At 70.9% G+C, this 56703-nt stretch carries 49 protein-coding genes and 1 riboswitch (2 of these 50 running past the window's edge); of the genes, 25 read left to right on the forward strand and 24 right to left on the reverse strand.

Annotated elements, in window-relative coordinates:
- The 4 genes in view from ACFOY2_RS18975 to ACFOY2_RS18990 are tightly spaced (each overlapping or abutting the next) and all read right to left on the reverse strand, a layout consistent with a single transcriptional unit that may run on beyond the window.
- Nucleotides 1-777, reverse strand: the 5' portion of a protein-coding gene (locus ACFOY2_RS18975; protein WP_379529379.1) for an ABC transporter permease. The gene continues 24 nt to the left of window position 1, outside the view; the window shows 777 of its 801 coding nt (coding positions 1-777); its start codon is at nt 775-777; its stop codon lies beyond the left edge, outside the window.
- On the reverse strand, nt 770-1669 hold the full coding sequence (locus ACFOY2_RS18980; RefSeq protein ID WP_379529380.1) for an ABC transporter permease: 900 nt from the start codon (nt 1667-1669) through the stop codon (nt 770-772). Before ACFOY2_RS18980 ends, ACFOY2_RS18975 begins: the two co-directional genes overlap by 8 nt.
- On the reverse strand, nt 1666-3009 hold the full coding sequence (locus ACFOY2_RS18985) for an ABC transporter ATP-binding protein (protein WP_379529381.1): 1344 nt from the start codon (nt 3007-3009) through the stop codon (nt 1666-1668). Before ACFOY2_RS18985 ends, ACFOY2_RS18980 begins: the two co-directional genes overlap by 4 nt.
- Nucleotides 2976-4079, reverse strand: a complete 1104-nt coding sequence (locus tag ACFOY2_RS18990; RefSeq protein WP_379529382.1) for an ABC transporter substrate-binding protein — start codon at nt 4077-4079, stop codon at nt 2976-2978. Before ACFOY2_RS18990 ends, ACFOY2_RS18985 begins: the two co-directional genes overlap by 34 nt.
- Before the next feature lie 51 nt (nt 4080-4130).
- Nucleotides 4131-4251: riboswitch (SAM riboswitch) on the reverse strand.
- A gap of 227 nt (nt 4252-4478) precedes the next feature.
- Between ACFOY2_RS18990 and ACFOY2_RS18995 the strand changes: the two genes are divergently transcribed.
- The 7 genes from ACFOY2_RS18995 (at nt 4479) to ACFOY2_RS19025 (ending at nt 10055) form a co-directional block, all read left to right on the forward strand.
- Nucleotides 4479-5417, forward strand: coding sequence for a sulfite exporter TauE/SafE family protein (locus tag ACFOY2_RS18995; protein WP_379529383.1), 939 nt, complete (start codon nt 4479-4481; stop codon nt 5415-5417).
- A 205-nt stretch (nt 5418-5622) separates the two neighbouring features.
- Nucleotides 5623-6024: an RrF2 family transcriptional regulator gene (locus ACFOY2_RS19000; RefSeq protein WP_379529384.1), complete on the forward strand. Its 402-nt coding sequence runs from the start codon at nt 5623-5625 to the stop codon at nt 6022-6024.
- Nucleotides 6025-6034: 10 nt separating this feature from the next.
- Nucleotides 6035-7150: a sensor histidine kinase gene (locus ACFOY2_RS19005; RefSeq protein WP_379529385.1), complete on the forward strand. Its 1116-nt coding sequence runs from the start codon at nt 6035-6037 to the stop codon at nt 7148-7150.
- Complete coding sequence (locus ACFOY2_RS19010) at nt 7147-7800, forward strand: response regulator (protein ID WP_379529386.1); 654 nt, start codon at nt 7147-7149, stop codon at nt 7798-7800. Before ACFOY2_RS19005 ends, ACFOY2_RS19010 begins: the two co-directional genes overlap by 4 nt.
- A 54-nt stretch (nt 7801-7854) precedes the next feature.
- Entirely contained in the window at nt 7855-8583 is a 729-nt protein-coding gene (locus ACFOY2_RS19015; RefSeq protein WP_379529387.1) for an ABC transporter ATP-binding protein, read from the forward strand.
- Nucleotides 8580-9362 (forward strand): ABC transporter permease, encoded by a 783-nt coding sequence (locus ACFOY2_RS19020; RefSeq protein WP_379529388.1) that lies wholly within the window; start codon nt 8580-8582, stop codon nt 9360-9362. The genes ACFOY2_RS19015 and ACFOY2_RS19020 overlap by 4 nt, the downstream gene beginning before the upstream one ends.
- A gap of 3 nt (nt 9363-9365) precedes the next feature.
- Complete coding sequence (locus ACFOY2_RS19025; protein ID WP_379529389.1) at nt 9366-10055, forward strand: ABC transporter permease; 690 nt, start codon at nt 9366-9368, stop codon at nt 10053-10055.
- Nucleotides 10056-10196: 141 nt separating this feature from the next.
- On the opposite strand, the gene ACFOY2_RS19030 is transcribed toward ACFOY2_RS19025, so the two are convergent.
- From ACFOY2_RS19030 to ACFOY2_RS19040, 3 genes are all read right to left on the reverse strand, one after another.
- On the reverse strand, nt 10197-10817 hold the full coding sequence (locus ACFOY2_RS19030; RefSeq protein WP_379529390.1) for a TetR/AcrR family transcriptional regulator: 621 nt from the start codon (nt 10815-10817) through the stop codon (nt 10197-10199).
- Between the two features lie 109 nt (nt 10818-10926).
- Nucleotides 10927-12243 carry a xylan 1,4-beta-xylosidase gene (locus ACFOY2_RS19035; protein ID WP_379529391.1) on the reverse strand — a complete coding sequence of 439 codons (1317 nt, stop codon included), beginning with the start codon at nt 12241-12243 and terminating at the stop codon, nt 10927-10929.
- Nucleotides 12244-12420: 177 nt separating this feature from the next.
- On the reverse strand, nt 12421-14109 hold the full coding sequence (locus tag ACFOY2_RS19040) for an aminotransferase class V-fold PLP-dependent enzyme (RefSeq protein ID WP_379529392.1): 1689 nt from the start codon (nt 14107-14109) through the stop codon (nt 12421-12423).
- 122 nt (nt 14110-14231) lie between these two features.
- Here ACFOY2_RS19040 and ACFOY2_RS19045 point away from each other — a divergent pair, with 122 nt between their 5' ends.
- The 3 genes from ACFOY2_RS19045 to ACFOY2_RS19055 all read left to right on the forward strand — a co-directional run bounded on the left by ACFOY2_RS19045 (nt 14232) and on the right by ACFOY2_RS19055 (nt 17271).
- Complete coding sequence (locus ACFOY2_RS19045; RefSeq protein WP_379529393.1) at nt 14232-14927, forward strand: DUF2271 domain-containing protein; 696 nt, start codon at nt 14232-14234, stop codon at nt 14925-14927.
- A 3-nt stretch (nt 14928-14930) separates the two neighbouring features.
- Nucleotides 14931-15782: an FAD:protein FMN transferase gene (locus tag ACFOY2_RS19050; RefSeq protein ID WP_379529394.1), complete on the forward strand. Its 852-nt coding sequence runs from the start codon at nt 14931-14933 to the stop codon at nt 15780-15782.
- 256 nt (nt 15783-16038) lie between these two features.
- Nucleotides 16039-17271: a ferric reductase-like transmembrane domain-containing protein gene (locus tag ACFOY2_RS19055; RefSeq protein WP_379529395.1), complete on the forward strand. Its 1233-nt coding sequence runs from the start codon at nt 16039-16041 to the stop codon at nt 17269-17271.
- A gap of 3 nt (nt 17272-17274) precedes the next feature.
- On the opposite strand, the gene ACFOY2_RS19060 is transcribed toward ACFOY2_RS19055, so the two are convergent.
- Genes ACFOY2_RS19060 through ACFOY2_RS19070 form a run of 3 tightly spaced genes read right to left on the reverse strand, consistent with a single transcriptional unit; the run spans nt 17275 to nt 20648 of the window.
- Nucleotides 17275-18411 carry a mandelate racemase/muconate lactonizing enzyme family protein gene (locus tag ACFOY2_RS19060; RefSeq protein ID WP_357825747.1) on the reverse strand — a complete coding sequence of 379 codons (1137 nt, stop codon included), beginning with the start codon at nt 18409-18411 and terminating at the stop codon, nt 17275-17277.
- Nucleotides 18408-19313 (reverse strand): dihydrodipicolinate synthase family protein, encoded by a 906-nt coding sequence (locus ACFOY2_RS19065; protein ID WP_379529396.1) that lies wholly within the window; start codon nt 19311-19313, stop codon nt 18408-18410. Before ACFOY2_RS19065 ends, ACFOY2_RS19060 begins: the two co-directional genes overlap by 4 nt.
- Before the next feature lie 3 nt (nt 19314-19316).
- Nucleotides 19317-20648: an MFS transporter gene (locus ACFOY2_RS19070; protein WP_379529397.1), complete on the reverse strand. Its 1332-nt coding sequence runs from the start codon at nt 20646-20648 to the stop codon at nt 19317-19319.
- A 274-nt stretch (nt 20649-20922) separates the two neighbouring features.
- Here ACFOY2_RS19070 and ACFOY2_RS19075 point away from each other — a divergent pair, with 274 nt between their 5' ends.
- Together ACFOY2_RS19075 and ACFOY2_RS19080 are read left to right on the forward strand one after the other, a co-directional pair.
- Nucleotides 20923-21600 carry a GntR family transcriptional regulator gene (locus ACFOY2_RS19075; protein ID WP_379529398.1) on the forward strand — a complete coding sequence of 226 codons (678 nt, stop codon included), beginning with the start codon at nt 20923-20925 and terminating at the stop codon, nt 21598-21600.
- Nucleotides 21601-21691: 91 nt separating this feature from the next.
- Nucleotides 21692-22711 (forward strand): sporulation protein, encoded by a 1020-nt coding sequence (locus ACFOY2_RS19080; RefSeq protein WP_379529399.1) that lies wholly within the window; start codon nt 21692-21694, stop codon nt 22709-22711.
- A gap of 57 nt (nt 22712-22768) precedes the next feature.
- Here the strand turns inward: ACFOY2_RS19080 and ACFOY2_RS19085 are convergent, their stop codons facing one another.
- From ACFOY2_RS19085 to ACFOY2_RS19095, 3 genes are all read right to left on the reverse strand, one after another.
- Nucleotides 22769-23038 carry a GlsB/YeaQ/YmgE family stress response membrane protein gene (locus ACFOY2_RS19085; protein ID WP_379529400.1) on the reverse strand — a complete coding sequence of 90 codons (270 nt, stop codon included), beginning with the start codon at nt 23036-23038 and terminating at the stop codon, nt 22769-22771.
- A gap of 79 nt (nt 23039-23117) precedes the next feature.
- Nucleotides 23118-24029, reverse strand: coding sequence for an SDR family NAD(P)-dependent oxidoreductase (locus tag ACFOY2_RS19090; protein ID WP_379529401.1), 912 nt, complete (start codon nt 24027-24029; stop codon nt 23118-23120).
- Nucleotides 24030-24113: 84 nt separating this feature from the next.
- Nucleotides 24114-25301, reverse strand: a complete 1188-nt coding sequence (locus ACFOY2_RS19095; RefSeq protein WP_379529402.1) for an MFS transporter — start codon at nt 25299-25301, stop codon at nt 24114-24116.
- A 274-nt stretch (nt 25302-25575) separates the two neighbouring features.
- Between ACFOY2_RS19095 and ACFOY2_RS19100 the strand changes: the two genes are divergently transcribed.
- The gene (locus ACFOY2_RS19100; protein WP_379529403.1) at nt 25576-26538 is read left to right on the forward strand and encodes an ArsR/SmtB family transcription factor; all 963 of its coding nucleotides are present in this window, start codon (nt 25576-25578) and stop codon (nt 26536-26538) included.
- A gap of 206 nt (nt 26539-26744) precedes the next feature.
- Here ACFOY2_RS19100 and ACFOY2_RS19105 read toward each other — a convergent pair whose 3' ends face one another.
- Nucleotides 26745-27299, reverse strand: coding sequence for a hypothetical protein (locus tag ACFOY2_RS19105; protein ID WP_379529404.1), 555 nt, complete (start codon nt 27297-27299; stop codon nt 26745-26747).
- Nucleotides 27300-27389: 90 nt separating this feature from the next.
- Nucleotides 27390-28679 carry a hypothetical protein gene (locus ACFOY2_RS19110; protein WP_379529405.1) on the reverse strand — a complete coding sequence of 430 codons (1290 nt, stop codon included), beginning with the start codon at nt 28677-28679 and terminating at the stop codon, nt 27390-27392.
- A 93-nt stretch (nt 28680-28772) separates the two neighbouring features.
- On the opposite strand from ACFOY2_RS19110, the gene ACFOY2_RS19115 reads away from it, so the two are divergent.
- Nucleotides 28773-30839 carry an alpha/beta hydrolase-fold protein gene (locus ACFOY2_RS19115; protein ID WP_379529406.1) on the forward strand — a complete coding sequence of 689 codons (2067 nt, stop codon included), beginning with the start codon at nt 28773-28775 and terminating at the stop codon, nt 30837-30839.
- A 2-nt stretch (nt 30840-30841) separates the two neighbouring features.
- Here ACFOY2_RS19115 and ACFOY2_RS19120 read toward each other — a convergent pair whose 3' ends face one another.
- Nucleotides 30842-32320 carry an Nramp family divalent metal transporter gene (locus ACFOY2_RS19120; RefSeq protein ID WP_379529407.1) on the reverse strand — a complete coding sequence of 493 codons (1479 nt, stop codon included), beginning with the start codon at nt 32318-32320 and terminating at the stop codon, nt 30842-30844.
- A 99-nt stretch (nt 32321-32419) separates the two neighbouring features.
- On the opposite strand from ACFOY2_RS19120, the gene ACFOY2_RS19125 reads away from it, so the two are divergent.
- Nucleotides 32420-32785: a PH domain-containing protein gene (locus ACFOY2_RS19125; protein WP_357815853.1), complete on the forward strand. Its 366-nt coding sequence runs from the start codon at nt 32420-32422 to the stop codon at nt 32783-32785.
- A gap of 32 nt (nt 32786-32817) precedes the next feature.
- Here the strand turns inward: ACFOY2_RS19125 and ACFOY2_RS19130 are convergent, their stop codons facing one another.
- Entirely contained in the window at nt 32818-33297 is a 480-nt protein-coding gene (locus ACFOY2_RS19130) for a nuclear transport factor 2 family protein (protein WP_379529408.1), read from the reverse strand.
- Between the two features lie 335 nt (nt 33298-33632).
- Here ACFOY2_RS19130 and ACFOY2_RS19135 point away from each other — a divergent pair, with 335 nt between their 5' ends.
- Entirely contained in the window at nt 33633-34601 is a 969-nt protein-coding gene (locus ACFOY2_RS19135; RefSeq protein ID WP_379529409.1) for a hypothetical protein, read from the forward strand.
- Nucleotides 34602-34802: 201 nt separating this feature from the next.
- Here the strand turns inward: ACFOY2_RS19135 and glgC are convergent, their stop codons facing one another.
- On the reverse strand, nt 34803-36038 hold the full coding sequence (gene glgC / locus ACFOY2_RS19140; protein ID WP_357815860.1) for a glucose-1-phosphate adenylyltransferase: 1236 nt from the start codon (nt 36036-36038) through the stop codon (nt 34803-34805).
- Between the two features lie 196 nt (nt 36039-36234).
- On the opposite strand from glgC, the gene glgA reads away from it, so the two are divergent.
- A complete protein-coding gene (gene glgA / locus ACFOY2_RS19145; RefSeq protein ID WP_379529410.1) occupies nt 36235-37398 on the forward strand; it encodes a glycogen synthase in 1164 nt (387 codons plus the stop codon).
- 134 nt (nt 37399-37532) lie between these two features.
- Here the strand turns inward: glgA and ACFOY2_RS19150 are convergent, their stop codons facing one another.
- Nucleotides 37533-37937: a nitroreductase family deazaflavin-dependent oxidoreductase gene (locus ACFOY2_RS19150; RefSeq protein WP_379529411.1), complete on the reverse strand. Its 405-nt coding sequence runs from the start codon at nt 37935-37937 to the stop codon at nt 37533-37535.
- Between the two features lie 146 nt (nt 37938-38083).
- Here ACFOY2_RS19150 and ACFOY2_RS19155 point away from each other — a divergent pair, with 146 nt between their 5' ends.
- The 7 genes from ACFOY2_RS19155 to ACFOY2_RS19185 are packed head-to-tail and all read left to right on the forward strand — an operon-like array spanning nt 38084 to nt 51332.
- Nucleotides 38084-39082 carry a LacI family DNA-binding transcriptional regulator gene (locus ACFOY2_RS19155; protein ID WP_379529412.1) on the forward strand — a complete coding sequence of 333 codons (999 nt, stop codon included), beginning with the start codon at nt 38084-38086 and terminating at the stop codon, nt 39080-39082.
- Nucleotides 39079-40347 (forward strand): sugar ABC transporter substrate-binding protein, encoded by a 1269-nt coding sequence (locus ACFOY2_RS19160; RefSeq protein WP_379529413.1) that lies wholly within the window; start codon nt 39079-39081, stop codon nt 40345-40347. The genes ACFOY2_RS19155 and ACFOY2_RS19160 overlap by 4 nt, the downstream gene beginning before the upstream one ends.
- A 4-nt stretch (nt 40348-40351) precedes the next feature.
- Nucleotides 40352-41281, forward strand: coding sequence for a carbohydrate ABC transporter permease (locus ACFOY2_RS19165; protein ID WP_379529414.1), 930 nt, complete (start codon nt 40352-40354; stop codon nt 41279-41281).
- Nucleotides 41278-42099, forward strand: coding sequence for a carbohydrate ABC transporter permease (locus ACFOY2_RS19170; RefSeq protein WP_379529415.1), 822 nt, complete (start codon nt 41278-41280; stop codon nt 42097-42099). Before ACFOY2_RS19165 ends, ACFOY2_RS19170 begins: the two co-directional genes overlap by 4 nt.
- A gap of 9 nt (nt 42100-42108) precedes the next feature.
- A complete protein-coding gene (locus ACFOY2_RS19175) occupies nt 42109-43635 on the forward strand; it encodes a glucoamylase family protein (RefSeq protein ID WP_379529416.1) in 1527 nt (508 codons plus the stop codon).
- Nucleotides 43635-45413 carry a GH39 family glycosyl hydrolase gene (locus ACFOY2_RS19180; protein WP_379529417.1) on the forward strand — a complete coding sequence of 593 codons (1779 nt, stop codon included), beginning with the start codon at nt 43635-43637 and terminating at the stop codon, nt 45411-45413. Before ACFOY2_RS19175 ends, ACFOY2_RS19180 begins: the two co-directional genes overlap by 1 nt.
- 45 nt (nt 45414-45458) lie before the next feature.
- Nucleotides 45459-51332, forward strand: a complete 5874-nt coding sequence (locus tag ACFOY2_RS19185; RefSeq protein ID WP_379529418.1) for a CHAT domain-containing protein — start codon at nt 45459-45461, stop codon at nt 51330-51332.
- On the opposite strand, the gene ACFOY2_RS19190 is transcribed toward ACFOY2_RS19185, so the two are convergent.
- The 5 genes from ACFOY2_RS19190 to ACFOY2_RS19210 all read right to left on the reverse strand — a co-directional run bounded on the left by ACFOY2_RS19190 (nt 51329) and on the right by ACFOY2_RS19210 (nt 55983).
- The gene (locus ACFOY2_RS19190) at nt 51329-51580 is read right to left on the reverse strand and encodes a hypothetical protein (RefSeq protein ID WP_379529419.1); all 252 of its coding nucleotides are present in this window, start codon (nt 51578-51580) and stop codon (nt 51329-51331) included. The two genes, ACFOY2_RS19185 and ACFOY2_RS19190, sit on opposite strands and share 4 nt — an antisense overlap.
- Before the next feature lie 17 nt (nt 51581-51597).
- Complete coding sequence (locus ACFOY2_RS19195; RefSeq protein WP_379529420.1) at nt 51598-53283, reverse strand: IS200/IS605 family accessory protein TnpB-related protein; 1686 nt, start codon at nt 53281-53283, stop codon at nt 51598-51600.
- Nucleotides 53284-53940: 657 nt separating this feature from the next.
- Complete coding sequence (locus ACFOY2_RS19200; protein ID WP_379529421.1) at nt 53941-54396, reverse strand: hypothetical protein; 456 nt, start codon at nt 54394-54396, stop codon at nt 53941-53943.
- A gap of 479 nt (nt 54397-54875) precedes the next feature.
- Nucleotides 54876-55148, reverse strand: coding sequence for a DUF397 domain-containing protein (locus ACFOY2_RS19205; RefSeq protein ID WP_379529422.1), 273 nt, complete (start codon nt 55146-55148; stop codon nt 54876-54878).
- Nucleotides 55102-55983, reverse strand: coding sequence for a helix-turn-helix domain-containing protein (locus ACFOY2_RS19210; protein WP_379529423.1), 882 nt, complete (start codon nt 55981-55983; stop codon nt 55102-55104). Before ACFOY2_RS19210 ends, ACFOY2_RS19205 begins: the two co-directional genes overlap by 47 nt.
- 130 nt (nt 55984-56113) lie before the next feature.
- Between ACFOY2_RS19210 and ACFOY2_RS19215 the strand changes: the two genes are divergently transcribed.
- Nucleotides 56114-56703, forward strand: the 5' portion of a protein-coding gene (locus ACFOY2_RS19215; RefSeq protein WP_379529424.1) for an ATP-binding protein. The gene runs 1 nt beyond the window's last position; 590 of the gene's 591 nt are visible here — the first part of the coding sequence; it begins with the start codon at nt 56114-56116; its stop codon straddles the right edge of the window (only 2 of its three bases are visible, at nt 56702-56703).

Below are 56703 nucleotides of genomic sequence, written 5' to 3' on the forward strand. Positions count from 1 at the left end.
GAACCGATCGGCGACCACCATCACGACCACGCTCGCGGCCATGAGCAGCGTGGACACCGCCGCCATCGACGGATCGAGCTGGTACTGCACGGCCGAGAAGATGCGCAGCGGCACGGTCGTGGTGTTCGCGCCCGCCACCAGCGCCGTCACGGCGACCTCGCCCAGCGACGTGACCGCCGCCAGGACGCCGCCCGCCAGGATGCCGGGCCGCAGCAGCGGCAGCGTCACCGTGAGGAACACCCGGATGCGGCCCGCGCCCAGGCTCGTCGCCGCCCGTTCGAGCGCCGGGTCGAGCTGGGCCGCGCTCACCATGACCGCCCGCACCACGAACGGCAGCGCGACCAGCGAATGCGCCAGCCACAACCCCGGCAGCGAGTTGATCAGGCCGACGCCGTGGAAGTAGTACAGCAGGCCGAGCGCGATGATGATCTCCGGCACCATCAGCGGCGACAACGCCAGCCCCTGGAGCAGCCGGCGGCCGGGGAACGAACCCTGCGTCAGCCCGTAGGCGGCCAGCGTGCCGAGCACCACCGTCGTCGGCACGACCAGCGCCATCAGCAGGCCGCTCAGCCGGAAGGAGACCTGCCAGTCGGGCGAGCCGAGCACCTCGGCGTACCAGCGCAGCGACAACCCCGACGGCGGGAACGCCATCGAGCCCGCCCGGTTGAACGAGCTGATCACCAGCACCACCAGCGGCGCGATCAGGAACAGGAAGACCAGCGCCGCCAGGGCCGCCCCGGCCAGGCGCACGCCCCTGTCGTAACCCCGCTCACCCATGAAGCCGCCTCTCCCAGATCCTGAACACGCCCGCGAGCAGTGAGGTGGAGACGATCGTGAGGGCCAGCAGCGCGAAGCTCAGCGCCGCGGCGACCGGGTAGTCGAACACCGTCGTCACCTGGTCGTAGACCCGGATGCCCGTCAGCGGCTGCGTCACCCCGCCGACCAGCAGCGGCGTGATGTAGATGCCCATGGCCAGCGCGAAGACGATCAGCGCGCCCGTGACCATCCCCGGCAGGCTCAGGGGGACCGTCACCCGCAGGAACGTCCTGATCGGGCCGGCCCCTAGGGTCTGCGAGGCGCGGTGCAGGTTGCGGTCCTGGCCGCCGAGCGCCGTGGTCAGCGGGATGATCGCGAACGGCAGCAGCACGTGCGTCACCGCCACCACGACCGCCGGGTAGCTGGTCAGGAGCTGGGCCAGCTGGTCCCGCAGGCCCGTGGCGACCAGCGCCTGGTTGACGACCCCGTTGCCCGACAGCAGCACCACCCAGCCGTAGGTGCGCACGACCACGCTGGTCAGCAGCGGCGAGATCACGATGACGAACAGCAGCGTACGCACCACGCCGGGACGCTGGCGGGCCAGCGCGTAGGCGGCCGGGTACGCCAGGGTCACGCACAGGACCGCCACCAGGAGCGCCGTGGCCAGCGTTTGGAGGAGAGAGCCGTAGAAGTACGGCTCGGTGAGGACCCGCCCGTACTGCTCCAGGGTCCAGCCCGGCAGGGCGGCGTTGAAGGCGTCGACCGGATTGAAGCTCAGGCGGAGCAGGCGGACCAGCGGCACCAGGAACAGGGCCGCCAGGAAGACCAGGAGCGGGAGGACGTAGACGAAGCCCGTCCAGCGGGGGCGGCGCGCGGGGGCCGCCGGGCGCGCGCCCGGCGATACGACCGTCATCCCGCCCCCACCTCAGGCCCGGCACCGGGCTCCGCGCCGGGCTTCGCCGCGGGCCCCGTGTCGGGCTTGGCTTCCGACCCCGCGCCGGACCTCGCCTCGGGTCCCGTGCCGGGCTTCGCGCCGGTCTCCGGTTCGGGTCCCGCGTCGAGGATGATCACGTCGGCGGGGTCCCAGGTTGCCACGACCGGCGTGCCCGCGCCCGGCGGGTCAGCCGAGCCCGCGCCGGTGTCGGCGCTCTGCACGCTCAGGGCGCGCCCGTCGGCCAGCCGCACCTCGACGTGCCAGGCGTCACCCGCGAACGCCCGATACCCCACGGTCCCCGCGACCCCGCCGGCCGTCTCGACGCCAGCCGTGTTGGGGCTCGCTTCGGCCGGGTCGGTGGTGCGGAGGGCTGAGGCGGGCGTGTCGGGAATGCCGGTCGAACCGGGTTCGTCGGCGGTGCGCAGGCGGATGCGTTCTGGGCGGATCGCCACTACCGCGTGCTCGCCCACGCCCACCGGCAGTGGCCCGCAGCCCACGGTGATCCCGCCGACGTCGAGCTCGCCCGAGGCCGTGACGGTGCCCTCCAGGACGTTGGCCGCCCCGATGAACTGCGCCACGAAGCGGGTCGCCGGCCGCCGGTAGACCTCGTCGGGGGTGCCGAGCTGCTCGATCCGGCCGCCGTTCATGACGGCCACCCGGTCGGACAGCGCCAGAGCCTCCTCCTGGTCGTGCGTGACGAAGATCATCGTGGTGCCGATGCGGCGCTGGATGGCCCGCAGCTCCACCCGCATCTCCCTGCGCAGCTTGGCGTCGAGGTTGGACAGCGGCTCGTCCAGCAGCAGCACCGCGGGCCGGATGGCCAGGGCGCGGGCCAGCGCCACCCGCTGCTGCTGGCCGCCGGAGAGCTGCTTGGGCCGGCGCTCGGCGTACCCCTCGAGGCCGACCAGGCGCAGCGCCTCGCGGACGCGCTCCTCGCGTTCGGCCCGGTCCAGGCGGCGCACCCGCAGCCCGTACGCCACGTTGGCGGCGACGGTCATGTGCGGGAACAGCGCGTAGTTCTGGAAGACCATGCCCAGACCCCGGCGGTACGGCGGCCGGTCGGTGACGTCGGAGCCGTCGATCACGATCCGGCCCGCCGTGGGCCGCACGAAGCCCGCGATGGAGTTGAGCAGCGTCGTCTTGCCGCAACCGCTGGGCCCGAGAATGGACAGGAACTCGCCCTTGCGGATCGACAGCCGCTCCAGATCGAGCACCCGCGCGCCTTCGTAGCCGGCGGCCAGTCCCTCGATCTCGACGTGTCCCGCCCCGTCCCCGGGCAGTTCGATCAGCCGAAGATCTGATTCCACCGCTGCTGCCATTCGTTGAGCTTGGGGGTGGCGACCGTGTAGTCGACCCAGATGAACTTCTCGAAGACCTCGGGCCCGTGCTTGACCCGCTCCTCGAAGGCCGGGCTGTAGTCGATGGCGTCGTTCCCGGCGGCGTACCAGGTGCCTTCGGCGAACGGCTTCTGGTTCTGCGCCGCCGACAGGTAGTCGAGGAACTTGGTGGCCAGCTCGCTGTTCTTGCTGCCGCTGGCGACGAAGTACGAGGTCAGCGCCCCCACCGGGCCAGACTTGGGGTAGGTGAAGCCGATCGGGGAGCCCGCCTGGGCCATGGCGAAGGCGCGGCCGTCCCAGAAGGGCATGATCCAGGCGTCGCCGTTCTCCATGACGGTGGCGGCGTTGCCCGCGTTGGCGGGGAAGGACGACACGCAGCCCTTCAGCGTCTCCAGCTTGGCGAACGCCTTGTCCACGGCCGCGGGGTCGGACAGCTTGCCGCCTTCGGAGGTGACCAGGGCGGAGAAGAACTCCAGGCCGGGGTTGTAGGTCAGCGGGGGCAGGGCGATGTGGCCGCAGTACTGCTTGTCGAAGATGTCCGACCAGTCCGACGGCGGCGTCTTGATCTTGTCGGTTCGGTAGAGGAGGCCGGTCGAGCCCGTGGTCAGCGGCACGCCGTACTGCTTGCCCTGGTAGGCCGACTTGCCGCGCAGCACGGGGTCGATGTCCTTCCAGTGCGTGAGCTTGGCGGTGTCGAGCGGCTGCAGCAGACCGGCCGAGGACGCGGGCAGGGAGGCGTCGGGGGTGAAGGCGATGACGTCGAACGGCGGGTTCTCGCCGCCGGACGCCCGCAGCTTGGTGAGCCATTCGGCGTTGGCGCCGTAGACGAGGTTGACCTTCGCGCCGGTGTCGCGTTCGAACGGCTCGACGAACGACTTCTTGAACAGCTCGCCCCATGCGCCCGCGAACGCGGTCACCGTGAGTTCCTGTTTGGCCTGGCCCGCGTCGCCCGTACCCGACGATCCGCCCGTGTCGACGCCGCCGCATGCCGTGAGCGCGAGCATGACCGCGGCGCCCGCTCCGGCCAGGCGAGTGACTCCGCCCTTCATCATTACCCTTTCGTTGGAGCCAAGGGCGCGGGGGTGGGGCAGGGCACGGCTGGAGGACCGCGCTTGCCGCCGGGAGCACCGTTCAGCTCGACGACCATGTCATCACCCGGGGCACCCCGCCGCGGTGGGAGGGTTGCCGTCCAGCAAGCCGGGGCTTCGCACTGGACTCGTGACAAAAGCGACTATACCAGTCGGTTTTAGTGACAATCTTCCGGGCTCGTTTGTGTCGTTTGCTCACCTTTATACACATTGCAGGCTCTTGGCGTACACGTACCCCCGTCGCGGCGCGTGATTCGGGCGCCACGGGGCGCACTCCCTCGCGGATGGGGGTTGACTGGCGTGCGCTTTGCCTTAATGATTATTCCTACTTGTACAGTAGGATTAATCGGGAAAGGGGGTGCCGTGCGAGCACTCATCCTGCTCGGGCTGGTCGGCTTCGCCGCACAGCTCGTGGACGGCAGCCTGGGCATGGCCTACGGCGTCACTTCGACCACGTTGCTGCTGGCCATCGGCACCAACGCCGCCGCCGCCTCGGCCACCGTGCACCTTGCCGAGATCGGCACCACACTCGCCTCGGGCCTGTCACACTGGCGCTTCGGCAACATCGACTGGAAGGTCGTCGGCAAGATCGGCGTTCCCGGCGCCGTCGGCGCGTTCGCCGGCGCGACGTTCCTGTCGAGCCTGTCGACCGAGACCGCCGCTCCGGTCATGTCGCTCATCCTGCTGACCCTGGGCGCCTACATCCTCATCCGGTTCACCGCGTACGGACTGCCGCGCGGCAACCTGGGCAAGCCGCTGCGCAAGCGCTTCCTGACGCCGCTCGGACTGCTCGCCGGGTTCGTCGACGCCACCGGAGGCGGCGGCTGGGGCCCGGTCGGCACCCCCGCCATCCTGGCCAGCGGCCGCCTGGCGCCCCGCAAGGTGATCGGCTCCATCGACGCCAGCGAATTCCTCGTCGCCATCGCCGCCAGCGTCGGGTTCTTCGTCGGCATCGGCTCCGAGAACATCAACTTCGCCTGGGTCGCCGTGCTCCTGCTCGGCGGCGTCATCGCCGCCCCGATCGCGGCCTGGCTGGTCCGGCACATCCCGCCGCGCATCCTCGGCTCGGCCGTGGGCGGGCTCATCATCCTGACCAACGTCCGCACCCTGCTGCGCAGCGAATGGATCGACGCCCCCGGCAACGTCCAGGCCATCGCCTACGTCGCCATCGCCGTCCTGTGGGCCGCCGCCATCGCCTACTCGGTGCGCGAGTACCGGCGCGACAAGGCGCACGAGTCGGTCGAGGCGGTCGAGGACGAGACCCGCCGCACGACGACGGAAGAAGAAACCGCCTCCGCCTGAGCCACGTCCCGGGTCCGGCGGCCTCTCGCACGGGAGCCGGACCCGGGACGCGGGAACCTCCTCGGCCGGAGGCCGATCACAAAGGAGCATCATTGACCTCAAGCCCCTGCCTGCCGCGACAGCACCGTGCGGCGCCCCCGATCGCCGCCCTGGCCGCACCCGCCAGGGCCGCCGCCGTCCCGCCGGCAGTGCGGCGGGACGGCTGATGCGCATCTCCGCCCGCACCCAGTACGCGCTGTGCGCCATGGTCGCCCTCGCGACCGCGGAAGGCCCCGTACACGCGGAATGGGTCGCCCTCACCCAGGACATCCCGCGCCGATTCTGCGACAACATCCTGCTCCAACTGCGCAGGGCGGGCCTGGTACGCAGCCAAAGAGGCCCCGACGGCGGCTACTGGCTGGCCCGCCCGGCCAAGGAGATCAGCCTCGCCGACGTGATCCACGTGACCGAGGGCGTCGAGCAGGGCTCCGAGCACTTCCCCGCCGCCGCCGCGCCCCTGGCCGACGTCTGGGCCCAGCTCCGCAGCCACGAACACGCCCTGCTGAGCGAGATCACCCTCGCCCACATCGTGGACGCTCCCACGGGGTTGACCACCTCGGGCTCGTAAGGTCTGCGGTATGGCTCAGCACTGGTTCGACCCCGACCGGCGCGGCTCCGCCGGCTGGGACCTGGCGGCCGCGTCGCTGTGCGTCCTGGTGTTCTGGCTGCCGATCGACGGCGGCGGACGCGCCGCCTGGGCCCACGCCGGGCTGATCGCGCTGCTGGTCGCCGGCATGCTGCTGCGCGGGCGGCGGCCGTTCGCGGCGCTGGCCGTCGTCGGCGCCGCGACCCTGGCGGGCGTCGCGTTCGGGATGACGCAGGACCCGTTCGTCGCCTCGGCGTGGGTGCTCTATCGCGTGGCCCTCACCTACGGGTCCGCCAGGTCGCTCAAGACCGTGGCGTGGGCGGTGGGGGTGAGCATCGCGGCGGTGGCGTTCCTGGGGACCGCCGACGCGGAGAGCGCCGTGCGCCACACGATGCTCAGCCTGTCCGCGCTGGCCGTGGCCTGGGTGCTGGGCGCCACGACGCGCCAGGCGGCGCTGGAGACCGAGCACGCGATGCTGGCAGAACGGCACGGGGCCGTGACGGCCGAACGGCTGCGCGTGGTGCGGGAGGTCCATGACGTCGTCTCCCACTCGCTCGGCACGATCGCCGTGACCGCCGGTGTCGCGGCCCGCGCCGACGACATGGGACGCATGCGCGCCAGGCTCGGGCAGATCGAGCAGGTGAGCAGGCAGGCGATGGAGGAACTGCGCACGACGCTCGGCGCCGTCCGCGAGAGCGGCGAGCCCGCCGAGCGCCGTCCGCAGCCGGGGATCGGGGACCTGGCCGCCCTGGCGGGCCGGATGCGGGAGGGCGGCGTGCCGGTGACGCTGACGGTGACGGACGCGGAAGGCGTTCCGGCCGGGGTCGGGCTGGCGGCGTACCGGATCGTCCAGGAAGGGCTGACGAACGCCGCCCGCCACGCCCCGGGCGCCCGCTGCACGGTCACGGTGAGCGGCGCGAACGGCGAGTTACACATCGCGGTCACCGACGACGGCGGTACGCGGGCCGTGCGCGCGGAGCCCGGGTTCGGGTTGGTGGGTCTGCGGGAGCGGGTCGAGCTGCTTGGCGGCGACTTCACCGCGGGACACCGGCAGGAGGCCGGGTTCGAGCTGCGCGCCGTCATTCCCCTCCCGGAGGCGACCTCGTGACTGAACAGATCAGGGTGCTGGTCGCCGAGGACCAGGATCTGCTGCGGGCCTCGCTCGTCGAGCTCGTCGGCGCCGACCCCGCCCTGACGGCGGCGGGCGAGGCGCGTGACGGCAGGCAGGCCGTCGAGGCCGCCGCCCGGCTGCGTCCCGACGTGGTGCTGATGGACATCCGCATGCCGGTCATGGACGGCCTGGAGGCCACCCGCGCCATCTGCGCGGCCCACCCCGAGGCCAAGGTCGTCATCCTGACGACGTTCGACCTGGACGAGTACGTCTACGAGGCCCTGCGCGCCGGCGCCTGCGGCTTCCTGCTGAAGAACGCCGGCACCGACGAGATCCTCCGGGCGGTCCACACCGTCCACCACGGCAACGCGATGCTCGCCCCCGAGGTGACCAAACGCATGATCGCCGGCTACGCCCGCCCCCGCCCGGACGCGGCCCGCCTGTCCGGGCTGACCGAGCGCGAGCGCGACGTCGTGGCCGCGATCGTCCAGGGGATGTCCAACGAGGAGATCGCCGCCGCCCTGTTCCTCAGCAGGGCCACCGTCAAGACGTACCTGAGCCGGCTCTTCCTCAAGCTCGGCGTACGCGACCGCACCCAGCTCGTCATTCTGGCCTACGAGTCCGGCTACGTGGACGGCCTGCGGTAGCTGTCAACCTTTGGCCGATGCGGCCGTCCGTCCCCGGCTGGAACGCTGCAAGCCATGATCGAAGTTGTCGGCCTCACCAAACGTCATGGCGCCAAGGTCGCCATCAGCGACGTCTCCTTCGCCGTCGCGCCCGGCCGGGTGACGGGGTTCCTCGGCCCGAACGGGGCGGGGAAGTCCTCCACGCTGCGCATCCTGCTCGGACTCGACCGCGCCGACGCGGGCACCGCGCTGATCGGCGGCCTGCCGTACAGGAAGCTCCGCGACCCGTTGCGCACGGTCGGCTCGCTGCTGGAGGGCAGCGGCGCGCATCGCTCCCGCACCGCGCGCGCCCACCTGTCCTGGGTGGCGCGCAGCAACGGCATCCCCAAACGCCGCGTGGCGCAGGCGCTGGCGGAGGTCGGTCTTGAGCACGTCGCGGGCAAGCGGGTCGGCACGTTCTCGCTGGGCATGGGGCAGCGGCTCGGCCTGGCGGCGGCGCTGCTCGGCGAGCCCGCGGCGCTGGTGCTGGACGAGCCGGTCAACGGCCTCGACCCCGACGGGATCCGCTGGATGCGGCGGCTGCTGAAGGAGTACGCCAAGGGCGGCGGCGCGGTGCTGATCTCCAGCCACCTGATGAGCGAGATGGCCGAGGTCGCCGACGACCTCATCGTGATCAGCGCGGGGCGGGTCGTCGCCTCCGGGCCGCTCGCCGAGGTCACGGCCGGGCACACCTCGCTGGAGGAGGCGTTCTTCGCCCTGACCGATCCGGTGTATCGCTCCGGCGACGCCGAGAGCAGGTCGTGACCGTGCTGAACGCCGTCGCCGCCGAGTTCAGGAAGCTCGTCCTGCTGCCGTCCGCGCTGGTCGCGACCGTGCTCGGCACCGGGCTGACGCTCGTGTTGACCGCCACGTCCATGGCGAGCAGGCGCACGAAGCTGGACGGAGGCATGCCGGAGGACGGCCTCACCCTCAACCTCATTCTTGAGATGCCGGCCATCGGCGTCATCGGCGTGATCGTGCTCGGCGTCGTCATCATCGGCAGCGAGTACACCCCCACCACCAAGGACGCGGGCGGCGGCAGGCAGATCGCGGTCAGCCTCACCGCCACCCCGAACCGCGGTGTGCTGCTGGCGGCCAAGGCGATCGTGCTGACCCTCGTCAGCGGTTTGCTCGCGATCGTCACGGTCGGCGGCGGCATCCTGATCTCGCTGGCCCTGCTCGGCCCGCATGCCGGCTCGCCCGGCGAGGTGCTGACGGCGCTCGGCTGGCGGCCCGCGGGGGCGGTCGCCTACTGGGTGCTCACGGCGCTGATCGCTTTCGCCGTCACCGTCATGACCCGTAACGGCGTCGTGCCGATGGTCGTGTTCATCGTCAACACCTCGGTCGTGTCGGTCAGCTTCCTGCTCAGCAGGGTCACCTCGCTGGCGAAGTACCTGCCGGACGTGGCGGGCGCGCAGATGTTCGCCCGGAATTATCCGGTTGAGGTCAGGTTCGAGCCGTTGGCCGGCGGCCTGGTCATGGCGGCGTGGGTGGCCGTGCTGCTCGCCGTGGCCGCGGGCGTGTTCATCCGCAGGGACGCGTGACCCATGACCCTGCGCAACACCGTCGCCGCCGAACTGATCAAGCTCGGCACCCTCCCGGGCGCGCTCGCCGCGGTCTGCGCGACCGTCCTCCTCCCGGCCGGGCTCGCCGCCGTCCTCGCCGCCGGGCCGCCGTCCGCGATGGCGTCCGCGCTCAGGAGCGTCGATTACGCCCAGGCCGGCCTGCTCGTGCTCGGCGTCCTGGCGGTCGCGTCCGAGTACGCCGGGAGCCAGATCCGCACGACGCTCGCCGCCGTCCCGGGGCGGATGCCGCTGATGGCGGGAAAGCTCATCGCGTACCTGGTCGTCGCGTCTTTTACCGCCCTGCTCGCGGTCACCGGCGCTCTGCTCGCCGCCCGCCTCGCCGACGACGCGCCGCCTCCTGATGTGGACGTCGCCGGCCTGCTGCGCGCCGCCGCCTACCTGGTGATGATCGGCCTGCTCGGGGTGGCGGCGGCGACCCTCACCAGGGAGGTCATCGGCGCGCTCGGCGGCCTGCTCGTGCTGGTCCTGGTGCTGCCGCCGGTCCTTCGGCATGTCACAACCCTGGCCGACTACCTGCCGGGTGCGGCGGGGGCGCGCATGTACCAGCAGGGGCCGGGGCTGACGCCGCTGGAGGGCGGGCTGGTGCTGGGGGCGTGGCTGGCGGTCGCGCTGGCCTGCGCCGCGGGCACGTTCGCCAGACGAGACGCCTGAGCCTGCGCAGCCCTCATTTTCGGGATTTTCGAATCGCGCCGTCGATCATTTACGGTCGGTCGGAGCAGGCATTCCAAGCAAGGGGGCGCAGGATGTGGATCATTGAGGCGTACACAGAAAGCCCGCGTCCGCTCGCGGGTCTCAGCGGGACGGGAGTTCGAGCGCGCGGTCGAGCAACTGGTGCATGTGGGCGCGGAAACGCTGCGTCATCCGGGCGTCCTCGACCCCGCGCCGCTGCCCCGTCCCGTCGAGCGCCCCGCTCATCGCGAACCCCTGCACGCACCAGATGATCGTGTAGGTGACGAAGAGCGGGTCGAGGTTGGCCGGCTTGGCCACGGAGGCGACGCCGTCCACGGCGTACTGCGTGAGCGGCTGGGCGCTGCGCGGCTCCAGGTCCACGATGTCGCTGGCGTCGGACATCCACCGGTGCGCCCATAGCTGCGGGACTTCGGGATGTTCCGCGCACAGGTCCAGGTATCCGTCCACGAACCGGTGCAGCGCCTCGGCCTTCCTCTCGGGCGGCGCCTCCCGCAACTCGTCGGAGCGCGGCTCGATGACGGCCGCCAGGACTCGGTGCGCCCGCTCCATGACCGCCAGGTAGAGCCGCCTCTTGTCCGTGAAGTGGCCATACACGGCCGCCGGACGCACCCCGGCGGCCTCGGCGATCTGCTCGACGGAGGTGGTGTCGTAGCCAAGCCCGGCGAACAGGCCGGTCGCCACCCGCAGGATCAGCTCTCGCTCGCCGTCTACTGGTGTGTCCATGCTCGCGACCATAGGCGGGGGCAGGGGGCGGGCCAAACATATGATCGACAAATACCGGTAAAAGAAGGGTTGGGGCGTACCGTTCGGTACGATCTCGGCCGTGCGGCGGCTAGCGGCCGCTCCACTTCACCTCGTACGGCTTGAGGGCGAACTCGCGGCCGTCCACGGTCGTGGTGACCGCCCCGTCGGTCGTGTTGACGAGCACCATCCGCTCCGGCTGCGCCAGCACCCGGACCTCGGGTTCGGAGGAGGTGAGCTCGTCCAGCGGTATCCCGGAGGGGAACCACCGGGCGAAGTCGCTCAGCAGCTTCCCCGTCGGCGTCTGCGCCCCCGTGCGCGGATCCCACAGGCAGCCGCGGCAGGCGCCCTCCTTGGCCTGCGGGTTCCAGTACAGGACGGTGGCGGCCTGGCTCCTGACGAACTCCATCATCGAGGCCGCCTGCACGGCCAGCCGCTTGGGCTCGGCCCACGTGGTGCCGTCCTCGGGCACGATGTACCACTCCGACCACCACACCGGCAGGTCGCCGGCCTTGTCGCGCAGCCACTTGGTGACCGCGCCGAACTTCGCGAGCGCGCCGAACGCGTCCGGCAGCAGCTCGTGGGCGTCGGTGGGCGAGGCGCCGTCGACCACGACGAAGTCGGCGCCCTTCTTGTGCTCGAACCAGTAGTCGAAGGCGTCCAGCACGTGCTGGTTGACCACGCCCCAGTCGCCGCGCAGCTCGGAGTCGCCGGACCTGTTGCTGTCGAAGCCCAGGTAAGGGCCGCCGATCAGCGCGTCGGGCCGGGCCTTCTTCACCGCCTCGTAGACCTTGTTGTACAGCTCGGTGTAGCCCTTGACGTCGGCGGGCTCGGCGTGGTTCTTCCAGAAGCCCTTGAGCTCGTTCCAGACCATGAAGTACTTGACGTCCGTGTAGCGGGAGGCCACGGCCGCCGCGAGCCGGGCGAAGTCGTCGAAGTGCTCGGGGTAGGGGGCGTCCTCCAGATGGTCGCGCCAGGCCGACTCCTCGGTGGGCCCCTGCGGGCCGCCCTTCATCCAGTCGGGGGCGCAGCACAGGGTGATGACCGGGATGCCGCCGGAGTGCTTCATGAGGTTCACGCGGCTGTCGAGGTCGTCCCAGTGGTACTGCCCCGGGTACGGCTCGGGGTTGAGCGCGCCGAAGCCCATGATGTGCTGGTTCTGCAGCAGCGGCGTACGCGAGAGCTGCCCGGCGACGTGGTCCTCGAACCGCTGGGTGAGGTTGTTGGCGCTGATGCCCGTGTGCGTGAACCCCCAGCGGGGCCAACCGGGCTCGATCCCCGGCGCCGCGGACGACGCCCGCGGAGGCTGCGCGGGCTGTGCGGGCGTTTCCTGCCGGCCCGCGCCGGAGCAGCCGGCCAGGGCCAGTGCCACGGCGAGGGCCACGGCTGCCCGCAGTGCCAATCTCATGGTGCTCGATCTCACGTGATCCTCACCCGACCCGGACGGCCCCGATGCCGCATGTAGCGTTCCACGGGCGGCGCATCGGGGGCATAAAGGAAGACATGCTTCACAGCCAATCGTTATGGAACGCCCTCTGTTCTACGGAGCAGCCCGCTTTCCGGATGACGATCGGTGCCGGACAAGCTAGGCGAGGCAGGCGGCGGGCAGCGGGAACCAGCGCAGCCGCTCGAACTCCCCGGAAAGCCCCGGCGGATGCGCGTCGATCTCGTCGGGCCGCCCGTCCAGCAGCTCACGCGCCTGGTCGAGGTAGCCCGGCAGCGCGTCCTCGCCCGCGCGCCGGCGCGGCGGCACGCCGAGCGGCCCGTACGACAGATCGGACAGGCGCAGCGGCGGCTCGGCGGGCCCGTCACGGTGCCGCCACAGCCCGGTGCGCGGATCGAAGCGGTAGTCGGTGAGCAGCCGGTGCCCCTTGGCCGCGATCAACTCGACGGCGTCGATGAGGAAGTCGCAGACGGCGTCGGAGATGAAGTAGTTGAAGTTCACCCGCACCCATCCCGGCTTGATCCCCTCGCAGCCGTGCCCGATCTCCTCCTGGAACTCCAGCGACCGCGCCGAGTCGATGGCCAGCAACCGGTGACCGTAGGGGCCCGCGCACGAGCAGCCGCCCCTGGCCTGGATGCCGAACAGGTCGTTCAGCACCGCCACCACGTAGTTGTGGTGCAGGAACAGCTCCCCGGCCCGGATACGGACCGAGACGATCGACAACCGCCGCGAGCGCCGGTCGCCGAGGATGTCGATGCGCGGGTCGCGCCCCCACCGATCCAGCGCCCGCTGCCAGAACCGTTCCTCGCGGGCCTGGATCAGGTCCGTGCCCACGGCCTGCTTGAGCCCGAAGACCAGCCCCGCCCTGATCGACTCGATGATGGCCGGGGTGCCGCCCTCCTCGCGCGCCACGGGATCGTCCAGATAGCGGTGCCGCGCCGGGTCCACGAACAGCACCGTGCCGCCGCCCGGCGCCGTCGGCACCCGGTTGCGCACCAGCTCGCGCCGCACCACCAGCACCCCGGGGGTCTGCGGCCCGCCGACGAACTTGTGCGGCGACAGGAAGATCGCGTCCTTGTGGTCCGCGCGTCCCGGCCCGCCGGCGGCCATCCTGATCGGCACGTACGGGCCTGCCGCCGCGTAGTCCCAGAACGACAGCGCGCCGTGCTCGTGCAGCAGCTCCGCGATGCGGTCGGCGTCGGACAGGATGCCGGTCACGTTCGAGGCCGCCGAGAAGCTGCCGATGAGCAGCGGCCGGCCGGAGTGGCGTTCGAGCTGGGCGCGCAGGTCGTCGCAGTCGATGTGGCCGTCGGCGTCCTCGCCGATGACCACGGTCTCGGCGATGGTCTCACGCCAGGGCAGCTCGTTGGAGTGATGCTCGTACGGCCCCACGAACACCACCGGACGCTCCCCGATCCGCTCCAGCAGCCCGTGCCTGCGGGCCGGCCCGTCGGGGATGCGCAGCTCCAGGATGCCGATGAGCTTGTTCACCGCGCCCGTCGAGCCGGACCCGCAGAAGATCACCACGTCGTCGGGCCCGCCGCCCACAGCCTCGTGGACGGCACGGCGGGCCTGCTCGCGTAATCGGCTCGTCTGCAGGCCCGTGCCCGAGCTCTCGGTGTGGGTGTTGGCGTAGAGGGGGAGCACCTGGTGGCGGATGAAGTCCTCGACGAAGTCCAGGGACCGGCCTGAAGCGGTGTAGTCGGCGTAGGTGATGCGACGCGGGCCGTAGGGGCCGTCCAGTACCTCGTCTTCGCCGATGATGCCGCGCCGGATGCGCTCCAGCAGCGGCGATGTCGGGGGAGCGGTTGTCGACCGGGAAGTCACCACGCCGCCAGATTCCGCTCACGGAGCGCACTCGTCAACAGAGATGGTTTTACACGGCTTTTCGGGAGGTCTTCCTAGGCTCGTCCCCGCACAAGCGGACCACGGGGGAAGGAATCGCAGCGCCGGTGCCTGACAAGACCATACGACTGGTAGTGCCGATCGTGGTGATCAGCGGGGTGGCCGTCGCCGCCACCGGCGCCGAGCTTCTGTACGGACAGCCGGTCACGCCGCCCGCCGCGGCCGCGCCCGCCGCGCCCGCGCGGTCCACCGCACCCGAGCCCGCGGTGGAAACGCTCGGCCTGGTCCGCGTCGACTACCGGCTCACCCGGCTGCCCCAGCACGCCAGCAACCAGCTCGCCGTCTGGATCGAGGACGAGCACGGCCGCTACGTCCGTACGCTCTTCGCCACCAGCTACACCGCCAACGGCGGCTACGTGCGGCGGCCGATGTCGCTGCCCCTGTGGCGGGAGACCTCCGGCTGGGAGTCGGCCTCGGAGACGGAGATCCGCCGCGCCAGCAGGCCCGCCCAGGACAGCGGCGAGCAGAGTCTCTACTGGGACGGCACCGACCGCGAGGGCCGGGCCGTGCCCGCGGGCAGGTACGTCTACCGCGTCGAGGGCAACCTGCTCTGGGAGAACCGCGTGCTGTTCACCGGCACGATCACGCTCGGGGAGGCCGAGGACTCCTCACAGGCCAGGGTCGAGTACCTCCCCGCGTCGGCTCGGGCCGAGTCGGGCATGATCGAGAACGTCAGGGCCTCCTTCCAGCCGGGGGAGCCGCTGGACCAGGCGCTGATCACGACCTTCACGCGAGGGTCGTGAGCCGTGCGCGAACACATCATGGGCACCCAGGTCTTCCTGGCCGGGCTCGTGCCCTCCGACGCGGCGACCGTCTTCGCGTGGTTACGGCGGGTGGAGCGCACCTTCAGCCGGTTCCTGGGCGACAGCGACACCGGACGGGTCAACGGGGGCGAGGCCGTCGAGGTGTCGGAGCTGTTCCTGGTCGCGCTGGCCGAGGCGGTGCGGCACCAGGAGGGGAGCGGCGGGCTGTTCTCGCCGTGGCTGGCCGCCGACATGGCCCGCATCGGGTACACGCCCGCCGACCCGCGCGCCGCGGTGGCGCGGACCCCGGGACAGCCGCGGGCCGAGATCGACTTCGACCGGCGGACGGTGCGGCTGCGCGGCGGCCTGGGGGTGGACCTCGGCGGTTTCGTCAAGGGCTGGAGCGTGCAGCGGGCCGCCGACACGCTGCGCTCCCAAGGCGTGGGACGAGGGCTGATCGACGCCGGAGGCGACCTGGCCTGCTGGCGTTCCCCTTCTGACCCGCCGTGGCGGATCGGGGTCGAGCACCCGCTCGGGGGCACGCCCGTGGCCACGCTCGAACCGCCCGCCGGGCTCACCGCCGTCGCCACCAGCAGCGTCGTCCGCAGGAGCTGGGACGATGAAGGCGGGCGGCGGATGCATCACCTGATCGATCCTCGTACGGGGCTGCCGAGCGCGTCCGACTGCCTCCAGGCGACCGTCGTCACCGCCGACCTCGCCTCGGCCGAGGTGTACGCCAAATGCGTCGTCATCCTCGGCACGGCGGCCGGCCCGGCCTGGCTGGCCTCCCGCGACCCGTCGGCCCGCTGGATCACGGTGGACCGCGACGGCACGACGACGGAGGGCGGCCCATGACCGAGCTTGTCGAGGTCATCGGTAAGCAGGGAAACATGGGCCCGACGAAGGAGGGTTCATGACCCTGGCGGGTGCGCCCCCTGGCCGTGCGGACGCCGATCCGCGCGGCGTTGACCAGGAGCGCGGGAGCGGGGAAGAAGGCAGAGGCGAGCGGGGCCGGAGAAACGGGACCCGGCGCAGGAGTGATCAGGGTCGTCGGGGGGACGAATCTGGCCAGAGGGGTCTGAGGGGCGGAAACCGGCGGAGGGGGGAGCGGGTGCGGCCGTTGCGGATCGGGTGGTTGATCGCGGCCATCGCCGTCTCCGCGCTCCCCTTCGCCTACCCCCTCCTTCACCCGGACCTGGTGGGCGGCCCGCTCCCGGGCGCGGCGGGAGTGGCAGGGATGCTGGGCGCGCTGGCCATGTGGTGGCAGGTCCTGCTGGGCGCCCGCCAGGTCTCCAGGTGGCTGTCCGCCGACAGGGGACGGATCATGGCGGTCCACGCCTGGCTGGGCGCGGGCGGCGCGTTCTTCGTCTTCCTGCACCCGCTCCTGGAGATGACCGCCGACCGCCACGACCTGACGTACCTCGTCCTGATCGATTTCACCTGGGTCGAGTCCACCTACACCTCCCTGGGCCGCCTGGCGCTGATGATGTTCCTGGTGCTGTGGCTGAGCAGCACGCTGCTGCGCGCCGCCGCCAGGCACGGGCTCTGGCAGCGCGTGCACTACCTGTCCTATCCGCTGGTGGCGCTGGTGTTCCTGCACGCCTACGGCATCGGCACGTTCCTGGTGGAGCTGCCGTGGCTGCGGGCGTACTGGCTGGTGCTGGCGGGGACGTTCGCGGTCGTGGCGGCGTGGCGGCTGCTCAGCCCGCTGCTCGCGCCCCGCTACCGGCTGGCCGCCGTCGAACGGGTCTCGGCGGGCGTGACCGTGTACCGGCTGGTGTCGCGCGGGCGGCGGATCAGGCCGCTGCCCGGACAGTTCTGCCATCTGCGCGTCGCGACCCTGGCCAGGTCGCACCCGTTCAGCGTGGTGTACGCCGACGAGGCCACCGGCGAGCTGGTTTTCGCGATCAAGGACGCGGGTCCGTTCACGGCCCGGCTGCGCGAGCTGCCCGTGGGCGCGACGGTCCGCGTGGACGGCCCGTACGGCGCCTTCACCCGCGAGGCCCAGCTCGACGACGGCCCGGTGGTGCTGGTGGCGGGCGGGATCGGCGTCACGCCGTTCGTCGATCTGGCGGCGCGGCACCCGGACGCCGCGCTCTACCACGCGGTCCGCCACCCGGAGGAGGCCGTTTTCGCCTACGACCTCGCTCACCGTCTCGGCCCGCGCTACGTCCCCGCGCCGGCGCCCGACCGGCTCACCGCGGCCCGCGTCACCCGGGACGCGACCGAGGACACCGCGTACTTCGTCTGCGGCAGCCCGGGGTTCGTCGCGTCGATGGTCCGGGATCTGCGGGCGCACGGCGTGCCGGCCAGGCGGCTGTTCATCGAGCGGTTCGAGTGGTGAGGCTCACACGTAGCCGGTCGAGCCGTCGGGACGGATGGGCAGGACGCGCTCCCAGTGCACGTAGTCGTCGGTTCCCAGGGCCGACTCGTCGATCTCCACGCCCCATCCTGGCCGGTCGGGGCGCAGCTCCAGGTGGCCGTCCACCGGCAGGTAAGGATCAGGGCACCACGTGGTCTCGCACGGCTTGTACTCCACCAGCTTGAGCCCGTGGTGCACGGCCGCGAAGTGCACGTTCACGGCGGTGGCCAGCGGCCCCATCGGGTTGTGCGGGGCCACGCTGACGAAGTGGGCCTCGGCGATCGCGGCGATCCTGCGCAGTTGCGCCAGGCCGCCGACCACGCACACGTCCGGCTGGACGATGTCGGCGCCGCCGGCCGTGAGCAGGGCCAGGAAGTCCTGCGGCAGGAACAGCGACTCGCCCGTGGCCAGCGGCACGTCGAGCTGGGAGCGCAGGTGTCCCCAGGCCGGGAGGTACTCGGGCCTGATGGGCTCCTCGAACCAGAGCGGATCGTAGGGCGCCAGCGCGTTGCCGAGTTGGACGGCCTGGCGCGGCTCGAAGATCCGGGCGTGGGCCTCGAAGGCGAACTCCCACTCGGGCGGGCTGATCGAGCGGATCTCGGCGAAGTAGTCGGCCGCCTCCTTGCACACGTTGCCCCAGCGGCCGGAGTAGAGGTCGCGCCGGTAAGGGCTGAGCTTGAAGGCGGTGAAGCCGTACCTGTCGTTCATCTCCTGGGTGAGGTCGCGGCAGGCGGGCGGGTCGGGCGCTGTGTAGACGCCGCAGTAGACGGGGACGCGGTCGCGGACGTTCCCGCCGAGCAGCATGTAGACAGGCAACCCCGCCGCTTTTCCTGAAATATCCCACAAAGCCTGGTCGATGGCTGCGATGGCCGCCAGCCCGATGGCCCCCGGCGGGAAACGCGCCTCCTGCAGCAACCGTCGCACCACGTACTCGACCCGCCGCGGATCCACCCCCTCGATCTGCCGGAACATGTACTCCAGCACCGGGATCAGCGCATGGTCGGGCCCATGGTTGTAGGCCTCGCCCCAGCCGGACACCCCCTCGTCGGTCTCGATCTTCACGAGCAGGCGCGGCCGCTCGGCGACCCGCTGCATGAACGTCCGCAATGCGGTGATCTTCATCGCTCTCCTCCGTTCCAGGTGGCCAGGATGGCCGCCACCTCCTCCCGGACGGCCTCAGGCAGAGGCCGGCTCGGTGGTCGCGTGTCGCGCCGGCAGAGCCCGAGCTGGGCGAGCGCCTCCTTGACGACCGCCACGTTGTCGGCCGAGCCGTCCGCGCCGCGCAGCTCCTCGAAGCGCCTGATCAGCTCCCACACCCGCATGGCCGCGCCGAAGTCGCCGTCCCGCAGCGCGTCGCGCATCCGCAGCGTCAGCTCCGGCGCCGCGGTGACCAGCCCCGAGGTGAAGCCGCGGGCCCCGACCGCCCAGTACGCCGGCGTGTACGGCTCGGCCAGCCCGCACAACCAGGCGAACCGCTCCAGCCCCGCGTCCCTGGCGACGGAGGCGAAGCGCACCGGGTCGGGCACGGCGTACTTGACGCCGACGACGTTCGGGCACGCGTCGGCCAGCCGCGCCAGCTCGGCCCCCGACACGCGCGGGCTGCGGATGTAGAGCACCAGGCCCACGTCGGGGACGGCGTCGGCGATCTGGCGGTGGTAGTCGACCCAGCCGTCCATCGACAGGTACGGATGCACGGGCTGGTGCACCATCACCATCCGCACGCCGAGGTCGCGGGCGTGCCGGGCGGACTCGACGGCCGAGCCCACGTCCAGGCCGACCCCGGCGAGCACGTCGGCGTCCTCTCCCGCCGCGGCCACGGTCGACTCCAGGACCTGGCGCCGCTCGGCGGGGGTGAGCGCGTAGAACTCGCCGGTGTTGCCGTTCGGGGTGATCACCCGCACGCCGGCGTCGGCCAGTCGGCGCACCAGCTTGGCGTTGGCGTCGAGGTCGACGCCGCCGGAGGCGTCGAACGGCGTCACGGTGACGGCCGCGACGTCGGCCAGCTTCTCGATCAGTGAACGCATCGGTCAACCTCTGCTCTCTGCGGGAAGGCTCTCGTTCAGCGGCCGGATCCGCACCACGAAGCCGTAGATCAGCGTGCCGAGGATGGCCATCGCCCCGGCGAACAACATCGGGCCCGTGTAGGAGTCGCCGCTCAGCGTCAGGAAGAACCCGATGAGGATCGGGCTGATGATGTTGCCGATCTGGGAGCCGAAGTTCTGGAAGCCGGCGATCGAGCCGATCACCGACGGCGACGGCGAGACCTCGGCAGGCAGGCTCAGGATGGCGGCGCCGGCGAAGGAGTGGGCGCAGTTGCTGATCGACAGCAGGACCATGACGGCGACGTTGCCGTCCACGAACGTCGTCAGCGCGATCGTGGAGGCCAGCAGCATGCCGGTGATGATGGGGATCTTGCGGGCGCGGGAGATGGGGACGCCGCGGCGAACGAGCCAGTCGGAGAACGCGCCGCCCGCGATCGTGGCGCCGACGCCGAGCAGGGCCGGGATGGAGCCGAACACGCCCAGCTCCAGCATCGTGAAGCCCCGGTCCTCCACGAGGTAGCTCGGGTACCAGGTCAGGAAGAACGCGCCGGTGGCCGAGCGGCAGATGTAGCCGAGCACCAGCCCCCACACCGTGGGATAGCGCATCAGCGACAGCCAGCTCACCTTCTGCCCGCTCTCGGGCACGGCCGCGTCGCCGCCCTCGATGTAGTCGAGTTCGGCCTGCGAGATGCGCGGATGCTCCTGCGGCGACCGGTAGATCTTCAGCCAGCCGACCACCCAGACCAGGCCGACGGCGCCGATCACCACGAACGCCGCCCGCCAGCCGAACCCGGCGATCAGCGCGGTGACCACCGGCACCGACAGGGCGACGCCGACCTGCTGGCCGGTGTCGAACAGGCTGGAGGCCAGCGCCCGTTCCCTGCGCGGGAACCAGGCGGCGACCACCTTGATGTTGGCCGGCTGCACGGGCGCCTCGCCCATGCCCAGGCCGAGCCGGGTCACCAGCAGCGAGGTGAAGCCCTGGGCCAGGGCGGAGGCGGCGGTCCACATCGACCACCACACGACGGCGATCGGGTAGACGAGACGCGGCCCGAACTTGTCGAGCAGCCAGCCGGAAGGCAACTGGAAGATGGCGTATGTCCAGAAGAATGATGAAAGGAGGATTCCCTTGGTGGTCTGGTCGAAGCCCAGCTCGTCCTGCATGTAGGTGCTGGCGACGCTGAGACTGGACCGGTCGAGGTAGGCGATGGCCAGACCGGCGCCGGAGAAGGCGATGATGGTCCAGCGCAGGCGGGACCGTGCGCGTCGCGTCGTCGCGGGCACGGCAGGGGCAGGCGTGGCGGAGTTAGACTGCATTCGAGCTCCATGCTGCAGGTCAGTGCAGTGGCCACGCGGGACCGCCGGATCTCGTGCCCGGCGACGCCGCGCCAACGGCGTGCTCCGGGCCTCCGTCCGGTCCGATGCGTGGTGTGAAGGAAAGCGGAGCCGTCTTACCGGTGTGGTCCGTGGCCGCGGGCCACACCGGCCGGCTCTCCAGGGGGAACCGTCTCCCTTCTGAAGTCGTAATTCACGCGACTGTAACGCAAATATCGGTCATATACGAGATGCGATGTAAGATATCTTCGTTGGTATGAGTGAGGTCATCGCGTCGCCCGTCTTCGCCGGTCAGCCCAGGTCAATGTCCTCGCGCGGCACGGTCGTCCTGGAGGCGATCAAGCACGCGATCCTGACCGGCGCGCTCCAGCCCGGCCAGCCGCTCGTCGAGACCGACCTGGCCCAGCAGCTCGGGGTGTCGAAGACGCCCGTACGCGAGGCGCTCAAGACCCTCGCCGGCGCCGGGCTGGTCACGATGAGCGAGTACAAGGGCGCGTCGGTGCGCACGGTCGACACCGCGCTCATGGAGTCGGTCTACGACCTGCGCGTGCTGCTCGAACCCGAGGCCCTCTCCCGTACGGTCCGGCTCGGCGCCGACCTGACGCCCGCCGCCGAGGCCCTGCGCAGCGCCGACGCCGCCCCCGACCGCGCGGGCCGCAGCCTGGCCAACCGCGACTTCCATCGCACCCTGTACGCCGGCTGCGGCAACCCCCTGCTCGTCAGCACCCTCGACTCCCTGCGCGACCAGACCGCCCTGATCTCGGCGGCGGCCTGGGACCGGGTGCCGACCTGGGAGCGGGAGGCCGAAGAACACCGCGAGATCCTGCGGGCGGCCGAGTCGGGCTCTGCCGACGGCGCCGCCCACCTGCTGCGCGAGCATATGTGTAGCTTTGTCCAGCGTGTCCGGGACAACGGCGGCCTCGAACGCGGGTGAGGCATAGCAATCGGGTTGGCGCAGGAACTCGGCCTCATAACTGATCGTTGGGCCAGCGGCACATCATCGATCTCGACGGGAGAACTGAGCCGTGGTCTTCAAACGGATGCTGGGTGCGTTCGGCGTCGGCGCGCCCTCGGTGGACACCGTGCTGTCCACTCCGCGGACCAAGCCGGGCGGCATGCTGACGGGGGAGGTACGGCTCAAGGGCGGCGACTTCGACGCCGAGATCGAGCACATCACCCTCGGCCTGGTGGCCAAGGTGGAGATCGAGCACGGCGGGGGCGAGTCATCGGGGCTCGGCGAGTTCGCCCGCTCCCAGGTCTCCGGCCCGTTCACGCTGCGCAAGGGTGAAGACCGCGTGCTCGGCTTCACCATGCCGGTGCCGTGGGAGACGCCGATCAGCGAGATCGGCGGCCAGCCGCTGACGGGCATGGCGGTCGGCGTGCGCACCGAGCTGTCCATCGCCAAGGCCGTGGACAAGGGCGACCTCGACATGGTCGCCGTCGAGCCGCTGCCCTCGCAGTTGCGCATCCTGGAGGCGCTCCTGCAGCTCGGCTTCGCCTTCAAGTCCGCCGATCTGGAAGCGGGGCACCTGTACGGCGTACGTCAGGAACTGCCCTTCTACCAGGAGATCGAGTTCTACGCGCCCGCCCAGTACTCCGCGACCGTGCGCGAGGTCGAGGTGAGCTTCGTGGCCGACCCGGCCGGGCTCGAGGTGATCCTTGAGGCCGACAAGCGCTCCGGCCACTTCTCCTCGGGCGACGCCATCGGCCGCTTCCACGTCGGTCACGACGACGCGCTGCGTACGGACTGGGCGGGCGAGCTGGACCGATGGCTGCAGAGCCTGAGCCAGTACGGCGGGTTCGGCCACCACGGCGGCCCGCACGGCGGGTTCGGTCACCACGACGACTACGGCTACCACGGCGGGCCGCACGGCCCTCACCACTACGGTCACCACGACGAGCACCACCGCCAGGGCGGCGGGCCCGGCTGGGGCGCGGTCGCCGCGGCGGGCGCCGCCGGCGTGGTGGGCGGTCTCGTGGCGGGCGAGATCATCGAGGAGGTCTTCGAGGGGGACGAGGAGGAAGGCGGCGACGACGAGTGGTGAACCACCGGCCGTCCCGCTGACGGGCATCCCCGCTGATGCCCGTCGGCGGGATGGCTGTTACTCCTTGCGCCTGCCGTACAGGCCCGCCGTCACCGAGACGCCGAGGGCGGCCAGCGCGACCTGCATGCCGAGCTCGACCCAGTCGATCCCCGACGTGTCCGCCACCCCGAACACGCCCGCCAGGGCGGTGCCGACCATCGCGGCGACCACGCCGATCACGATGGTGAGCCAGAGGGGGATACGCTGCCGTCCCGGTATGACGAGCCGGCCGAGGGCGCCGATCACGATGCCGATGATGAGACCGGAGATGATGCCGGTGACTTCCACGGTGCCACTCCAATGGTCGATGATCTACCGTCACCCGGCACAACGAACGCGGGGGCCCGCCGGTTTCCGCGGCGGCGGGTCAACCGGTGAGATAACCGCCGGAGGCGTCGATGTCGGTGCCGAGCACGGCGGTCGCGTCGTCGGACGCGAGCCACATCACCACCCGCGCCATCTCCTGCGGCCGCACGATGCGCCTGATCGGATAGTCCTGCGCGATCTGCTCGTAGGTCATCCCGAACGCCTCGGCGGCCCGCCGCAACATCGGCGTGTCCACCGCGCCCGGCGCCAGCGCGTTGACGCGGATGTTCTTGTCCGCGTACTCCAGCGCGGCGACCTTGGTCAGTGAGGCGATCGCGTGCTTGCTGGAGTTGTAGGGCGCGATCGTGGCGAAGCCGACCTCGGCGGAGATCGACGCGGTGTTGACGATGACGCCGCCGCGCTGCCGCAGCATGTGCGGGATCTCGTACTTCATCGACAGGAACACCCCGGCCGCGTTGACGCGCCAGACCTGCTCGAAGTCGTCCAGCGTCTGCTCGTGCAGGGGCGCGGCCTTGGGGCTCTCGATCCCGGCGTTGTTGAAGGCGATGTCGATCCGCCCGTAGGCGCTGACGCATCCGTTCACGAACGCCCGCACCTCGGCCTTCTTCGACACGTCGGCCCGCATGTACGTGGCCTCGCCGCCGAAGCCGCGGATCTCGCGTTCGTGGCGGCGGCCGAGTTCCTCGCGGCGTCCGCAGAAGAAGACCCGCGCGCCTTCGCGGGCCATCTCGTACGCCGTGGCCTGCCCGATGCCGGACGTGGCCCCGGTGATCAGCACGACCTTGCCGGCGAACCTGCCCCGGCGGTCGGCTCCGCCGGTGGCGGGCTCGGGCGGGTTCTGGGTGTTGGCCAGCGCGGGCGCGGCCCCCAGGGTTCCTGCGGCCAGCGCCACGGCGCCCGTCGTACCGGTCGTGAGGATCGTGCGCCGGGACGGCTGCGGCTCTGCTGTCATGAAATATCTCCATGTGATCGGCTGAGCCCTCATGCTCGTCCGCAGCCCGTGGAACCGTCCAATACCTGCCGGAATAACCGCCGGTTATGTCCCGTCGGCGGGCAGTCGCCGGGCGGCCACACCCGCGAAGCCGAGCCCGACCGCGGTGACCAGCAGCACCCCGGCGGCGCCCATGCCCGCCGCCACCAGCCCCGCCGCACCGGGCAGGAGCACCTGGCCGGTGCGGTTGCCGACCAGCCGCAGCGACATGGCCCGCCCGCGCAGCCCCGGCGGCGCGGACTCGGCCATCCACGACATGGTCAGCGGCTGCACCACCCCGAGCCCGAACCCCAGCACGAGCAGCACGGGCGCCATCAGCCACACCGGCATGGGCAGCGAGGTGAGCAGCATGGCCACGGCCGCCGCCGCGGTGGCGCTGATCAGCAGCCTGCGCCGGCCGACGGCCCGTGAGAGGCGGCCGAGGAAGAAGCGCGACACCATGGACGACGCGCCGCGGATGATCAGCAGCAGGCCGATCGTGCCCGAGGTGAGGCCCTGTTCCGTGCCGAGCGCGGGCAGGTAGACGAGGGTGATGTCGACCGCCGCCAGCACCATGCAGCTCGTCACCAGGGCGTGGGGGAGGCCGGGCAGGCGGAGCAGGGAGCGCACGTTCATGGCCGCGTCCCGGTCCTGGGGGTCGGGGCGCGGGCTGCGGCGCAGCAGCGCCGACAGCACGACGAGCAGGACGGCCAGGCCGCAGGTCCAGCCGAAGATGCGGTCGGTGTCGGGGATGGCCTGCTCCCCGCCGAACGCCGCGATCAGCACCGGGCCTGCCGCCTGGCCGAGCGAGGCGGCGAAGGTGTAGTGGCCGAAGGCGGTGTCGTGGCCGCCCCGCTTGGTGGTGTTGGCCACCAGCGCCTGCTGGGCGATGACGCAGCCCAGATGGCCGGTGCCGAGCAGGACCCCGGCCGCGACCAGCCCGGCGATGGAGTGCCCGAACGCCAGGAACGCCACGCTGGCCGCGGTGAGCAGGACCGCGCCGGCCACGGCCATGCGCCGCTCGCCGTAGCGGTCGGCCGCGTGCCCCGCGGGCAGGGCCAGCAGCAGCGGCGCGATGGCGAAGCTCGCGCCCAGCACGCCCAGCCAGGCGGCCGGCACGTCGAGCTCGATCGCCCGGTAGGACATGGTGGGCCGCAGCACGAACGTGACCACCTGCGTGCCCGCCGACTGCGCGAGCAGCACGGCCATCGCACGCCGCCGGTACCACGGCTCGGACGCTGGTTCCCCGATCACGGGTTATAACCTACGCAAAATAGAGTTGCTTTTCCTGATATATCCCCAGATACCGATGTGATGTCCGTTATAAACCGCATGGGGGTGCCGGCGGCCCCGAGGCACGCCCGCGACGGCAGGGGTCTTGCTCCGGTGCTGTGACCTTGAGAAACCCTGCAACCGGACTGAAAGTCACGCTAAAGCGTCACGAATAGGTTGAGGATCACTACCTGATCGATGAAGTCGACCTCTAGGAGCCGACGTAACTAGCAGCATTGTGTGGAGCGAACTGCGCATGCCCTCCACGCCTCAGCTCTCCATCTCGATCTCCCCTCATCTCACCGCCCTGGCGATGATCAGCGACGCGCTCGCGGGCCGCCGCCGAGGGCTGCCGGAGCTCTGGCGCAAGGCGCTGGCCTCCCGCGTGAGCCGGCTGGGGCATCAGGCCGTGCGGCCCCTGGCCGCCCCCGGCTACTCCGTGGTCCCCGACAGCCTCGTCCCGCGCACCCCCATCGGGGCGGACGTCTCCGTGCAGGCCCAGATCACCGCCCTGCGCGACCTGCCGCCCGACAACCTGATCAAGGATCTGGAGCAGGCGTTCGGCGGCGGAGCGCCGCCCCCGCACTGGCGCTCGGCCGCCGAGCACCCCGTCCCATGGCTGCACGGCTACGCCGGGGCGCTCTCCGACATCTGGCAGAGCGCGGAGCCGCTGTGGAAACGCGCCCGCCCCCTCCTCGACCGGGAGATCCAGCGGGTCGGCGTGGCCACCGTGCGCGGCGGGCCGGAACTGCTGCTCGGCTCGCTCAACCACCGCATCAAGTACGGCGAGCGCGGGCTGCTCATCTCCGACGTCGAATCCAGCACCTACGACCTCGGCGACCGGGAGATCGTCCTGGTGCCGATGCTGGCGGGCAGGGACGCGGTCATCGTCAGCCTCGACAACGAGGAGGCGGTGTGGATCGCCTACCCGGTGCGGGGAGCGGATTCGCTGTGGCGCCAGCCCCTGGCGCCGGCGCACGACGAGTTGTCGGCGCTGATGGGGCCGGTGCGCGCGGACCTGCTGTGCGCGGTCGGGGAGCCGATGACCATGAGCATGCTGGCCAGCGACATGAAGATCGCGCCCAGCAGCATCACCTACCACTGCGACCGGCTGCGGGCCGCCCGGCTGATCAACCGTGAGCGCCGGGGCCGCGAGGTCTGGATCACCCGCACCCACCGCGCCGACGAACTGCTCGACCTCTTCCGCCGCCACACCTGACCTGGGAAGCGGCCCACGCGGCCAACGGAAACACCCGCGCAGGGGACGAGGGAAACGGTCGCGCGCGGGAAATCGGGGAAACGACCACGCGGGGGACGGGGAACGGCCGGAGGGGAAGCGACCACGGGGGAGACGGTCGCGTGTGGGGCGGGAGAGGGCGCAGGGCGCGGCGGGGAGACCCCGGCGCGCCCTGCCCAAAGGGCCGGTCAGCCCGCCTGCGCGAACTGGAACAGCAGCGGCCCGTCGAGCTTCCACCCCGGCTCGTTGGCCAGGATCTTCTCGGTGTGCGACGCGATCGCCAGGCGCCACTTGTTGTTGTTCGCCAGGCGGAACACCTTCACCTCGCCCCCGGCCCCGGCCGAGCCGGGCGCGTAGCCGAGGATGCCGTCGTAACGGAAGCCGCCCGAGGACACCAGTCGCTCCCGCTCGGCCACGGAGGCGGTGACGATGTAGGACGCCTTCTTGTCCCAGCGCAGCCGGTAGAGCGGCTTGCCGCCGGGGAACGGCGCCCGCGACACGTAGTACAGCGGCGTCCGCGTCGTGGACCAGCCGTGCTTGGTGATCGCGTTCTGCTTCTCCGACTCGCTGGCGGTGTAGAAGAACCCGCCGTCCTTCGTCACCAGCTCGTGCACCTTGACCCGCTGCTGGGCGGACGTGCCGGCCGAAGCCTGCGTGGCCACTCCGACGGACAGCGCGGCGCCGAGCGCCAAGGCCAGCCCGAGCCCGACGGGACGGGTCATGCGGCCGAACGACAATGCCATGGATGGTGCCCCTTCAACTGACTGATACGGAGCGGCCAAGCTAACAGCGCCGAAGCGCCCGTCCCGGTTACTTCGAGCAACATGGAAACTTCAGACGATCACCGTGTCGACGGGGGCGGTCCAGATCCAGTTCGAGGGCGCGAGCTCCTTCTTGAGCTGGTTGCGGCGGCGGGTGTGCTCGGCGAGCGCGGTCTGGACGGTGGGCCCCAGCCGGTCCAGGTCGCCGGGCAGCCCGATGCGCAGCAGCAGGTGGTGGCTCTCGTGGAGCAGCACCAGCTCGCCGGCGGGGGAGCAGCCGGCCAGGTGGAAGCGCGTCAGCGGCTTGTAGACCTTGTCGTCGGCGGACAGCGTGACGAGCGGCTGTCCGTCGGTGGACCAGACGTGCAGGCCCGACCGGTTGATGTGGAAGATCCGGCCGCGTGCCGGGTCGGCGGCCACGGCGTAGTGCTTGCCGGGGTAGGGCGACCTGTCGTCCTGGCCGAGCCCTTCCAGCCGCCCGCGGATGACGCCGGTGTTGTCCACGAGCGCGAACACGTACGGGCTCGACCGCCTCACTCCCGGGTCGAAGATCGGGATGACGAACAGGTCGTCGGCGGCCACGACAGGGCTGCCGAGCCAGGGGGTGAAGGTCCACCTCGGCACGTCGGCCCACCGCCCCGACGTCAGCGCGCGCAGGTCGGGGTCGGGGCGGTTGCCGTGGCCCGCGGGCGCGCCCTTGTACTCGGCGTACGGGACGACGTGCGAGGCGCCCTGGTGCTGGGGAGAGCCGTTGAGACAGGCGAAGACCCGCACGCGCGGGCGGTCCCGCGGCGTGAGCGCGCCGTCGGCCGTTCCGAACAGGTTCGGCTCCATCCTGCCGTAGCCGCGCGCGGCGTACTCCGGCACCAGGCAGAGCAGCCGGCCCGACGGGGTGGCCCGGATCACGGCGGCGAAAGAGCGGGCGTGGTGCGCGGCGGCGTCGCGGAGGTCGTCGGCCTCGCCCGGCCACGCTCCGTCGAGCCGCGTCAGATCGGGGTCCAGCAGGTATGTGCGGCCGGCCTCCGAGCTGACCGCGACAGCGCCGCCGGGCAGCACGCACACGTCCGACAGCCAGTCGGGGATCCGCGAGTGGAGCTCCTCGTCGTACAACCCCGAGCTCTTGCGTAACCCGGCGGTCACGGCGGCGACGGGTGTGCCGTCGGGGCGGTAGCGGGCGACGAGGTAGCCGGATGCGGTCGTGTCCGCCCGTATGTCACGCTCGCGCACGGAGGACAGGACGTAGGCGTCGCCGGAGGCGGAGAAGCTCACGCCCAGGTGGTGGAGCTGGAACGTGGTGAGCAGCTTCAGCCCGTACGCGGCCACGACCTCGGCCGGCAGGCGGAGCGGATGGGTCACGATCATGACCACACTATGGTTGACAGACCTGGACGCCCACCACGAAAATCCCCGAAACCCCGCAAGGCGCTTGCGGTAAACGTTTACAGGAGCGGTCGAATGTCCTTACCTCGTTGGATCGTCGCGCTCGGCGTCCTGGCCGCGGTGTCCCTGCTCGCCGTCCCCGGCGAGACGGACGTACGGGCCGGTGGCACGGTCACGACCGGTGCCGCGCCGTCACCGGCCCTGGGGGAGGACGTCGCCTACACCCTCTACCTCCCCAGCGGCTACGACCGGAGCACGGCCCGCCACCCCGTCCTCTACCTGCTGCACGGCCGAGGCGACACCATGCAGGCGTGGACCAGGGTCAAGACCGTGCTTGACGACATGATCAGGACCAGGCGCATCCCGCCGGTCATCGCCGTCATGCCGGACGCGCCGTGGAGCGAGCGCGGCAACTGGTACGTCGACTCCCGCCACGACGGCGGCCGCCCGGTGGAGACGGCGCTGACGCGGGACCTGGTCGCGCACGTGGACGCGACGTACCGCACCGCGCCCATCAGGCAGGCCCGCCTGGTCGGCGGGTACTCGATGGGCGGCGCGGGCGCGCTGCGGTTCGCCCTCGCGCACCAGGACCTGTTCAGCGCCGCCGCCGTGCTCAGCCCGGCGGTCTACACGCCGCTGCCGCCGTCCGACTCCTCGGCCCGTGATCACGGCGCGTTCGGGAAGGGCGAGGAGCGCTTCTCCGAGGAGGTCTACCGGGCGCTCAACTATCCGGCGCTGCTGCCCGAGCTCGACCCCGACCTGCCCGTACGGCTGTTCGTGGCGGTCGGCGACGACGAGTACGCCAACCCCGACCCCGCCGACGCCCGCCACGACCTGGACTTCGAGTCGGCCGCCCTCTACAACGCCGCCAGGCGTTCGCCCGTGCTCTCGGCGCAACTGCGCGTCATGGACGGCGGCCACGACTGGTCGGTCTGGACGCCCGCGTTCGAGCAGGCCATGGCCGAGCTCGGCCCGGGGCTGAGCGTCACGCCGCCGACCGGCCTGACCGGGCCGCTGCACGGCACGCCCGCCGACGACTGGGCCGGCGGCGTCGCCGCGCACGCCGACGGCGCCCTGACCATCGGGTACGCGGCCGGCGGGCCCGTCGACGGCCAGTCGCACGCCGGCCGTCTCGACGCCGTGATCACCCGTGCCGGCGCCTGGACCAGGCAGTTCGGCACGGCCGCCGACGAACGCCTGTACGGCGTGGTCGCCCTGCCGGACGGCGGGGTGCTGGCGGCCGGCTACACCAAGGGCGACCTCGACGGGAAGCACGCGGGCAACAGCACCGACGACGCGTTCGTGGCCCGGCTCGACGCGGGCGGGACCGTGCGCTGGATCACCCAGTTCGGCGCGCCGGACGCGGCCGACCGCCTCTACGGCCTGGCCGCCGTCCCCGACGGCGGCGCGTACGTGGCGGGCTACACCAAGGGTGCGCTCGACGGCCAGAACGCCGGCGACAAGGACGCCATCGTCGCCCGCCTCACCCCCGAGGGCGTCGTTTCGTGGATCCGCCAGTACGGCGGCGCGGGCGAGGACAAGGCGTACGGCGTCGCCGCCGACGCCTCCGCCGTCTACGTCGCCGGCAGCGCCACCGCCGCCCTGCCCGGCGCCACCGCGCTCGGCGGCCTGGACGGCTGGCTGGCCGCGTACGCTGCCGACGGCACCCGCAGGTGGGCTACCACGGCCGGCGGCGCGGGCGACGACCGGCTGAACGCCGTGACGATCACCACCGCGGGGCTCGCGGTCGCCACCGGCGCCACGGCAGGCGACGCGCTCACCGTCGCCCACACCGCCCAGGGCAGGCAGCGCTGGCGGCACACGCTCGCCACCCCGTCCGCCGACGAGGGTGCCGCGGTGACGGCCCTGCCGGACGGCGGGGTCGAGGTCGCCGGGTACACGCGGGGCAGGGTCGGGGTGCAGGCCGGCGGCGCCGACGTCCTGACACTGCGGCTGGACGGCAGGGGAGTGCAGCGCGCCGCCGCCCAGCTCGGCACCGCCAGGGACGACGCCGTGGACCCGTTCGCCGAACCCAACCTCTACGCCGTCACCACCCCGTCAGGGAAGGTGGCGATCACCGGCCTCACCTACGGAGGCAAGGCCGGAAACGGCGACGTCTTCCTGACGACCGTCACCCCGTAGCCTCAGAACGTCACCAGCGGATCGCCCACGAAGTCGGCGATGAAGTTGACGAAGAAGAAGCCGAAGAACAGGAAGTTCAGTACCAGGATGACGTAGTGCCAGGGACGCGGCCGGGCGGGGCGCGGGAGCCTGCTGTTGAGATACATCAGCAGGAACGGGTAGATCAGCGCCCCCAGGTTGGACATGTTCGCCGACCACTCCACCAGCCCCACCGGCAGCGACTGGAAGATGATGACCGAGATGAGGACCAGCAGCAGGAGCATGAACGGGTAGTAGAAGCGCCGGGGGTCGCCCGAGATCAGCGCCCGCAGGCGCGGGCTCGTGGCGTTGGCCGCGTCCGTCGTGACCCGCACCATCGCCTCGAAGATGCCGAGCTGCGTGGAGAACAGGATCAGCACCCCGACCACGAGCGCGACGTAGAAGACCACCTGGCCGTACTCGTCGCCGAGCGCGCTGGCGACGAACGTCGGCACGTTCGCCCGCGTCGGCTTCTCGCCCGACATCGCGACCGCCTGCGCCATGAGGAGCGTGGGCAGCAGCATGCCCAGGACGGCCCCGACGAAGAACACGCCCCACATGTCGACCATCAGCAGCCGGTACCACCTGCGCCACAGGCCCCGGTTCCGCTCGTCGTCGGGGAAGGTGACGCCGCTGGCCAGAATCTCGCGCCGGTCGCCGCGCAGGCCGGAGATGTAGCCGACGCGGTGGCCCATGCCGTAGCCCTTGTCGCGGTAGTGGCCCATGACGTACCAGTTCAGGCCGGAGGCCAGCGCGGTGAACCCGGCCAGGCCGCCGAGTTGGGTGGCGGTGATCCCGGCGGGCGGGGCGGCCGGGGTGATGAAGCCGCGGATGCCCTCCCACCACAGCTCGAACGGCACCACGAGCAGGTCCACGGCCAGCAGCGCGACCAGGATGGTGCCGACCATGACCCAGTTCGCCAGCTCCAGGGCGCGGCTGATGCGACGGGCGCCGGCCGTGATGAGGAACACCAGCACGAGCAGGCCGATGGCCCACAACCTCGGCTCCACGGCGTCGGCGGCCGGGGGCACGCCGTGGACCAGCGCGTACAGCCCCTGTCCCGCCGATGCCGCCCAGCCGCCCGCGATGAACGCGAAGATCACGATGAGGACGGACAGCGGCACCCACAGCGGCCAGCCAGGAGGCACCCGGCCCCATCCGACCACGGGCGTCTCGCCGGTCGCCAGGACGTAGCGGCTGCATTCGACGTTGTAGAAGGTCTGCAGCAGCGCCGACACCAGGATGACCCAGCCGACGCCGACGAATCCGTACTGGCCCACGTTGAGGGGCCCCAGCAGCCACTCGCCGCTGCCGATCGAGATGCCGAGGGCGATCAGGCTCGGTCCGACGGCGTACTTGAACAGTTCCTTGGGCCCGATTCTGGAGACCTTGAAGACCTCTTCGGGCGTGGGCAGATCGGTGACCTGGAGATCCGGTCGGCTGACTCCGAGTGGATGCGACATCTCACTGCCTCCTCGCCGTTAGGGTGATCCCTTACCGCAAGGTCGACAAGACCCAAATGCCAGGCGGAACGCGGGCTCGCGCCTGAACGTTGACCGGGCATGGCTGACATCCCGTACGACAGGAAAGAGCAACTCAAACAGATCGAGAGCGGGCTCCTGCAGGGGGAGCGGATCATCGCTGTCTATGACGCCATCGGCACCGGCACCGGGTTCCTCGGGCTGACCGACCGGCGTGTGATCGTGCAGGACAAGTCGTTCGTGGGCAAGCGCATGGCCATCACCAGCATCCCGTACTCGAAGATCTCGGCGGTCAGCGTGGTGAGCAACAAGTCCATCGCCGGAGGGTTCTTCTCCTCCGGGGCCATCGCCATCCATGTCGGCACGCACACGTACGAGGTGGAGTTCAGGGGGGACAACAAGGCCCACCACGTGCACAACATCATTCTGCACTACATCTCCGGCTGAGCCCGGAGCTTCGCCGGCGGGGCGTGTCCTGGTCAGGCGTACTGGAGGTCGGCCTTGACGATGCGGCCGCCGCCGACCGTGAAGTCGTAGTGCGCCTGCCACCCGCCGGAGCCCGCCGGAGCCCAGTGGACCAGCAGCTTCTGGCCGTCCGCCCGCCGCTCGGCGATCGAGACGACCCGCAGCGTGCCGCCGATCACCTCGCGGTCCGCCCACGCGCGGATGGCGTCGTGTCCGCGGATGCTGCGGCTGACGTCGACGATCTCGGCGTCCCGGGCGAAGGAGGCGACCAGGGCGTCGAGGTCGCGGGCGTTGACGGCGTCGACGTATGCCCGCGCCGCCGCGACGACGTCCGAGGCGCTCCCCGGCGCGCTCGGTGTCGAGGTCGCGGGCGCGGTTGTGCCGGCGGGAACTTCGGACATTTCTAACGCTTCCGGCGCCGCGCCGCAGGCGGTCATCGCCAGTACGGCGACGGCGACGGTCACGGTCCGTGTGCGCGGGGGCAGCGTGGTCATGGCGACGATGATGCGGCTCGGGCCCGCGCCGGGTCCAAGACCTGTCGTCATAACCGGCAGTTATGCACAGGTCATTCACCCCTAAAACACCGCGAATTACCAGCCACAAAAGCCGCATCTAACGTGTCTCCTGCCAGGTCATGACATAACCGAGAACAACTCCGAGAGGACCGACAAAGTGACGAGATGTTCCTGGCGTGGCGTTACGCCACGATCCGGGATTGATTACGTAGAGTGATCAGAGCCTTGTCACTTCGTGATCACAGGGGGAGATCATGAAAGGTAACCTCATAGCGGTAGCTGGTGTTCTCGGCACCAGCGCTGCACTCTTTGGAATGACCATGCCTGCCAGCGCCGTTTCGATGGGCTGCGACCTGAGGGTCGCTGACGCCACGACTTCGCTGCGCATCGAGAAGGAGGGCGTGTTCGCCACTCGCCGCGAGGCGAGCGCTTGCTCAGGCGAGAAGGAGCACAAGCACGACGAGAAGTTCGACCGCAGGAAGCACGAGGACAACAAGCACGACGACGAGAAGGACGGCGACGAGTTCGACGAGGACGAGTTCGGCGAGGAGGACTTCGACGAGGACGACAAGGGCTTCCACGGCGACGAGTTCGACGAGGACGAGAAGTTCGACGAGGACGACAAGGGCTTCCACGGCGAAGAGTTCGACGAGGACGAGAAGTTCGACCACGACGAGAAGTTCGACGAGGACGAGAAGTTCGACCACGACGAGAAGTTCGACGAGGACGAGAAGTTCGACCACGACGAGAAGTTCCACGAGGACGAGGAATTCGACGAGGACCGGAAGTTCGACCACGACCGGAAGTTCGACGAAGACGAGAAGTTCTGGGACGAGCACCACGCCAGGAAGCACCACAAGCACCACAAGCACCACGGGTGGAACTGGGGCTGGCCCTCTGAGTGGAACGACAACGGCTGGGGTGGCATGCGCCACGCCGACCGCGGTTTCGCCGAGAAGGCTCAGGGGGAGCAGGCCCCCGAAGAGCAGGCTCGTGAGGAGCAGGCTCGTGAGGAGCAGGCTCGTGAGGAGCAGGCTCGTGAGGAGCAGGCTCGTGAGGAGCAGGCCCGTGAGGAGCAGGCCCGCGAGGAGCAGGCCCGCGAGGAGCAGGCCCGCGAGGAGCAGGCCCGCGAGGAGCACGGCTTCGAGGAGAAGGCTCGCGGGGGCGTCGACTGGCGTCAGCCCGGTTACGGCTGGGGCCACCCCGGCTACGAGGGCGCCCGTTGGAACGGTCCGGCCTGGCAGGCCTACGGCTGGCCCAGCGCCTGGCTCGGCCGCGCCTAGAAAGCAGGGCAGGTTCGGTCTCGGGGCGCTCGCATCCGCGCCCGGGATTTGCTCGCGGATCTAGCAGTAAGCGCAAAATACCGATGATGATGCCGGCCGGGGCAGTTCCGGCCGGCATCCGCGCAGGGCCCGGCACCGGGCCCTGCGCAGCCCCCCGCCCGGGGCACTGTAGGACAGGGAGGCCGACCCCTCGGCCTCCGACTACCGGTCGACGATCTCGTTCTTGCCGATGACGACCACCCCGCCCCGGGTCAGCGCGAACCTCGTCCGGTCGTATTCGAGGTCGAAGCCGATTCGCGCGCCGTCGGGGATCACCACGTTCTTGTCGATGATCGCCTTGCGCACGACGGCCCCGCGCCCCACCTTGACGTTCTCCATCAGCACGGAGTCTTCCACCAGCGAGTGGGAGTGGAGCACGACCTTGGGCGCCAGGATCGACCTGATCGCCGTCCCGCCGGAGACGATCACGCCGGGCGACACCAGCGAGTCGATCGCCCGCCCCACCCGGTCGCCGTCGTTGTGCACGAACTTGGCCGGCGGCAGCGGATCGTGCCCGGTGAAGATCGGCCACTTGTCGTTGTAGAGGTTGAAGACCGGGTGCGCCGAGATGAGGTCCATGTGGGCCTCGTAGTAGGCGTCCAGGGTTCCGACGTCGCGCCAGTAACCGCGGTCGCGTTCGCTGGAGCCGGGCACGATGTTGTCGGCGAAGTCGTACACCTCGGCGCCGCCCGACTTGACCAGCATCGGGATGATGTTGCCGCCCAGGTCGTGCTTGCTGGTCGGGTCGAGCGCATCCTCGCGCAGCGCGTCGATCATCGACTGCGTCTTGAAGACGTAGTTGCCCATCGAGGCGAACACCTCGTCGGGTGAGTCGGCCAGCCCCACCGCGTCCTTCGGCTTCTCCCTGAAGGCCACGATGCGCCGCCCCTGGGGGTCGGTCTCGATCACGCCGAACTGGTCGGCCAGCGACAGCGGCTGCCTGATCGCCGCCACCGTCACGTCCGCGTCGGAGTCTTCGTGCTGCTCGACCATCTGCCGGGGATCCATCCGGTAGATGTGGTCGGCGCCGAACACGATCACGTGCTCGGGCATCTCGTCGTAGATCAGGTTCAGGTTCTGGAAGAGCGCGTCCGCCGAGCCGGAGAACCAGCGCGGCCCGAGCCGCTGCTGCGCCGGCACGGGTGTCACGTAGTTGCCGAGCATCGCCGACAGCCGCCAGGTCCGGGAGACGTGCCGGTCGAGGCTGTGATTCTTGTACTGCGTCAGCACGACGATCTTCAGGAAGCCGCCGTTGGCCAGGTTGGACAGGACGAAATCGATGAGCCGGTACATTCCCCCGAACGGCACCGCCGGTTTCGCCCGATCCGCCGTGAGCGGCATGAGCCTCTTGCCCTCTCCACCTGCCAGCACGACCGCAAGCACCCTCCGGGACCTCATGTCCTGGACGCTACCCCCAAATGGCCGATCTATCGACGAAACCCGGCACGGTGAAGTTCCCTCGTGTCCTGATTTAGCCCTCAATGCGCGGTCGGCAGTGGGCTTGGCGATGTGTTCCCTATGCTCAGGTTGATGGTAGGTGCAAATTGTCTCCCTACCGTGGGCTCCCTCATCCGGCCCGCCGTAAGGTCGTGTCATGCGTGTTGATCTGCTCAGCCGGGAGTATCCGCCCGAGGTGTACGGCGGCGCCGGGGTGCACATGGAGTACCTGGCCAGAGAGCTGCGGAAGCTGGCCGACGTCCAGGTGCGCTGCTTCGGGGCCGAACGTGTGGAGCCGGGAGTCACGGCCTACCGGGTGCCCGGCGGGCTGGCGGAGGCGAACGCGGCGCTGCAGGTGCTCGGCGTGGACCTGGAGATGGCCGCGGCCTGCGCGGGCGCCGACGTCGTCCACTCGCACACCTGGTACGCCAATTTCGCCGGGCATGTCGCGAAGCTGCTCCACGGCGTGCCCCACGTGGTCACCACGCACAGCCTCGAACCGCTGCGGCCGTGGAAGGCCGAGCAACTCGGCGGCGGCTACACGGTCTCGTCATGGGCCGAGCGCACCGCGCTGGCCGCCGCGGACGCCGTGATCGCGGTCTCGGAGGGCATGCGCCGCGACGTCCTGTCCGCCTACCCCGAGATCCCGCCCGAGCGGGTCCGCGTGATCCACAACGGCATCGACACCGCCGAGTACGCCCCCGACCCCGACACCGACGTGCTGCGCGAACACGGCATCGACCCCGGCCGCCCGTACGTCGTCTTCGTGGGCCGCATCACCCGCCAGAAGGGGCTGGTCCACCTGCTGCGCGCGGCGCGCTCCTTCGACCCCGGCGCCCAGCTCGTGCTCTGCGCGGGCGCGCCGGACACGCCGGAGATCGCGGCCGAGGTGACGGAGCTGGTGCGCGGCCTGGAGCGGGACGGGGTGTTCTGGATCCAGGAGATGCTGCCCAAGCCCAAGGTGATCCAGTTGCTGACGCACGCGACGGTGTTCGTGTGCCCGTCGGTGTACGAGCCGATGGGCATCGTCAACCTGGAGGCGATGGCCTGCGAGACGGCCGTGGTGGCGACGGCCACCGGCGGCATTCCCGAGGTGGTGGCCGATGGGGAGACGGGGCTGCTGGTGCCGATCTCCGGCGCGCCTGATGATGCCGAACTTTTCGCCGCAGACCTGGCCGAGCGGGTCAACTCGCTGCTCGGCGATCCTGACAGGGCCCGTGCCATGGGGCAGGCCGGGCGCCACCGCGCGATCCAGCATTTCTCCTGGCAGTCCATCGCGCGCCGCACGATCTCTCTGTATGAATCACTTCTAAAACCATGATTCTTTTACGGCGGGCCGGCGGCACGCCAACCGCCGAACAGGGCTGAGGGCCTCCAGGGGGACGGCATCTGACCCGCACGGGGTCGGGCGTCGTCACGGCGGGGTCGCCGGCCCGCTAAGTGGTTCGACATGCGTTACTTGGCCGGTTCCAGGATCACGACGGGGATCTGGCGTTCGGTTTTCTTCGTGTACTCGTCGTAGTCCGGCCAGACGCTGGTCATCAGGGGCCAGAGGTCGCGGCGTTCGTCGCCGGCGGCCGTGCGGGCGTGGGCCTTGAAGCGCTCGCCCTTGACCTGGACCGCCACGTCCGGGTCGGCCACGAGGTTCTTGTACCACTGCGGGTGCTCGGGGTCTCCGCCGTGGGAGGCGACGACCACGTAGGTGTCGCCGTGCTTCTGGTAGATGAGCGGGGTTGTATAAGGCTTGCCGGAGTTGCGGCCCTTGGTGGTGAGGAGGAGGACGGTGGTGTTGTTCCAGTCGTGTCCCTCCTTGCCGTTGGTCTCCTGATAACGCCGGACGTGTTCCTTGCCGTAGAGCATGTCTGCTAGCTACCCACTCGCGGCGTGACCTCACCGTTACGCGACGGGGTCTGTACGAGAAGTTAACGGGCCTGGCACACTGCATTTGTGTAAGCGCTTACAGCAGCTCGTTGTGGAAGCGCTTACACACCGAGGGAGCTGTGTCGATGGACGTGACCATCTACGAGGTCGCCAAGCGGGCGGGCGTGTCGATCGCGACCGTGTCCAGGGCGTTGCGCGGCACGGGCCCCGTGGCGGCCAGGACGCGCGAGAAGGTGCTCAAGGCCGTCGAAGAGCTCAACTTCACGCCCAGCCGTCTCGGCGTCAGCCTCGCGCAGGGCCGCCACGCGGCCAACGGCGTGGTCTTCCCCGACCTCGCCGGCCCCTACTACACCGAGGTCCTGCTCGGCTACGAGGAGGTCGCCTCCGAGCTGGGCCGCTCGGTGGTGATCCTGTCGACCAAGGGCCGCACCAAGGTCAACGACCTGATCAAGGACCTGGCGGGGCGGGTCGACGGGCTGCTGATCTTCGGCCACACCGTGCCGGAGCCGCTGGTGGCCGAGCTGGTGCGGCTCGGGGTGCGCCTGGTGTTCATCTCGCGCGAGCCGCTGCCCGGCGCCGACACCCTGCGCAGCGAGAACACCGCCTCGGCGCGGGCGCTGGCCGGGCACCTGGCGGGGCACGGCTACGAGCGCTACGCTTTCCTCGGCAAGCCCCTGACCAGCGGCGACGACGTCGACGAGCGCTGGCAGGGCGTGCGTGCGGCCCTCGGCGGCGCGATCGAGGCCGTGCCCACGCTCGAGTACACCGTCGAGTGCGGCTTCGAGGCGGCCAGGAAGCTGCTCCAGGGGCGGAGCAGGCCCGAGGCGATCATCTGTTCCGACGACGAGGTGGCGCTGGGGGCGCTGCTCGCCGCCGAGGAGCTCGGTCTGGACGTGCCCGGCGACCTGGCCGTCACCGGGTGGGACGACATCATGGCCGCCCGCCACGCCCGCCCTGCGCTGACCACCGTCCGCCAGCCGATGCGCGAGCTGGGCGGCCGTGCCGCCCGCGCGCTCGACGAGCTGATCACCGGCGTCCGCGACGCCCATTCTCACCTCATCCTGACCACCGAGCTGCAGATCCGGTCGAGCTGTGGTCACCACCCCCTGGAGGAACGAACGTGAACACCACCACCCGGCGCGCCGCCACCGGCGGCCTGCTGGCGATCGCGATCCTGGCCGCGGGCTGCGGCCGAGACACCGACGAAGCGCCCGAGCAGGCGCGGGGCATCACCACCGGCAAGATCACGGGGGAGGTCACGGTCTGGGCGATGGGCGAGGAGGGCAACGCGCTCGGCGCGTTCGTCAAAGACTTCGAGAGCGTCAACCCCGGCGTGAAGGTCAACGTCACGGCGATCGGCTGGGACGTGGCCCACGACAAGATCACCGCGGCCATCGCGGGCGGCGCCACGCCCGACGTGAGCATGATCGGCTCGACCTGGTCGGGCGAGCTGTCCAAGACCGGCGCCCTCGACCCGACGCCCGGCGACCTCGTCGACAAGTCGGCCTTCTTCCCCGGCGCCTGGCAGACCGTGGACGTGGGCGGCACCGCGTACGGCGTGCCCTGGTACGTCGAGACCCGCGTCCTGTACTACCGCACCGACCAGGCGAAGAAGGCCGGGGTGGAGCCGCCGGAGACGTGGGCGGAGATGATCGACTTCGCCAGGGCGCTGAAGGACAAGGGCGGCGCCAAGAGCGGCTTCAACCAGAGCTACACCCTGGGCGCGGCCTGGCAGGAGGTGCTGCCGCTGATCTGGCAGGCGGGCGGCGAGATCGTCAAGGACGGCAAGTACACCTTCGACACCCCGCAGGCGCTGACGGCGCTCAAGCAGTACCAGTCGCTGTTCACCGAGAAGCTGGCCCCCACCAACACGCCCGAGGGCGCCTTCCCGCAGACGTTCATCAAGGGCGAGGTCGGCGGCTTCTTCTCGGGTCCGTGGATGATCGGCGTGCTCTCCAACGACGGCGGCCCCGGCTTCAAGGACCAGTTCGACGTGGCGCCCTACCCGAAGGGCCCGGTCTCGGGCACGAGCTTCATCGGCGGCTCCGCCATGGCGGTGTTCAAGAAGGCGAAGAACCGCGACGCCGCCTGGAAGTTCATCCAGTGGCTGAGCGAGCCCGAGGTCCAGGCCAAGTGGTACACCACGGTCAAGGCGCTGCCCGCCGTCCAGGCGGCGTGGAACCAGCCCGAGCTCACCGCCGACAAGCAGCTCGCGGTCTTCGGCGAGCAGCTCAAGGACGCCAAGACGCCGCCGCCGTTCCCCACCTGGGAGCAGGTGGCCAAGGTGCTGGAGGCGGAGCTGGAGAAGCTGGCCCTCGGCAGGCAGACGCCCGAGGAGACGGCCAAGGCGCTCCAGTCGCAGGCCGAGACGATCGGCACCGGCCTTTAAGCCCATGGCCGTACTCACGAGGCAGGCGCCGCCGGCCCAGGCCCCGATCAAGGTCAGGAGCACGCTGCGCCAGGCGGGCATCGGCTGGATCTTCATCCTGCCCTTCGTCGTGCTGTTCGCCGTCTTCTACCTGGGTCCGCTGCTGGTCGGCATCGGCATGAGCTTCACCGACATGCGCAGCACCGACGTGAGCGATCCGCTCGGCGTCAACCTGGTCGGTGTCGAGAACTACCTGCGGCTCATGGACGACGCCGCGATGCGCAGGGCCGCGGTCAACACCGTGGTGTTCGTGCTCACCGCGCTCCCACTGACGATCGGGCTGGGCCTGGCCGCCGCCGTGCTGCTCAACACGGGCATCGCCCGCCTGCCGGCCGCGTTCTTCCGGCTCGGCTACTACCTGCCGAACATCACCAGCATCATCGGCGTCGCCGTGGCCTGGAAGTTCCTGCTGGAACCCGAGGCCGGGCTGGTCAACCGGCTGCTGGAGCTGGTCGGCGTCCAAGGCCCCGACTGGCTGCAGGACGAGGCCACCGCGCTGCCGTCGATCATCGTCATGACGGCCTGGCGCAGCTTCGGCTTCAACATGGTCGTGCTGCTGGCCGCGCTCCAGAGCATCCCGAGGGAGATGTATGAGGCGGCGGAGGTCGACGGGGCGGGCCGGTGGGCCCGCTTCCGCTCGGTCACCGTGCCGTCGCTGCGGCCCGTGCTGCTGTTCTGTACGGTCTACAGCTCGGTCGGCTTCATGCAGTTCCTGGAAGAGCCGCTGGTCATGACCAACGGCGGGCCGCTCAACTCCACGCTGTCGGCCTCCCTGGCCATCTTCAACCAGTTCGGCGTCGGCAACTACGGCTACGCCGGGGCCGCGTCCACGGTGCTGTTCACCGTGATCGTGGCGCTGGCCGTCCTGCAACTGAGGCTCGGGAGGAGCAGATGAAGCGCACCCGCCGCCAGCACCTCATCGTCTACCTCGGGCTCGGCCTGGGGCTGGTGCTGGTCATCGGGCCGTTCCTGTGGACGGCGCTCAGCTCGGTCAAACCCGAGCGGGAGATCAGGCGCGACCCGCCGACCTTCTGGCCGCAGAGCTGGACCCTGGACAACTTCACCGAACTGTTCGACCGGGTCAGCATCGGCACCGCCTTCGCCAACAGCATGATCGTCGCGCTCGTGCTGGTGGCCACGAACCTGCTGTTCTGCTCGATGGTCGGCTACGCCTTCGCCAAGCTCTCCTTCCGCGGCAGGGATCTGGCCTTCGGCCTGGTGCTGGTGCAGCTCGCGATCCCGGCGATCGTGGTGATGATGCCGCAGTTCGTGCTGATCGCCAGGTTCGGCCTGGTCAACACGTTCGTCGGGATCATCCTGCCGACCATGGTGGCGCCGCTCGGGGTGTTCATGATGCGGCAGTTCATCTCCGACCTGCCCGACGAACTCATCCACGCCGCCCGGGTGGACGGTGCCAGGGAGTTCCGGATCTTCTTCACGATCATCCTGCCGCTGTGCGGGCCGGCGCTGGCCACGCTCGGGCTGATCACGTTCCTCGGCGCGTGGAACAACTTCCTGTGGCCGGCCGTGGTCGCGCAGAGCGAGAACATGTACACCCTCCCCGTCGCGCTCAACATCCTCAACGGCCACGAGAGCACCCACTACAACCTGCTGGTCGCCGGCTCGGTCGTGGTGATCGCGCCGATCCTGTTCCTGTTCGTCTTCCTGCAGCGCTTCTTCGTCCAGGGCGTCGCCACCTCCGGCCTCAAATAGGAGCCCCCCATGCGCAAGACGGTCCTGACCGCTTCCCTCGTGCTCACGCTGGCGGCCCCGGCCACCGCCGCGAACGCCTCCCCGTCCTCCGCGTCCTCCGCGGACGCCACGCTGCTCCGCTACGCCAAGGACACCTGGCGTTCGATGACCGCCATGGTCGAGCCGGCCAGCGGCCTGCCCGCCGACAAGGTGACCGGCGACCTCAAGACCAGGGCCAAGGTCACCTCGCCGACCAACATCGGCACATACCTGTGGAGCACGCTCGTCGCCCGCGACCTGCGCCTCATCAGCACCCGCGACGCGGCCGAACGGGTGGACAAGGTGATCGAGGCGCTGGAGGGGCTGGAACGCCACGCCCCGAGCGGCCAGTACTACAACTGGTACGACCCGGCCACCCTCCGGCTCGTCCGCACCTGGCCGGAGACCGGCGATGTGGTGCGGCCGTTCGCCTCAAGCGTGGACAACGCCTGGCTGGCCACCGCCCTGATGATGGTCCGCAACGCCGTACCCGCCCAGGCCAAGCGCGCCAACCGGCTGCTGACCTCGATGAACTTCGCCTCCTACTACGACAAGGCGGCCCGCCCCGACGCGGGCACCGGCCTGCTGCGCGGCGGCTTCTGGCCCGAGCGGCCCGAAGGCTGCTCCGTCGAGAGCGACTACGCCGGCACCGGCACGACCGTCTACTCGACCTGTCACCACTACGGCGCGCCCGCCGAGACCAGGATCGGCCAGTACGTCGCCATCGCTCTCGGCCAGATCCCGCGCGAGAGCTACTACGGCCCCTACCGCACCTTCCCCGACAACGGCTGCGACTTCGGCTGGCAGGAGCAGAAGCCGGTCGGGGCGTGGAAGAAGTACCTGGGCGTCAACGTCTGGGAGGGCACCTACACCTACCGGGGCCTGCGCTACGTCCCCAACTGGGGCGGCTCGATGTTCGAGGCCCTCATGCCCGACCTTGTCGTCCCCGAGGCCAAGTGGGCGCCGCGGAGCTGGGGCCGCAACCACCCGGTGTTCGTGCGCGCCCAGATCGAGCACGGGCTGAACGAGGCCGAGTACGGCTACTGGGGCTTCTCGCCCTCCAACGACCCGCACGGCGGCTACCGCGAGTACGGCGTGGACGCGCTCGGCATGGACGAGCCCGGCTACACCTCCGACGCGGAACGCACCAGCGTCGACCCCGGCTACGAGGGCTGCCGCCCCGCCAAGCCGGAGCCGGCGGCCTACGGGGACGGCGTGGTGACGCCGCACGCCAGCTTCCTGGCGCTGCCGTACGCGAAGGGGGCGGCCATGGCCAACCTGGCCAAGCTGCGCGAAAACTTCGACGCCTACGGCCCCGGCGGCTTCTACGACGCGGTCGCGGTCCGCTCAGGGGCCGTGTCCACGTGGTACCTGGCGCTCGACCAGGGCATGGTGATGGCCGCCCTGGGCAACGTGCTCACCGGCGGCGACCTGCACCGCTACTTCGCGGGCTCCGGCGTGGAGGCCAAGCTCCGGCCGGTGATGGAGATCGAAGAATGGAACGTGGGGAATTCTTGATGGACACAGCCGCACAACGCGACTGGCAGGACCGCATCGGGCAGGCATCAGGCGAGCTCAGCCCGGCCGCCCGGCCCGCACCGGAGGCCCCCACCGGCCTCCGGGCGGTCCCGGGGGGCGGCCAGGTGACGCTGACCTGGAACCCCGTCCCCGGCGCGATCGGCTACCTGGTGCACCGGGACGGCGTCCCGGCCACGCAGCCGGACGTGGACGTCCCGGCCGTCCCGGCCTGCCGCTACGTGGACACCGGCCACGGCGAGGCCGCCTACGCGGTGGCCGCCATCGCCGCCATGGACCACCTCGGCCCCCTGTCGCAGGAGGTCCGCGCGGCGCCGGTCGACTCGGCGGCGGCCGTGTCGATCCGCGTGGACGCGCGGCGGGTGACGCGCGAGCTGCCTCGGCCGTGGGCGTCCATGGTGGGCTCCGAGCACCTGTCCCACCTGCTCAGCACCGACGAGAGCGGCGGCAGGCCCATCGGCGAGGAACTGGAGCGGGCGCTGCGCATCATGCGCGACGAGCTCGGCGTCCAGACCGTCAGGGCGCACGCCATCCTCTGCGACGACCTCGGCGTGTACAAGGAGGTCGACGGGCAGGCGGTCTACGACTTCAGCGGCGTGGACGCGGTCTACGACAAGGTCGTCGCGCTCGGCCTGCGGCCGATCGTCGAGCTCGGCTACATGCCGCGCGACCTGGCCTCCGACCCGTCCAAGACGGTCTTCTCCTACAAGGCCATCATCTCGCCGCCGAAGGACTTCGAGGCGTGGAGCGACCTGGTCAGGGCGCTGGTCGAGCACCTGGTCGAGCGGTACGGCATCCACGAGCTGGTCGAGCACTGGGCGTTCGAGGTCTGGAACGAGGCGAACCTGGCCGTCTTCTGGTCCGGCACGCCCGAGGAGTACTTCCTGCTCTACGACGTCACCGCGGCCGCCGTGAAGAACGTCCACCCCGGCCTGCGCGTCGGCGGCCCCGCCTCGGCGGCGAACGGCTGGGTGGAGGAGCTGCTCGCCCACGTCGAGGAGTCGGGGGCGGCGCTCGACTTCGTCTCCACCCACACCTACGGCAACGCGCCGCTCGACTGGCGGCCCGTGCTGACCAGGTACGGGCTGGACGTGCCCGTCTGGTGGACGGAATGGGGGCCCACGCCCACCCACTTCCACGGCATCGGCGACGGACCGTTCGGGGCGACGTTCCTGCTGCACGGCATGAAGTCGGCCGCCGGCCGCGTCGCCGCGCTGTCGCACTGGGTGGCCTCCGACCACTTCGAGGAGCTCGGACGGCCGCCGCGGCTCTTCCACGGCGGGTTCGGGCTGCTGACAGTCGGCAACTTGAGCAAGCCCCGCTTCCACGCCCTGGCCCTGGCCGCCCGGCTGGGCGACGCCGAGCTGGCCACGGCCGTCGACGGCGACGTGGCCGGCGTCGAGGTCTGGGCCGCCAGGCACGACGACGGCAGGGTCGGCGTCCTGGTCTGGAACGGCACGCTCAACCAGGCCCAGGCGAGCGGCGCGCCCGAGCTGACCCGCACGGTCCTGCTCACCGTCAACGGGATCGAAGGCGAGCACACGATCACCCACCACCGCATCGACCAGGACCACAGCAACGTCGAGGCGGCCTGGCGGTCGATGGGCGGCGGCGACTGGCCGGAGCCCGGCCAGTGGGAACAGTTGCGCGCCGCCGCCACCCTGGACGAGCTGCACCCGCCCACCCTGGCTAACGGTCCCGTCACATTGACCTTCGAACTGCCGATGCCTGGCGTATCATTCATCGAATTGTCACCGTGAGTGGCGGTCCTGTACGCAAGGGGACGCCAGTGAGGGCCTGTGCCCATGACCGATCCGGCCGGGGTGCTGGCCGCCCGCATCGAGCGGTTTCAGCAGGCCGCGGATCCCGAGCTGATCTGGGATCCCGCGGCGCTGGCCGAAGCCGAGCAGGCGATGCGGGCGTGCGCCGGCGACCGGTCCGACGCCGCCACCTGGCGGCTGATCGGCATCCTCCACCTGGCCCGCTACCGGCTTGACCAGCACAGCGCCCACGACGCCGCCGTCGCGGGCGCCTTCTTCGCCGCCGTGGCCGTGGCCGACCCCGGGCAACTGCCCGAGAAGCTGCGCGGCGCCGGCGCGCCCCACGGCGACTCGGCAGACACGTGGGCCGGGCTGGTCGAAGAAGCGTTCGGGCACGTCGACCCGGCCACGTACCCGCACGTGGGGCTGCTGATCCACGCGCTCGTCCGCCGCGCCATGGCGCACCCCACGGCGGAGGCGTCCGACCGGCTCGGCCAGTTCCTGTTACAGGAGGCGATGCGTTCGCCCGACCCCGTCTGGGCGCCCGGCGCGCTTGAGCTGCTCGGCTCCGGGCTGGTGCGGCTGTATGGGCTCACGCGGGAGCGGGAGGTCCTCGACGACGCCGTCCACGTGCTGTTCAGGGCGGTGCTGGCCGGGCCCGCCGAGGCCGCGCGCACGCGCGAGCTGGCCTCGGCGCTCGGCCTGGCGGCCCCCGACGACGATGAGCTGGCCAAGGCCTACCTGGCGGCGGCCGAGGCTCCTCCGGCCGGCCAGGACAGGTCGCAGGCGCTGCTGGCGCTGGTCGACCTGACGCGGGCGCGGGCGAGCGCGTCGCATGCGGACGAAGACCTGCTGGCCTTCATCCGGGTCGGGCAGTGCGCGCTGGACTTCTGGCACGAGCGGTGGGTCCACCCCGGCGTGCTCGCGCCGTACGCGGCCGGGCTGGTCGAGTGGTTCGTCGTCACCGGCAACCGGCACTCCCTCGAAGCCGGGACGGAGATGCTGGAAGCCCTGCGCGTGACACCCGACGAGACCGCGCGGGGGCTCGGCGAGGACCCGGCCGTACGCCTCGGTCTGCTCGGCGACCGCCGCTGGAAGCGTTACGGCGTCACCGGCGAGCCGGCCGACCTGGAGACCGCCGTCGAGGTCATGCGCGAGGCCGTCGCCACCGCGCCGCGCGGCCACCCCGAGCGTCCCCGGCTGCTGACCAACCTGGCCAACGCGCTGCTGCGGCAGGCCGTCGTCACCGGCGGCGACCCCGCAGAGCCGATCGCCGCCGCCCGCGCCGCCCTGGCCGCCCACGGGGAGCGCGACCAGGCCAGGGCGGGCGCCCTGATGCTGCTCGGGCAGGCGCTCAAGCTGGACCCGACCGCCGAGCACGCCGACGAGGCCGTCGCCGCGCTGCGCGAGGCCCTGAAGACGGAGGAACGGCCGGCGTCGCGCGCGCAGGCGTACGGGCTGGTCTCGGAGGTGCTGCGCCGGCGCGGCACGCGTCCCGGCGGGCGGGCCTCCGACCTGCACGAGGCCGTGGCCGCCGCGCGCCAGGGCGTCGAGCTGGTCCCGAAGGGCTCCCACGGCCAGGCGTCCGCCCGGCGGGCGCTGTGCACCGCGCTGCTGGCCCGCTTCTCCGCGCTCGACGACCCGCGCGACCTGGCCGAGACGCTCACGCTGGCCGACGACGCCGACGCCGACCTGCTGGCGCGGCTTGGCGCCGTACTCGACCGGGCTCTGCCCCTGCCGCTGGACGAGCCGCTCGCCCAGGCCGCGACCGACCTGGCCGTACGGACGCGGAACGAGGACGTGGCGCTCAAGCTGCTCCAGTACGCCGAGCGGCAGGCGCCCTCGTCCGGCGACTACCTGCTCGACGTGGCGCTCAGGCTCGCCGAGCTCGGGCGCCTCGCCGCCGCGGGCGGCGTGCTGGAGCGGGCCGCGGCCTCCTTCGAGGCGGCGGGGGAACACTCCCGCGCGGCCGACACGCTGTCCCGTCAGGGAGCCGGCCTCGAGGAGCTGGGGGAGTACGAGCGGGCGCTGGAGGCGTACGGGCGCTCGGCCGCCGTCCACCGCGAGCTGGGCGAACACCGGGCGGAGGCGCTCACGCTCGGCAGCATGGGCGTCATACACCTCAGGACCGGAGACCCCGCCCGCGCCGTCGAACACCACCTGCGCGCCATCGCCCTGTGCGAGAGAGCCGGGCTGGCCGCAGAGGAGGCCGCCGCCCAAGGGCAGGCGGCCGAGGCGTACCTGGCCGTGGGGGACCCGGCCGGGGCCGTCGCCTGCGCCGTCAGGGCCCGCGAGCTCCACGGGAGGCTCGGCCAGAGCCAGGAGGCCGCCGCCGCGCTCGCCTACGCCGCCAGGGCCGCCGTCGACCAGGGCGACCTGACGGCATCGGCGGAACGCATCGCCGCCTGCGCCATCGAACTGGAGGCCGCCGGGGCGTGGGAGGCAGCCTGCCGGGCGCTCGACGCCCACACCGTCCTGCTGGCGGGGCGCGGCCACCGCACCCAGGCCGCCGCATGCGAAACCCGGCTCGTCGAGATCGTGCGGCGCAGGGGGGAGCGGCGCGAACCCGCCGACGAGTGGTACCGCATCGCCCGCCGTTACCGCGAACGCGGGGACACAGGCGCCGCCAGGGCCGCCTTCGAGCTGGCCGAACGCGAGTACGAAGCCATCAGCGACCACGACGGGGCCGGGGTCGTGCGCCACAACCTGGGCGCGCTCGCCTACGTGGGGGGCTCGGCCGAGGAGGCGCTGGAGGAGTTCGGGGCGGCGGCGACGACGTTCCAGCGGCTGCGCGAGCCCGCCAAGGAGGCGGCCGCGCTGACCATGCGCGCCACCTGCCTGACAGGGCTGGGGCGTCACGACGACGCCCTCGCCGACCTCGAACGCGCCACCGAACTGGCCGCCGCGGCCGGCGACCTCGAAGCCCTGCTCACCGCCACCCTGGGCCGGGCGGCGCTGGACGTGGCGCTCGGGGAGCCGCAGGAAGCCCTGGAACGGCTGCACACGGCGCTCGGGCTGGCCGACGGCGACCCGCTCAAGGAGGCCGTCGTCTGCGACCGGCTGGCGGGGCTCGCCGCCCGTACCGGGGACCAGGTGGTACGGGTGGAGACACTCGAACGGGCGGTGACCGGCTTCCGCGCCGCCCGCCAGGACCGCCTGGCCGCCCTGGCCGCCGTCAAACTCGGGTTCGCGCTGGAGGAGCGCGGCGAGTTCGGCCGGGCCAGGGCCGCGCTCGAACAGGGGCTCGCCGGCCTCGAACCGGGCGGTTCTCCCGAAGCGGCCGTTCCGCCGCAGGGCGCGCCTTTCGAGATGGTCGCCGTCATGGCGGACTCCCTGGACGCCGAGGTCCTCGCCCGGCTGGCCGCCCTCCAGCTCACGATCGGCGACCTCACCCTCGGCCACGCCACCCTCACCCGGGCGCTCACCACCCTGCGAACCGGTGGCGGCACCACCGAGGAGGCGGAGCGCTGGGAACGCCGGCTGCTCCTGACGGAGGCGGAGGCCGCGGGCGACCTCATCGGCGCACGCGCGGCCGCCGAGCACGCCCTGAACACCGCCGAGCAGGCCCGCCCCCAGCCTCCGGCGACAGACCACGCGCCCGCCCGCCAAGCCCCGGACGCCCGCCAAGCCCCGGACGCCGGCCGGGCCGCGGAGGACGACCGCTCCTACCTGCTGGCGAGGTTGGCCGCCTACTGCCTGGCCCTGGACGACCCCGCCGCCGCCCACGACTACGCCGCGCGAGGCCGCGAGCTGCGCGACGACCGCCTGATCGAGCACCTGCGCAACCTCGGCTCGGCCTCCAGGCGGCTCGGCCGGGTCTCGGAGGCGATCGGCGTGCTCGGCGAGGCCGTCGAGCGGGCCAGAGAAGCGGGCGACGCCCTCCCCGTCCAGCTCGCCCAGGCCCTCCACGCGCTCGGCCTGGCCCTGGCCGACCAGGCCCGCTGGAGCGAGTCGGCCCAAGCTTTCGAGAAGGCGCTCACCCTGCTGGACGCCCCCATCTGGCGGTCGCTGCGCGCCCCGATCCTCGCCGACAGGGCCGCCCTCCACCTCACGCTCGGCGAACTGGGGGAGGCCTCGGCCCGCTACCGTTCCGCGTTGTCGGTCAAGGAGGAGCTGGACGACAGAACCGGGCTCGCCGACGGGTACGCCGACCTGGCCATGGCACACGTGCTGCGCGGCGAACCCGACCTGGCCAGACCACTCGCAGAACACGCCCTCGACCTCGCCCGCGGCGACGACGACGGTCACGGCGCCATCCTCCATCTGATCATGCTCGCCCGCCTGGAAGGCCCCGTCCGGGCGGAGACGCACCTGGCCGAGGCGCTCGCCCTGGCCCAGGAGCTGCGCTTCCCCGCCGGGGAGGCCATCGCGCTGAGCCGCCTGGGCGCGCTCGACGTCGCGGAGGCCGCCTGCGTCAGGGCCACCCGGAGGTTGTCGAGGGCCATCGAACTGCTGGAGGAGCTCGGGCACGAGCTCGAGCTGCGGACGGCGTACGAGCTGCGGTCGGTCGCGGCAGAAGACCTCGGGGACCTGGAGGGCGCGCTCGCCGACGCGGAACGCTCCTGCGCGCTCGGCCACGTCGCCGCCCACGACAGGGCGGTCGGCCTCGCCGTACGCCTGGGGCGCGGCCTGACGGCCTGGACGCACGCCGAACACGCCAAAGCCCACGCCATGACGGCCTGGCCGCACCCGTCCGCGCCGAGCGGCGTGCCCGCCGACCTCCTGGACGCCGAACGGCGCGGGCTCGACGCCGTCCACACGCTCATGTCGGCCGCCCACCACACCAGGGACCCGCTCAGGGCCACGGCGCTCATCCGCCGCGCGCACACCGTCCGAGCCGAGCTGGAGACGATCTGGGCCCGCATGGAGCCCCTGGCCCCCCTCCGCCGGCCCACCCCGTTCACCCAGAGCGACCTCGACGCCCTCGTCACCCCGTCCGGCGGGCGCGAGGCCGCCGTGGGGTTGCTCGGGTTCCACGTCGGGGAGGAGGGCGTGACCGTTCTCGCCCATCGCACCGGCTGGCCCGAGCCGCGCGTGTTCGCCACCACGGTCGACCACGAGACGCTGGCCGCCTTCGCCGAGACCATCGGCGGCGAACGCCCGGACCTGCTCGACATCGCCGCCCGCCGCCACCGCCTGACCCTCTGGCGCCGGCTGGCGGACACCCTGCTCAAGGAGGCGTCCGACGCTCTCGGCGACGACCTCGGCCAGCTCTTCCTGATCCCGCACCGCGCCCTGCACCGCGTCCCGCTGCACGCCCTCGCCCCGGGCGGCCGTCTCCTGCTGGAACGGTTCCCGATCGCCTACGCCCACTCCGCCGCCGCCCTGCTCCGCCTGTCCCGCAGGGGCCCGGCGGGCAGCCGTTCCCTGGCGCTCGGGTTCACCCAGGACACCAGCGAGATCCCCGCCGTCGAGGCCACCACGGCCGAGGCCGCCGAACTCCTCGGCGCCCGGCCCCACACGGGCCAGGAAGCCACCGCCGCCCTCCTGCCCGGCACGTGGGACGTGATCCACCTGTCCTGCCACGGCGTGTACGACAGGGCCGACCCATTCGCCTCGGGCATCCGGCTGGCCGACGGCCTCCTCACCGCCAGACGGCTCATGACCATGACCATGACCGTGGACGCCGGGCTCCTGATCCTCGGTGCCTGCGAGGACGGCCCGCCCGGCGGGAACGACGTCTCAGCCCTCGCCCACGCCCTGCTGAACGTCGGCGTCAGAGCCGCCCTGCTCACCCTCTGGCCGGTCTCCGCCGAGGTCACCAGGGCGCTCATGCGCGACCTGCACACCAGGCTCCACGCGGGCGAGGACCCGGCGCGGGCCCTACGGGCGGCCGTCCTGGAGCTGCGCGAACTCTACGGATCGGCCGAGCCCGACCTCTGGGCCGCGTACGTGCTGGTCGGCCTCAGGGGAGGCTAGTCGCCCAGCCACTTGGAGTCCGGCATGAGCGTGGCCAGGGCCAGGGCGCCGAAGAACCCGATGGCCAGCCCCAGCGCGTACCCGCCGAACATGGCCGCCTCCAGCAGCGCCGTCACCGCGCCGCCGCCCACCGAGGCCAGCACCGCGGCCAGGTCGCCCAGCCCGGCCACGCCTTGCCTGCGGCGCAGGGCTCCGTACGTGATCCAGCCGATCACCAGCCCGAAGCAGATCGCGCCGAGCACGGCCATGCGAGAACCGTTCCTGATCAGTGTTCAGAAGTGGGTCGTGGACCCACGTTCCTGGCACTGCGCGCATCCCGAACGGTTTTGGATGCCCTGGTCGCCCGCGTTCCTTGAGCAGTCCCTGTCCGGGGTCGTGCATCGTGTGCACGTTCCGTGACGGGGCGGCGGGTTTCCTCACGCCCTCGGTCTCCTGGTCGGGCCTGGACGGTCCGATGCCCGCGACGATCGCTCCGGTCGTCGGGGGGCGGTGCCGTCCGTCGCCGGATCGGGTGTCCGAGGGCGCGTCGTGCGATGGCGATGCTCGCGGCGTCGTGCCGGGTGACGGCACGGCGGGGTGCGGCCATGGGCTGCTGCCAGTGCTGGGCGCCCCACTGGGAGGTGTAGGCCGGATCGACGGCCACGATGGACACGCCCACCCCGGCGGCCATCGAAACGAGTCGCGCTTTGAGTTTGCCGGTGGGGATGCCGGAGATCAGCTGCCGGAACCGCTTTCTGCGGCCGTGTTTCTCGCGGGTTTTCTCGGCGGCGAAGTCGAGGTCTTCGATGGCGATGGCGGTCACGCCGGTGCGTTTGGCCCAGTGCAGGAGGCGGGTGATGGCGTGCCGGAGTTGCGCGTCCCGGTGGGTGGCGCGGCCCGTGAGGTCGTAGGTGAAGTGGCGTGGGTCGCCGATCGGGTTGCCGTACCGGTCAAGCCGGTAGGCGGCGAAGTGGCCGGCGTTGGTGTCGACGCCGATCATGCCATTCGCCCGCAGGGTCTCCAGCACGGGCTGCGGCGCTGTCTCCAGCGGGATCGCCTGGACGGCGGGGTGTTGCCAGGAGGCGGTCAGGTACCAGCGGCCACGTTGCACGTCGTGGTGGATGCGGTAGGCCACGGCCCGGTTCGCGGTGACACGGTCGCGCCATTCCGCACCCCGGTGGGCGAAGGCGACGCGCGCCGTCAGGACGTAGCGGCCGTGCCCGGCGTTGGCCAGATGGGCTAACGGGGCCGGGAGTTTGATGCTGACCTCGCCGTCGGGGCTGACGCGGATGGTCTCGTTGCCGTGCCGCTTGTCGGACTCGCCGTCAGCGGCCAGGAACCAGCGCTCCGCCTCCCACCGTTCCCGCCACTCCTGCTCGGTGAGCTCCGCCTCATCGAGGTGGTGGCGGGTGCCGAGCAGGCGTTTGCTGCCTCGGACCACGTGCACGACCCCGGCTTTGAAGTCGGCGCGTTCCCGCTCCAGCCGGTTGGTCAGCGCCGCCAGGCGGCGGGACTTGGCGAACCACTCGTGGCGGCTGCGGTAGCCGCCCGGCGCCCGTTTGCTGCCCTTTTCTCCGAGGGGGAGGGACAGGCGGTGTTGCAGGGTGTGTACCCCGGCCTCAAGACTCTGGATGTGGGCGAACTGGCAGCGCCGGGCCAGCGCCCACTGATCATGGCTGGCCTTGGTGATCGACCCCGCCCACCGGGAGGACGACTGCCCGGTCAAGTCCCGTTTGCGGGCCGCCCACGTCTGCGAGGAATGTGCCAGGCCGTCCGCGCAACGCCGCTTGAGATCGCGAGCGGCCAGCGAACCCAGATGCCCGCCCACGACACGCAGAACCTGCTCATCGTCGGGGGTGAGGGCTTTGAGACGGTCGCGAATCGCCACCCCGGACGGCCCGGCCGCGACGAACGGCACCTCGATCGCGCGCAGCTGCTTTCCGGCCAGTTGCTTGCCGGCCGGTTCAGTCACCGGCGGCCGCCGTGACTTCGAGTACCTTGCGGGCGCGGTGCTTGGCGGAGCGGTGACCGTCGTCCGCCACCCACTCCGCCGCCCGGGCAACCTGACTCTTCAGGTCGGATTCCCGATCGTGAGATGAGGTTCGGACATGCTGGTCCGCTCCGCACCACCGGCCGCGGACGGTGAGGTGTTCGTGTCGGTGGTGACCGGGATCGTGCGCGGCCCCACCCGTTCCGCCGGAGGCCCGCGACGTGCCCTCACGGAACCAGCGGTCGGCGGTGCGCGGGGCGGCTCCCCGCGTGCGCGCCCATCCCGTTAGGTTCACAAGGCAAAATCGTACAGCACTTTTAGCGACCAACTGATTACTCTTAGCCATTGGATTGGCGGCAGTTCACTCTCTTTCCGACCCCGCGCCACCAGTTGCGGACCGCGAGGTGTTCGCGTCGATGGTGAACAGGACCGTGCGCGGCCCCCCGTTCCGCAGGGGTCGGCAACGTGTTCCCTCAGGTTCGCAAGGCGAGATCTTGTAGCACTCATGGCAACTGGCAGACACTTGTGGACACTCAATCGGCAGCAGTTAACTACCCCCTGATCGTCGGCCACAGGACAGCGGAAGCCCACGATCGCACGCCACCGCACGACGTGGCCAGAGGCATCCCGCCGCCCGCCTTAGAGGGAGGAACGGGCGGCGGTCACCAGGTCGGCCGTGGCGTCGCGGGTGCCGACGGCGAGGGCGGCGTCGGGCGTGCGTTCGCGTACGTCCTGGTCACGGATCGCGAACACCGCCGGAGGCACCCCCACGTCCCCGAACCGCCCGGTCAGGGCCCGGCCGACCGCCTCGCGCACGTCGTCGACCACCTGCCGCGCCGTGTGGCCTGAACCCGAGGCGACGAGGTGGCCCAGCATCCCGGCGAAGCGCAGCTCGGCCTCGGCCACCGGACGCTGCCCCGGCAGCACGGGCCGGTCAAGCCAGAACACCTTGCCCGTGAGGAACGCCTCGTAGCGCGCCTCCTCCCGGCCGAGTTCGCGCACCGCCTCGGCGAGCACCCGCCCGAACTCGCCCAGCTCGGCCCCGGGCGGCAGGTCCGTGGTGACGAACAGGGGCACGATCAGCGAGTCGAACACGACGTCACTCTCCGATGTCCATGCAGGCAAGCAAATGTGGATCACGTTGATCGCTGCCGAGGATTCCACATCGGGTGTGTGCTGTCCTGCTCCTGCCCGTCTCCTTACGCCCCGAAAAGGCATTCGTGCCGCACCGCACACCCCCGCCGACGGACCTCCTGCGTCCTGAACGGCCTCGACGTCGACGCTCGGCTGGACGACCTCGAACCGTTGCGAAAGGTCGTCACGGACGTCCGGGTCGTGGACGTGGGGAGGGTGCTGATCAGACCCCCTTCAGCCACGTACGGCGCTTCTCCTTCGCGCGGGCGATCATTTCGAAGCTTGAGCCCTCGCCGGAGGCAAAACGCATGCCCGGCCAGCCGTGGGGGCCGACCGGGCGCACGGGATGAGGTTGAGGGGGACTTCCAGTCGCAGGCTTGAACTCTTGGGTGTTGGGGGATTCCCGGCGAACGCCGGTCGCCGTCCGGCTTGACCTGTAGTTATTCCAAGTCGAACTCGCCGAGCTTGGCACCGCCCACGAATGCCCTCCACTCGTCAGGAGTGAAGACGAGCGCGGGCCCGTGGGGGTCTTTGGAGTCTCGTACTGCGTAGATTCGGTGGTTATTGACATGGCCTGCGCCAGTGGGAACGACAGCGACTTCGACACAGTTGTTTTGCCCGTTGCTAAGGCTGCTCTTGATCCATCTTGCGTCCGACAGATCGACTCTACTCATAGCTTCTTGCCACCTCGGAGATAAGATCCAGTGATTCATGTTTGTTGAGTGCCGATGCCCACATATGATCGAATGCCGTGGAGTAGCGCTCGACTTCGTTTGGTTTGTCCAGGTAAAGCGCGCCGGTGTAACCGTCCACGTAGATGGTTGGAGGCTCCGTGGGCGTACCGTCTCCGTTGAGCGGGAACCGCAGGATCACGAATGGTCCAGACATGACGCCAGGGTGCAGTTCGGCGCTGAAGGACATCACTTTGATGGTCACATTCGGCAGACGGCCAACCTGCGTGAGGTGGTCGAGTTGATGGGCCATCATCTTGCGTCCGCCGATGGGCCGACGAAGCAAGCCCTCGTTCAGGACCACGTGGAGCGTTGGAGGGGCCGTCCTCCTGGTCAAGCTCTGCTGACGTTCCATCCGCAAACGGACGCGGCGCTCAATCTCCTGCTCGTCCACGCCGGCGTTGTCGGCCTCGATCAGCGTGCGTGCATAGTCGGGCGTTTGGAGCAGACCGGGAATTAGCTCTGATTCGTACCAGCTGAGCTGTGAGGCAGCTTCCTCAAGCCCGATGTAGAGATCGAAGCCCTCCGAGATCACGTCCCCGTATGCGTGCCACCAACCGCGCGCTTTGGTCTCCTTGGCCAGCGCCTTGAGTGCTTCAGTGAGATCGGCGGGTGCGCCGTAGACATTGCACATGGCAGCTACGTCGAGACTCCGAAGAGAGGTCTGACCGGTCTCGATACGCCAGAGTTTGGCCTCGGACCATTCCAGGGCCATTGCTGCTGCGCGAACTGTGAGCCGTGACTTATTGCGCAGTTCGCGTAGATAGCGCCCGAGCTGTCGGCGCGGCACGGTCGAGCCTGGCGCCCCTGTGGACATCGCATCCCTTCTCAGTCACTCGCTTTGAGGTGCTTCGTATACCCGAAATGAAATCAGCTTCGCAAGCGTCTCGCAATCATATGCATCAAAGTGCAGCCCTCACGGTGACAGCTTAAAAATGAAGTCTTGCATGTTGAAGTCTTTCAATGCTTCACTCTGTGTGAGCAAATGGTGGCGGAACGCGATCTGCGTCCGCGCGGTCCCGCTCGTGGGTTACTGCGCGAACAGCAATGGATGCCGGAATCCGGCGGATCTGGGAGGCAACACGGTGAGTGGGCGGTTTCTTGCTGTGGTGGTGATGCCAGGGGTGAACTCTTCGGTGCCGCTGCTTCGGCAATACGTCACGCTGGTACTGACAGCGGCGGGACACCAGGACCTGGAGGCCGTGCGCCTCGTTCTCACCGAGTTGTCGGCGAACGCCGTGCTGCATACCCGTTCCGGCGATCCCGGGGGCCTGGTCACGGTGGAGGTCTCGGAGATCAGTGACAGGCTGGCGCGGATCGAAGTATCAGACGATGGGGCGCAGACCGTTCCGCGTCTCCGTCAGACGGGAGACGGCGAAGATCACGGGCGTGGCCTGCAGTTGGTGGAGGCGCTGTCCGTGCGGTGGGGCGTGAAGCGCAGCTTTCCGGGCAACACGGTCTGGGCTGAAATCCTCACCACGGAAGGCGCACCGCCTGCTGCTGCGCTGATGGTGTCGGTGGATGTGGTCGCGGCGTG

It is taken from the genome of Nonomuraea purpurea (genome assembly GCF_042650645.1).
Lineage (GTDB): Bacteria > Actinomycetota > Actinomycetes > Streptosporangiales > Streptosporangiaceae > Nonomuraea > Nonomuraea purpurea.

Excerpts from the sequence above, each read along its gene's own strand:
- ACFOY2_RS18980 (WP_379529380.1), bottom strand. The coding sequence starts at position 1,669 with ATGACGGTCGTATCGCCGGGCGCGCGCCCGGCGGCCCCCGCGCGCCGC.
- ACFOY2_RS18985 (WP_379529381.1), bottom strand. The coding sequence starts at position 3,009 with ATGGCAGCAGCGGTGGAATCAGATCTTCGGCTGATCGAACTGCCCGGG.
- ACFOY2_RS18990 (WP_379529382.1), bottom strand. The coding sequence starts at position 4,079 with ATGATGAAGGGCGGAGTCACTCGCCTGGCCGGAGCGGGCGCCGCGGTC.
- ACFOY2_RS19000 (WP_379529384.1), top strand. The coding sequence starts at position 5,623 with ATGCGCATCTCCGCCCGCACCCAGTACGCGCTGTGCGCCATGGTCGCC.
- ACFOY2_RS19005 (WP_379529385.1), top strand. The coding sequence starts at position 6,035 with ATGGCTCAGCACTGGTTCGACCCCGACCGGCGCGGCTCCGCCGGCTGG.
- ACFOY2_RS19015 (WP_379529387.1), top strand. The coding sequence starts at position 7,855 with ATGATCGAAGTTGTCGGCCTCACCAAACGTCATGGCGCCAAGGTCGCC.
- ACFOY2_RS19025 (WP_379529389.1), top strand. The coding sequence starts at position 9,366 with ATGACCCTGCGCAACACCGTCGCCGCCGAACTGATCAAGCTCGGCACC.
- ACFOY2_RS19030 (WP_379529390.1), bottom strand. The coding sequence starts at position 10,817 with ATGGACACACCAGTAGACGGCGAGCGAGAGCTGATCCTGCGGGTGGCG.
- ACFOY2_RS19035 (WP_379529391.1), bottom strand. The coding sequence starts at position 12,243 with ATGAGATTGGCACTGCGGGCAGCCGTGGCCCTCGCCGTGGCACTGGCC.
- ACFOY2_RS19060 (WP_357825747.1), bottom strand. The coding sequence starts at position 18,411 with ATGAAGATCACCGCATTGCGGACGTTCATGCAGCGGGTCGCCGAGCGG.
- ACFOY2_RS19065 (WP_379529396.1), bottom strand. The coding sequence starts at position 19,313 with ATGCGTTCACTGATCGAGAAGCTGGCCGACGTCGCGGCCGTCACCGTG.
- ACFOY2_RS19070 (WP_379529397.1), bottom strand. The coding sequence starts at position 20,648 with ATGCAGTCTAACTCCGCCACGCCTGCCCCTGCCGTGCCCGCGACGACG.
- ACFOY2_RS19075 (WP_379529398.1), top strand. The coding sequence starts at position 20,923 with ATGAGTGAGGTCATCGCGTCGCCCGTCTTCGCCGGTCAGCCCAGGTCA.
- ACFOY2_RS19090 (WP_379529401.1), bottom strand. The coding sequence starts at position 24,029 with ATGACAGCAGAGCCGCAGCCGTCCCGGCGCACGATCCTCACGACCGGT.
- ACFOY2_RS19100 (WP_379529403.1), top strand. The coding sequence starts at position 25,576 with ATGCCCTCCACGCCTCAGCTCTCCATCTCGATCTCCCCTCATCTCACC.
- ACFOY2_RS19105 (WP_379529404.1), bottom strand. The coding sequence starts at position 27,299 with ATGGCATTGTCGTTCGGCCGCATGACCCGTCCCGTCGGGCTCGGGCTG.
- ACFOY2_RS19110 (WP_379529405.1), bottom strand. The coding sequence starts at position 28,679 with ATGATCGTGACCCATCCGCTCCGCCTGCCGGCCGAGGTCGTGGCCGCG.
- ACFOY2_RS19115 (WP_379529406.1), top strand. The coding sequence starts at position 28,773 with ATGTCCTTACCTCGTTGGATCGTCGCGCTCGGCGTCCTGGCCGCGGTG.
- ACFOY2_RS19120 (WP_379529407.1), bottom strand. The coding sequence starts at position 32,320 with ATGTCGCATCCACTCGGAGTCAGCCGACCGGATCTCCAGGTCACCGAT.
- ACFOY2_RS19125 (WP_357815853.1), top strand. The coding sequence starts at position 32,420 with ATGGCTGACATCCCGTACGACAGGAAAGAGCAACTCAAACAGATCGAG.
- ACFOY2_RS19130 (WP_379529408.1), bottom strand. The coding sequence starts at position 33,297 with ATGACCACGCTGCCCCCGCGCACACGGACCGTGACCGTCGCCGTCGCC.
- ACFOY2_RS19135 (WP_379529409.1), top strand. The coding sequence starts at position 33,633 with ATGACCATGCCTGCCAGCGCCGTTTCGATGGGCTGCGACCTGAGGGTC.
- glgC (WP_357815860.1), bottom strand. The coding sequence starts at position 36,038 with ATGAGGTCCCGGAGGGTGCTTGCGGTCGTGCTGGCAGGTGGAGAGGGC.
- glgA (WP_379529410.1), top strand. The coding sequence starts at position 36,235 with ATGCGTGTTGATCTGCTCAGCCGGGAGTATCCGCCCGAGGTGTACGGC.
- ACFOY2_RS19150 (WP_379529411.1), bottom strand. The coding sequence starts at position 37,937 with ATGCTCTACGGCAAGGAACACGTCCGGCGTTATCAGGAGACCAACGGC.
- ACFOY2_RS19155 (WP_379529412.1), top strand. The coding sequence starts at position 38,084 with ATGGACGTGACCATCTACGAGGTCGCCAAGCGGGCGGGCGTGTCGATC.
- ACFOY2_RS19165 (WP_379529414.1), top strand. The coding sequence starts at position 40,352 with ATGGCCGTACTCACGAGGCAGGCGCCGCCGGCCCAGGCCCCGATCAAG.
- ACFOY2_RS19170 (WP_379529415.1), top strand. The coding sequence starts at position 41,278 with ATGAAGCGCACCCGCCGCCAGCACCTCATCGTCTACCTCGGGCTCGGC.
- ACFOY2_RS19175 (WP_379529416.1), top strand. The coding sequence starts at position 42,109 with ATGCGCAAGACGGTCCTGACCGCTTCCCTCGTGCTCACGCTGGCGGCC.
- ACFOY2_RS19180 (WP_379529417.1), top strand. The coding sequence starts at position 43,635 with ATGGACACAGCCGCACAACGCGACTGGCAGGACCGCATCGGGCAGGCA.
- ACFOY2_RS19185 (WP_379529418.1), top strand. The coding sequence starts at position 45,459 with ATGACCGATCCGGCCGGGGTGCTGGCCGCCCGCATCGAGCGGTTTCAG.
- ACFOY2_RS19190 (WP_379529419.1), bottom strand. The coding sequence starts at position 51,580 with ATGGCCGTGCTCGGCGCGATCTGCTTCGGGCTGGTGATCGGCTGGATC.
- ACFOY2_RS19205 (WP_379529422.1), bottom strand. The coding sequence starts at position 55,148 with ATGAATCACTGGATCTTATCTCCGAGGTGGCAAGAAGCTATGAGTAGA.
- ACFOY2_RS19210 (WP_379529423.1), bottom strand. The coding sequence starts at position 55,983 with ATGTCCACAGGGGCGCCAGGCTCGACCGTGCCGCGCCGACAGCTCGGG.